General features: G+C 43.7%; 54 protein-coding genes and 1 tRNA gene (1 of these 55 only partly in view). 20 read left to right on the plus strand and 35 right to left on the minus strand.

What is annotated here, in order from left to right; all coding sequences use genetic code 11:
- The 6 genes from V7Q33_RS11560 to V7Q33_RS11585 form a co-directional block, all read right to left on the minus strand.
- A partial coding sequence (locus tag V7Q33_RS11560) for a class I tRNA ligase family protein (RefSeq protein ID WP_333819972.1) occupies positions 1-1,529 on the minus strand: 1,529 nt, incomplete at its 3' end.
- Between the two features lie 125 nt (positions 1,530-1,654).
- Positions 1,655-4,087 (minus strand): efflux RND transporter permease subunit, encoded by a 2,433-nt coding sequence (locus tag V7Q33_RS11565; protein ID WP_333819936.1) that lies wholly within the window; start codon positions 4,085-4,087, stop codon positions 1,655-1,657.
- Positions 4,088-4,502: 415 nt separating this feature from the next.
- Complete coding sequence (locus V7Q33_RS11570; RefSeq protein WP_333819937.1) at positions 4,503-5,822, minus strand: deoxyguanosinetriphosphate triphosphohydrolase; 1,320 nt, start codon at positions 5,820-5,822, stop codon at positions 4,503-4,505.
- Between the two features lie 106 nt (positions 5,823-5,928).
- On the minus strand, positions 5,929-6,519 hold the full coding sequence (locus V7Q33_RS11575; RefSeq protein ID WP_333819938.1) for a phospholipid scramblase-related protein: 591 nt from the start codon (positions 6,517-6,519) through the stop codon (positions 5,929-5,931).
- Positions 6,520-6,715: 196 nt separating this feature from the next.
- A complete protein-coding gene (locus V7Q33_RS11580) occupies positions 6,716-8,260 on the minus strand; it encodes a glycine--tRNA ligase (protein WP_331982568.1) in 1,545 nt (514 codons plus the stop codon).
- A 103-nt stretch (positions 8,261-8,363) separates the two neighbouring features.
- Complete coding sequence (locus V7Q33_RS11585) at positions 8,364-9,650, minus strand: sensor histidine kinase (RefSeq protein WP_331982570.1); 1,287 nt, start codon at positions 9,648-9,650, stop codon at positions 8,364-8,366.
- Positions 9,651-9,976: 326 nt separating this feature from the next.
- On the opposite strand from V7Q33_RS11585, the gene V7Q33_RS11590 reads away from it, so the two are divergent.
- Together V7Q33_RS11590 and V7Q33_RS11595 are read left to right on the plus strand one after the other, a co-directional pair.
- Positions 9,977-10,858 (plus strand): universal stress protein, encoded by an 882-nt coding sequence (locus tag V7Q33_RS11590; RefSeq protein WP_331982572.1) that lies wholly within the window; start codon positions 9,977-9,979, stop codon positions 10,856-10,858.
- Positions 10,851-12,080 carry a cation:proton antiporter gene (locus V7Q33_RS11595; protein ID WP_331982574.1) on the plus strand — a complete coding sequence of 410 codons (1,230 nt, stop codon included), beginning with the start codon at positions 10,851-10,853 and terminating at the stop codon, positions 12,078-12,080. The genes V7Q33_RS11590 and V7Q33_RS11595 overlap by 8 nt, the downstream gene beginning before the upstream one ends.
- A 194-nt stretch (positions 12,081-12,274) precedes the next feature.
- Here the strand turns inward: V7Q33_RS11595 and mazG are convergent, their stop codons facing one another.
- Complete coding sequence (mazG, locus tag V7Q33_RS11600) at positions 12,275-13,087, minus strand: nucleoside triphosphate pyrophosphohydrolase (RefSeq protein WP_331982576.1); 813 nt, start codon at positions 13,085-13,087, stop codon at positions 12,275-12,277.
- Positions 13,088-13,229: 142 nt separating this feature from the next.
- Between mazG and glmM the strand changes: the two genes are divergently transcribed.
- From glmM to V7Q33_RS11615, 3 genes are all read left to right on the plus strand, one after another.
- On the plus strand, positions 13,230-14,633 hold the full coding sequence (glmM, locus tag V7Q33_RS11605; RefSeq protein ID WP_331982578.1) for a phosphoglucosamine mutase: 1,404 nt from the start codon (positions 13,230-13,232) through the stop codon (positions 14,631-14,633).
- A gap of 68 nt (positions 14,634-14,701) precedes the next feature.
- On the plus strand, positions 14,702-15,841 hold the full coding sequence (locus V7Q33_RS11610) for a cysteine desulfurase family protein (protein ID WP_331982580.1): 1,140 nt from the start codon (positions 14,702-14,704) through the stop codon (positions 15,839-15,841).
- A gap of 29 nt (positions 15,842-15,870) precedes the next feature.
- Positions 15,871-16,821: a hypothetical protein gene (locus V7Q33_RS11615; RefSeq protein WP_333819940.1), complete on the plus strand. Its 951-nt coding sequence runs from the start codon at positions 15,871-15,873 to the stop codon at positions 16,819-16,821.
- Between the two features lie 17 nt (positions 16,822-16,838).
- Here the strand turns inward: V7Q33_RS11615 and V7Q33_RS11620 are convergent, their stop codons facing one another.
- From V7Q33_RS11620 to V7Q33_RS11630, 3 genes are all read right to left on the minus strand, one after another.
- Positions 16,839-18,623 carry a MutS-related protein gene (locus tag V7Q33_RS11620; RefSeq protein ID WP_333819941.1) on the minus strand — a complete coding sequence of 595 codons (1,785 nt, stop codon included), beginning with the start codon at positions 18,621-18,623 and terminating at the stop codon, positions 16,839-16,841.
- Complete coding sequence (locus V7Q33_RS11625) at positions 18,620-19,102, minus strand: GAF domain-containing protein (protein ID WP_333819942.1); 483 nt, start codon at positions 19,100-19,102, stop codon at positions 18,620-18,622. Before V7Q33_RS11625 ends, V7Q33_RS11620 begins: the two co-directional genes overlap by 4 nt.
- Positions 19,103-19,168: 66 nt before the next feature.
- Positions 19,169-19,702: an NADPH-dependent FMN reductase gene (locus V7Q33_RS11630; RefSeq protein ID WP_333819943.1), complete on the minus strand. Its 534-nt coding sequence runs from the start codon at positions 19,700-19,702 to the stop codon at positions 19,169-19,171.
- 113 nt (positions 19,703-19,815) lie between these two features.
- On the opposite strand from V7Q33_RS11630, the gene V7Q33_RS11635 reads away from it, so the two are divergent.
- Positions 19,816-20,637 (plus strand): toxin-antitoxin system YwqK family antitoxin, encoded by an 822-nt coding sequence (locus V7Q33_RS11635; protein ID WP_333819945.1) that lies wholly within the window; start codon positions 19,816-19,818, stop codon positions 20,635-20,637.
- 64 nt (positions 20,638-20,701) lie between these two features.
- On the opposite strand, the gene V7Q33_RS11640 is transcribed toward V7Q33_RS11635, so the two are convergent.
- The 6 genes from V7Q33_RS11640 to panC form a co-directional block, all read right to left on the minus strand.
- Positions 20,702-21,466 (minus strand): creatininase family protein, encoded by a 765-nt coding sequence (locus V7Q33_RS11640; protein WP_333819946.1) that lies wholly within the window; start codon positions 21,464-21,466, stop codon positions 20,702-20,704.
- Between the two features lie 36 nt (positions 21,467-21,502).
- Positions 21,503-22,471, minus strand: a complete 969-nt coding sequence (locus V7Q33_RS11645; protein WP_331982594.1) for a lytic transglycosylase domain-containing protein — start codon at positions 22,469-22,471, stop codon at positions 21,503-21,505.
- 90 nt (positions 22,472-22,561) lie between these two features.
- Entirely contained in the window at positions 22,562-23,320 is a 759-nt protein-coding gene (locus tag V7Q33_RS11650) for a TIGR00730 family Rossman fold protein (protein ID WP_331982596.1), read from the minus strand.
- A 484-nt stretch (positions 23,321-23,804) separates the two neighbouring features.
- On the minus strand, positions 23,805-24,803 hold the full coding sequence (locus tag V7Q33_RS11655; protein ID WP_333819947.1) for a lysylphosphatidylglycerol synthase transmembrane domain-containing protein: 999 nt from the start codon (positions 24,801-24,803) through the stop codon (positions 23,805-23,807).
- Positions 24,804-24,839: 36 nt separating this feature from the next.
- Complete coding sequence (panD, locus tag V7Q33_RS11660; RefSeq protein ID WP_331982601.1) at positions 24,840-25,187, minus strand: aspartate 1-decarboxylase; 348 nt, start codon at positions 25,185-25,187, stop codon at positions 24,840-24,842.
- An 11-nt stretch (positions 25,188-25,198) separates the two neighbouring features.
- Complete coding sequence (gene panC, locus V7Q33_RS11665) at positions 25,199-26,044, minus strand: pantoate--beta-alanine ligase (RefSeq protein WP_333819948.1); 846 nt, start codon at positions 26,042-26,044, stop codon at positions 25,199-25,201.
- Positions 26,045-26,165: 121 nt separating this feature from the next.
- Between panC and V7Q33_RS11670 the strand changes: the two genes are divergently transcribed.
- Genes V7Q33_RS11670 through glmS form a run of 3 tightly spaced genes read left to right on the plus strand, consistent with a single transcriptional unit; the run spans position 26,166 to position 30,368 of the window.
- A complete protein-coding gene (locus tag V7Q33_RS11670; RefSeq protein WP_331982605.1) occupies positions 26,166-26,966 on the plus strand; it encodes a glycogen/starch synthase in 801 nt (266 codons plus the stop codon).
- On the plus strand, positions 26,950-28,521 hold the full coding sequence (locus V7Q33_RS11675) for a DUF4270 family protein (RefSeq protein ID WP_331982607.1): 1,572 nt from the start codon (positions 26,950-26,952) through the stop codon (positions 28,519-28,521). The genes V7Q33_RS11670 and V7Q33_RS11675 overlap by 17 nt, the downstream gene beginning before the upstream one ends.
- 11 nt (positions 28,522-28,532) lie before the next feature.
- Complete coding sequence (glmS, locus tag V7Q33_RS11680; RefSeq protein WP_331982609.1) at positions 28,533-30,368, plus strand: glutamine--fructose-6-phosphate transaminase (isomerizing); 1,836 nt, start codon at positions 28,533-28,535, stop codon at positions 30,366-30,368.
- Between the two features lie 74 nt (positions 30,369-30,442).
- Here the strand turns inward: glmS and V7Q33_RS11685 are convergent, their stop codons facing one another.
- The gene (locus V7Q33_RS11685) at positions 30,443-30,850 is read right to left on the minus strand and encodes a DUF1573 domain-containing protein (protein WP_333819949.1); all 408 of its coding nucleotides are present in this window, start codon (positions 30,848-30,850) and stop codon (positions 30,443-30,445) included.
- Positions 30,851-31,006: 156 nt separating this feature from the next.
- Between V7Q33_RS11685 and V7Q33_RS11690 the strand changes: the two genes are divergently transcribed.
- A complete protein-coding gene (locus tag V7Q33_RS11690; RefSeq protein ID WP_333819950.1) occupies positions 31,007-32,266 on the plus strand; it encodes a sensor histidine kinase in 1,260 nt (419 codons plus the stop codon).
- A 3-nt stretch (positions 32,267-32,269) separates the two neighbouring features.
- The gene (locus V7Q33_RS11695; protein ID WP_333819951.1) at positions 32,270-32,965 is read left to right on the plus strand and encodes a response regulator transcription factor; all 696 of its coding nucleotides are present in this window, start codon (positions 32,270-32,272) and stop codon (positions 32,963-32,965) included.
- Between the two features lie 93 nt (positions 32,966-33,058).
- Here the strand turns inward: V7Q33_RS11695 and V7Q33_RS11700 are convergent, their stop codons facing one another.
- Both V7Q33_RS11700 and hemB read right to left on the minus strand, forming a co-directional pair.
- A complete protein-coding gene (locus V7Q33_RS11700) occupies positions 33,059-35,053 on the minus strand; it encodes a sensor histidine kinase (RefSeq protein WP_333819952.1) in 1,995 nt (664 codons plus the stop codon).
- A 15-nt stretch (positions 35,054-35,068) separates the two neighbouring features.
- Positions 35,069-36,055: a porphobilinogen synthase gene (gene hemB / locus V7Q33_RS11705; protein ID WP_333819953.1), complete on the minus strand. Its 987-nt coding sequence runs from the start codon at positions 36,053-36,055 to the stop codon at positions 35,069-35,071.
- Between the two features lie 389 nt (positions 36,056-36,444).
- Between hemB and V7Q33_RS11710 the strand changes: the two genes are divergently transcribed.
- The gene (locus V7Q33_RS11710; RefSeq protein WP_333819954.1) at positions 36,445-37,380 is read left to right on the plus strand and encodes an alpha/beta hydrolase family protein; all 936 of its coding nucleotides are present in this window, start codon (positions 36,445-36,447) and stop codon (positions 37,378-37,380) included.
- Here V7Q33_RS11710 and V7Q33_RS11715 read toward each other — a convergent pair.
- Positions 37,377-38,162, minus strand: a complete 786-nt coding sequence (locus V7Q33_RS11715; protein ID WP_333819955.1) for a Rossmann-like and DUF2520 domain-containing protein — start codon at positions 38,160-38,162, stop codon at positions 37,377-37,379. The genes V7Q33_RS11710 and V7Q33_RS11715 overlap by 4 nt on opposite strands.
- A 56-nt stretch (positions 38,163-38,218) precedes the next feature.
- Complete coding sequence (gene prmC, locus V7Q33_RS11720; protein WP_333819956.1) at positions 38,219-39,079, minus strand: peptide chain release factor N(5)-glutamine methyltransferase; 861 nt, start codon at positions 39,077-39,079, stop codon at positions 38,219-38,221.
- A 29-nt stretch (positions 39,080-39,108) separates the two neighbouring features.
- On the opposite strand from prmC, the gene ribD reads away from it, so the two are divergent.
- The 4 genes from ribD (at position 39,109) to V7Q33_RS11740 (ending at position 42,290) form a co-directional block, all read left to right on the plus strand.
- Positions 39,109-40,152, plus strand: coding sequence for a bifunctional diaminohydroxyphosphoribosylaminopyrimidine deaminase/5-amino-6-(5-phosphoribosylamino)uracil reductase RibD (ribD, locus tag V7Q33_RS11725; RefSeq protein WP_333819957.1), 1,044 nt, complete (start codon positions 39,109-39,111; stop codon positions 40,150-40,152).
- 195 nt (positions 40,153-40,347) lie between these two features.
- Positions 40,348-40,791 (plus strand): hypothetical protein, encoded by a 444-nt coding sequence (locus tag V7Q33_RS11730; protein WP_333819958.1) that lies wholly within the window; start codon positions 40,348-40,350, stop codon positions 40,789-40,791.
- 588 nt (positions 40,792-41,379) lie between these two features.
- Positions 41,380-41,796 (plus strand): hypothetical protein, encoded by a 417-nt coding sequence (locus tag V7Q33_RS11735; protein ID WP_333819959.1) that lies wholly within the window; start codon positions 41,380-41,382, stop codon positions 41,794-41,796.
- A 71-nt stretch (positions 41,797-41,867) separates the two neighbouring features.
- Positions 41,868-42,290, plus strand: coding sequence for a hypothetical protein (locus V7Q33_RS11740; protein WP_331982634.1), 423 nt, complete (start codon positions 41,868-41,870; stop codon positions 42,288-42,290).
- Between the two features lie 45 nt (positions 42,291-42,335).
- Here V7Q33_RS11740 and V7Q33_RS11745 read toward each other — a convergent pair whose 3' ends face one another.
- Positions 42,336-43,031, minus strand: coding sequence for a CTP synthase C-terminal region-related (seleno)protein (locus V7Q33_RS11745; RefSeq protein ID WP_333819960.1), 696 nt, complete (start codon positions 43,029-43,031; stop codon positions 42,336-42,338).
- A gap of 113 nt (positions 43,032-43,144) precedes the next feature.
- The gene (locus V7Q33_RS11750; protein ID WP_331982638.1) at positions 43,145-43,891 is read right to left on the minus strand and encodes a superoxide dismutase; all 747 of its coding nucleotides are present in this window, start codon (positions 43,889-43,891) and stop codon (positions 43,145-43,147) included.
- A gap of 106 nt (positions 43,892-43,997) precedes the next feature.
- On the opposite strand from V7Q33_RS11750, the gene V7Q33_RS11755 reads away from it, so the two are divergent.
- Positions 43,998-44,969: an isopenicillin N synthase family dioxygenase gene (locus V7Q33_RS11755; protein WP_333819961.1), complete on the plus strand. Its 972-nt coding sequence runs from the start codon at positions 43,998-44,000 to the stop codon at positions 44,967-44,969.
- A 31-nt stretch (positions 44,970-45,000) separates the two neighbouring features.
- Entirely contained in the window at positions 45,001-46,200 is a 1,200-nt protein-coding gene (gene chrA, locus V7Q33_RS11760; protein WP_331982642.1) for a chromate efflux transporter, read from the plus strand.
- A 17-nt stretch (positions 46,201-46,217) separates the two neighbouring features.
- On the opposite strand, the gene V7Q33_RS11765 is transcribed toward chrA, so the two are convergent.
- The 4 genes from V7Q33_RS11765 to V7Q33_RS11780 form a co-directional block, all read right to left on the minus strand.
- Positions 46,218-46,502: a hypothetical protein gene (locus V7Q33_RS11765; RefSeq protein ID WP_331982644.1), complete on the minus strand. Its 285-nt coding sequence runs from the start codon at positions 46,500-46,502 to the stop codon at positions 46,218-46,220.
- A gap of 11 nt (positions 46,503-46,513) precedes the next feature.
- Positions 46,514-47,371 carry a dienelactone hydrolase family protein gene (locus V7Q33_RS11770; protein ID WP_333819962.1) on the minus strand — a complete coding sequence of 286 codons (858 nt, stop codon included), beginning with the start codon at positions 47,369-47,371 and terminating at the stop codon, positions 46,514-46,516.
- A 150-nt stretch (positions 47,372-47,521) separates the two neighbouring features.
- Positions 47,522-47,595 (minus strand) — tRNA-His (locus V7Q33_RS11775).
- Between the two features lie 58 nt (positions 47,596-47,653).
- Positions 47,654-48,994 carry a dihydroorotase gene (locus tag V7Q33_RS11780; protein ID WP_333819963.1) on the minus strand — a complete coding sequence of 447 codons (1,341 nt, stop codon included), beginning with the start codon at positions 48,992-48,994 and terminating at the stop codon, positions 47,654-47,656.
- A gap of 24 nt (positions 48,995-49,018) precedes the next feature.
- Between V7Q33_RS11780 and V7Q33_RS11785 the strand changes: the two genes are divergently transcribed.
- Both V7Q33_RS11785 and V7Q33_RS11790 read left to right on the plus strand, forming a co-directional pair.
- Positions 49,019-50,425 carry a DEAD/DEAH box helicase gene (locus V7Q33_RS11785; protein WP_331982650.1) on the plus strand — a complete coding sequence of 469 codons (1,407 nt, stop codon included), beginning with the start codon at positions 49,019-49,021 and terminating at the stop codon, positions 50,423-50,425.
- A gap of 206 nt (positions 50,426-50,631) precedes the next feature.
- A complete protein-coding gene (locus V7Q33_RS11790; protein ID WP_333819964.1) occupies positions 50,632-52,557 on the plus strand; it encodes a beta-N-acetylhexosaminidase in 1,926 nt (641 codons plus the stop codon).
- Between the two features lie 56 nt (positions 52,558-52,613).
- On the opposite strand, the gene V7Q33_RS11795 is transcribed toward V7Q33_RS11790, so the two are convergent.
- The 8 genes from V7Q33_RS11795 to V7Q33_RS11830 form a co-directional block, all read right to left on the minus strand.
- Positions 52,614-53,015: an OsmC family protein gene (locus V7Q33_RS11795; protein ID WP_331982654.1), complete on the minus strand. Its 402-nt coding sequence runs from the start codon at positions 53,013-53,015 to the stop codon at positions 52,614-52,616.
- A 104-nt stretch (positions 53,016-53,119) separates the two neighbouring features.
- Positions 53,120-53,359, minus strand: coding sequence for a hypothetical protein (locus tag V7Q33_RS11800; protein WP_331982656.1), 240 nt, complete (start codon positions 53,357-53,359; stop codon positions 53,120-53,122).
- 81 nt (positions 53,360-53,440) lie between these two features.
- Positions 53,441-54,559 carry an acyltransferase family protein gene (locus tag V7Q33_RS11805; protein WP_333819965.1) on the minus strand — a complete coding sequence of 373 codons (1,119 nt, stop codon included), beginning with the start codon at positions 54,557-54,559 and terminating at the stop codon, positions 53,441-53,443.
- Positions 54,560-54,698: 139 nt separating this feature from the next.
- On the minus strand, positions 54,699-55,103 hold the full coding sequence (locus V7Q33_RS11810; protein WP_331982660.1) for a hypothetical protein: 405 nt from the start codon (positions 55,101-55,103) through the stop codon (positions 54,699-54,701).
- A 145-nt stretch (positions 55,104-55,248) separates the two neighbouring features.
- Positions 55,249-55,692, minus strand: coding sequence for an SRPBCC family protein (locus V7Q33_RS11815; protein ID WP_333819966.1), 444 nt, complete (start codon positions 55,690-55,692; stop codon positions 55,249-55,251).
- The gene (locus tag V7Q33_RS11820; protein WP_333819967.1) at positions 55,692-56,255 is read right to left on the minus strand and encodes a cupin domain-containing protein; all 564 of its coding nucleotides are present in this window, start codon (positions 56,253-56,255) and stop codon (positions 55,692-55,694) included. Before V7Q33_RS11820 ends, V7Q33_RS11815 begins: the two co-directional genes overlap by 1 nt.
- Before the next feature lie 179 nt (positions 56,256-56,434).
- Positions 56,435-57,622, minus strand: a complete 1,188-nt coding sequence (locus tag V7Q33_RS11825; protein WP_333819968.1) for an outer membrane beta-barrel protein — start codon at positions 57,620-57,622, stop codon at positions 56,435-56,437.
- Positions 57,623-57,659: 37 nt separating this feature from the next.
- Positions 57,660-57,671 carry part of the coding region annotated (locus tag V7Q33_RS11830) for a hypothetical protein (protein WP_333819969.1) on the minus strand (this coding region is incomplete at its 5' end). 181 nt of the annotated region lie beyond the right edge of the window, so 12 of the 193 annotated nt are shown.

Below are 57,671 nucleotides of genomic sequence, written 5' to 3' on the forward strand. Positions count from 1 at the left end.
GACTCCGGTTTCCAGTTGATGGTCTTGTTGAGCTCCACCATTTTATCTTTCAACGCCGTGGTTCTGATAAACCATGAATCCAGCGGATAGTATAGCACGGGCTTATCTGTACGCCAGCAGTGTGGATACGTGTGCTCGTACTTCTCTACTTTGAAAGCTCTATTTTCTTCTTTCAGAATAATCGAGATGATTACATCGGTGTTCTTGTAATCCGGGTTGCTCTCATCTTCATTCGTATAATTCTTTACATAGAAATCATCGCCACCTAAAGGCTTGTGCGTTTTGATGCTGAATTTCGCCACGCCTTCCTGCAGTTTTTGCCCGATCGCGGTAACGAATTTTCCTTTTCTATCTACTGTAGGTACTTCGTTGCCAGCTTCATCTTTCAGTGTAACAGGAGGAACTCCATTTTGCCTGGCAACACGGAAGTCGTCTGCGCCAAAGGTTGGTGAGCTGTGCACGATACCCGTACCATCTTCTGTGGTTACGAAATCACCGGCAATTACTTTGAATGCTTTCTCTGCGTCGTAGAGCGGCTGCAGGTAGGGCATCAGTTGTTCGTATGCTACACCCAGCAGTTGCCTGCCGCTAAATTCCTGCACAATGCTATACGGTATAGCTTTATCGCCAGGCTTGTAGTCTTCCAGTTTGAGGTCCTTGTTCTTTTCGCTGAAATATTTGCCGAGCAAATCCTTTGCGAGCACAACACTTACAGCCTTATGTGTGTACTGGTTAAATGTATTTACCTGCACATAGGTAATTTTCTCTCCCACTACCAGCGATGTGTTTGAAGGAAGCGTCCACGGTGTGGTAGTCCAGGCGAGTATAAATACATCGCCGGCAGGCTTATTGAATAGAAATTCTGACTTCGAGTCCTTCGTTACTTTAAACTGCGCTACAATGGAAGTATCCTTCACATCTTTATAACAACCCGGCAGGTTAAGTTCGTGCGAGCTGAGGCCGGTACCCGCAGCGGGTGAATAGGGTTGAATGGTGTAACCTTTATACAACAGCTTCTTGTTATAGAATTGCTTGAGCAACCACCAGAGCGATTCGATATATTCCTTCTCGTAAGTAATGTACGGATGCTCGAGATCAACCCAATAACCCATCCTGGTAGTCAGGTCGTCCCACTGATCTTTATACATCATTACCGTTTCGCGGCACTTCTTGTTATAATCTTCGATGGATATCTTTTTGCCGATATCATCTTTGGTAATACCGAGTTGTTTTTCAACCTGCAGCTCCACCGGAAGTCCGTGTGTATCCCAGCCTCCTTTGCGTTTTACCTGGAAACCCTGCAGCGTTTTGTAACGGCAGAAGATATCTTTTACAGTGCGGGCCATTACGTGGTGAATGCCCGGTGTGCCATTGGCCGATGGCGGCCCTTCGTAGAACGTGAAGGACGGAGAACCTTCGCGAAGGGTCACAGATTTTTTAAAAACCTGCTCTCGCTTCCAGAAATCAAGGATTTCATCTGCGATGCGGGCAAAACTTAACTCTTTAAACTCTTTGTAATTTCCTGCCATTGCCTAAAAAAATAGCGTCTGTATTTCGATAAGAGCGCAAAGATAATTACGAATTACGAAGTAAGAAGTATGATTTTAAGCCCGCCCCGTATTATTCAAGGCCTTGGGCTTAAGAGGCATCGATTTTATTCTGCTGCAGAGTGCCGGTTGTGAATTTTAATCTTGTCCAGGTCGATCTCTTCGTCTTCTGACTCACCATAAAATGTGTGATCGAACTCATCGATCAACTGGTGATCGTCCTTGCGCTTCTTTGGGCGATCGAAAGTCATGATCAGGGCAGGCAGTAGAATCAGGTTGGTGAACATGGAAATGATCAGCGTTACCGAAGTAAGCAATCCCAGCGCTATTGTTCCACCAAAAGAAGAGAAGGTAAAGATAATGAAGCCTGCAAAGAGCACGATGGAAGTATAAATAATGCTCTTGCCTGTTTCCATGATCGCATCGCTTACAGCCACCGGAATAAAGAAGTTGTTCGCCAATATTTCCTGGCGATACTTGGCCAGGAAGCGAATGGAATTATCTACCGAAATACCAAAGGTAATACTGAAAATCAGAGCCGTGCTTGCCTTGAGTGGTATATCGAAGTATCCCATCAACCCCGCGGTGATCATGAGCGCCAACAGGTTAGGAATAAGCGATATGATGATCATACGCACATTGGCAAAGAGTATAGCCATAGAAAGTGTAATGAGGAGGAATGCCAGCAGTAAACTTTCCTGCAGGTTGGCGATCAAAAATTTATTACCCTTAATGAAGATCTTGGTAGAACCGGTAACGGCTGTCTTCACCGAATCTTTTTCGGTAGAAACAAATATTGATTTCATTCTGGGTTCAATTACCGTGTGCACCAGTGAGTCCAGCTTTACGGAACCTATATCTGCAATCTGGCTGGATATGCGCATCTTGGTAAAAGTTGAATCAACAAAAGATTTGAATAAACCACTGTTATCGTTCTGGCCTTTCATATAGCGAAGTATAAAAGCGCCTTCACTTTTGGTAGGCAGCGAATATCGCGCAGGGTTGTTATTGTAAAACGCCTGTTTCGATGCCTTAATAAGGCTCAGTATGGAGATAGGCCTCGATACTTCAGGAAGGGAGTCGAGGAAGTTTTCGAGCTCTTCCACTCTCTCCATGTTCTTTACATCGAGCACCGGTCTTCTCTTTTTGGTTTTGAACTCGACAACAATTTCCAGCGGCATAATACCGCTAAAGTTCTGCTCGAAGAAATGAAGATCTTTTTTAATCTGGCTTTCTTCCGGTATATCATCCACCATATATGATACGGAATGCAACTGCATAATGCCGTACACGGAGAGTATAGCTATACCCATAGAAGCTATGTAGATAAGTGCACGGTATCGATGCACTGCCAGGTCGATCAGTTTGAGGAAGCCACCCATGATCCTGAAGTTGAGGTGACGCAAATGTTTTTCAGAGGGCGTTGGCAGCCACGAAAATATACTGGGTATCATCACGAGGCTCACCAGAAATAACACCATAATGTTTATACCGGCCACAACACCAAACTCGCGGAGGATAATGATATCCGTTGAAAGCAGTGTGAGGAAGCCAATCGCTACTGTGAGGTTGGTAAGGAAAGTAGCAAGCCCCATTTTCTGCACCACAATGGAGATGGCCTTCATTTTATCTTTTGTTTTGGCAAACTCCAGGTGATATTTGTTGAGCAGGTATATGGCGTTGGTAATACCAATGGTAACAATTACCGGTGGTATAAGACCGCTGAGCAGCGTAATTTTATAGCCGAAGATGGTTAATGTTCCGAGTGTCCACACCACTACAATAGCAATGATGATCATGGAAAAGATCACAGCACGGAACGATCGGAAGAACAGGAACATGATAATCCCAGTAACAAGTGCCGATGCATAGAGGAACAACTGCATCTCCTTGCGCACCTGGTTGGCCACCAGCGTACGGATAAAAGGAAGCCCCGCATAGTGAAGTTGTATCTTTGTTTTCTCTTCAAATTTTTTGCCTGCATCCAGCAGCGATTGTGCAAGGGCTTCGCGCTTGGAAGAATTCATATACTCTTTCTTTACCGATACCAGCATCATGGTAGCACCATTGTTCGGATTTACAATGTGGCCCATGTATACTTTCTGGTTGTAGGCGAGAGCAAGCAAACTATCCAGTGTTTTTTGGTGCTGCACGGTATCCGAAAATATTGACTGGAGATAGAACCTGGATTGAGCTGTATCTTTCAGGATCATCTTGATTACCGGAAGAGATACGACTTCATTTACACCCTCTATGCTTTTTAAGTCACGGGTTAGTTGCGTGAAAGCTTTGAAATTGTCGAGCTTGTATACCGCGCTGTCTTTTACGCCCACGGCGATAAGGTTGCCGTCTTCTCCGAACTGCGCCTTGAACTTGTTGAGGAGAATCATATCCGGATCGTGAGGAGGCACTGTGCGGGCAAATTCATAACTCATTTGAACCCTCGATGCAAAATATCCCATCACCACAGTAATGAGTCCGATAAGAATAATTAAGGGCAGCCTGAAGCGAATAATAAATTGAGCAACTCTATTCCACATAATCAATGGGATGTATCAAGTTCAGAAAGGCCAAAGCTAATCAATTTTGGCTTTTTCCGAGGTTAACAAAAAAATCAGCAGCTCAGGGGTAGGATTGGTGGCGATCCGGTTAACACAAACGGTACCTGTAATCGCTTCGTATGTATAGGCTTGTATTTTCGTTGCATTAAAAGTTCAGGGCTGATTGATGGATAAAGCCCGCAGCGTTTATTATTTTTGAATACACAAAAAATCTTTAGCTATGGCAAAATCACAAGATGCAAGGAAGGAAACTAAAAAGAAGCCTGCCAAGACGTTGAAAGAAAAACGTGCTGACAAGAAAATGAAGAAGGCCAGTAAAAGTTAATTTCCTTTCGAAATTGTTCCGGTACAATACGAGTGCCGGAACAATTTTTTATCTGCAGTCTTTACACATTTATAGCGCTATACCTTTAATTCTTCGGTATAGCGAAAGCGCATGGCGATCCGTTAACCCGGAAACAAAATCCAATACAATGCGCAACATCTCATAGGTGCTTACACCTTGTTCAATCTCGGTTCTCATCTCCACCGGAAGCAGCAGCGCCAGATTCTTATACTTGCGTGAAGGTGACTTGCGCATGATATGCTCACCGGCTGTGACAAACTCCTGCAGCAGGCCCGGCAAAACTTCATGGCCCGAGGCCTCGATCTCTACTACATGACGGGCCCTGTAAATTTTATCAACCGATATCTCGCTTATCTTTTCGAGCGCATCTTTCGATTTGCAGTGATCCGCCAATGCCTTATCGAATGAACCATCGAGGATGTGTTTCTCATACGCGAGGAATACTTCGGTGCATTCTTCTACCAGTTTATTGATGGTCATGGCACGGAGCACACCGATTCGTTCATTCTGCCCGCCAATACGGTCCAGTTTCTCTCGCTTAAAATTCTCCTGCAGAATATTGGCCAGTAACTCTACCGTGTCGTTATAGCTTACCAGCCCCATGCGGCAGCCGTCTTCCAGGTCTATGATGCTATAGCAGATATCATCGGCAGCTTCTACCAGGAACGTGAGCGGGTGGCGAAGCCATACATCTTCTCCCGCAGGTGTGAGCTCAAGTTGTGCTGCAGTGGTGGAGAATATTTCTTTTTCAGATTGAAAGAAACCAAATTTCTTCTGGCTCTTTTTCGATTTATCTCTTTCCGGAAAAAATGCTGCACATGGATACTTCGTAAAAGCACCCAGAGTAGACAGTGTCAACTTTAATCCATACTGATTGCTGTTGATGATGCGAAAGCCCTGTGCATTACCTTCAAATTTCAACAGGTCGTTCCATTCTGCTTCGGTTACTTTATTCTGAAAAGATTTACCATAAGCATGCTCGAGAAAGAAATCAGACAACGCATCTTCACCGGCATGACCGAATGGAGGATTGCCCAGATCGTGCGCCAGCGAAGCAGCGGCTACAATGGCACCGAAATCAAAAAGTGAAAATTTATCTTTTAAGGGAGGATGCCGCTGTACAATCACATCACCGGCTTTTCTGCCGAGCGATCGGCCCACACTCGATACTTCGAGCGAGTGTGTAAGGCGCGTGTGCACAAAGTCATGTTCCGGCAAAGGATGTACCTGTGTTTTATCCTGCAGCCTGCGAAACGGATGTGAGAAAATAATACGATCGTAATCCTGTTCGAAAGCGCTGCGCGAAGCCTCAGAAGAAGTAGGTTTCGATCCTGCCCGTTGGGAAGAGAGAAGAGATTGCCAGTTCATGGAAATAAAAAAAGCGATGACCTTCCGCTATATCAGAAGGTTCATCGCGCAAGATATAAAATTTAAAAGCACTTACCTGCCCGGCTGCAGGGCGGGTGACCTGGCTTTACTCTTTTAATACGAAGTCGATGCACATAACAGCCGCCAGTATTAACTGACGTAGCGGATGATCTTGCGGCACTTCGGGACTGATCTGCAAAATATAGTTGTCGGCAGACGTAAAGAGTTCTTTGCCGAGGCCCGACCATTTTTTAGTAACGGAAGCAAATTCTTTGTTGTCGGCAGATATGAATTTGAAATCCCAGCTTGTCCATTTTCCTTTTAGCATACAAAGCGGGCGCTCACTGGCATCCAGCACTTCGAACTTGCCACCAATGGAAAAGAATTTTTGTTTAAACATTCCGATCACCTGGTCTTTTTCATCCAACACTTCTACAGTAGAAAGGAAAAAGGATACGCCACGTCTTACTCTGACGATCTTTTCTCCGAGCGGAGTTTTTATTTCGATGTCGAACGGAGTCATCCGTTTATAATCCGAAAAACGGAAGAGCTTGGTGAAAAAGCCCAGGTTCTCTTCGCGACAGTTGAGTATAATTTGTTGTGTTTCCGGATCATAGATGTCGAAGCTGTTTGAGGCTTTGAACATGCCTACATGCTCTTTTACAAAAAAGAGATTTTTGTTCAGGATAGGATTCATGGTTAGATTAGGTATAGTATAGTTTTTGTGTGAATATTTGGCTACTGGCTCCCGGCTGTTAGCTGCTGGAAGAATGGGAGCGTGATCGGGTGTGCACGCATCTGTGCTTAACTGTGGGAAACAATTATTATATAATAACAGCCACCCTGGAGTAAGGTGGCTGTCTTGAAATATATCGTTAATGAGTTTGGATAAATTAAATTTTACGCAACAGGTTGTTGATAGAGCACGTGTCGATCAACTTGGTCTTTACATCAGTGATCTTTACACGCTCCTGCTTCATGGTGTCGCGATCGCGAATTGTAACGGTATCATCCTCCATCGTCTGGTGATCAACTGTGATGCAATACGGTGTACCAATTGCGTCCTGTCTTCTGTAGCGTCTGCCGATCGCATCTTTTTCTTCATAGAAGCAACGCAAATCGTACTTTAAATCATTCATAATTGCCTCTGCTTTTTCGGCCAGGCCATCTTTCTTCACCAATGGAAGTATAGCTACTTTATGCGGAGCCAATGGTGCCGGTATTTTCAACACAACCCGTTCACTGCCATCCTCAAGCTTTTCTTCAAAATAAGATTTAGACAACACCGAAAGGAAGAGACGATCCAGTCCCACCGATGTTTCCACAACATACGGTATATAGGATTGATTATCTTCTGAATCAAAATACTGAAGCTTCTTGCCAGAGTATTTCTCATGGGCTTTCAGGTCGAAGTCAGTGCGAGAGTGTATACCTTCCAGTTCTTTAAAACCCATCGGGAAGTTAAACTGAATGTCACATGCAGCGTTGGCGTAGTGTGCCAGGTTCAGGTGATCGTGGTAACGATAATTATCAGCACCAAGTCCGAGGGTTTGGTGCCACTTCATGCGTTTGGCTTTCCAGTATTCGTACCACTTCATTTCTTCACCAGGTTTTACGAAGAACTGCATTTCCATCTGCTCAAATTCGCGCATGCGGAAAATGAACTGGCGTGCTACGATCTCGTTACGGAAAGCTTTACCGATCTGTGCTATACCGAATGGAATCTTCATACGGCCGGTCTTCTGCACGTTCAGGAAGTTTACAAATATACCCTGAGCGGTTTCAGGGCGCAGGTATATCTTGTTGGCTTCGTCTGCCAGGGAACCAATTTCAGTAGAGAACATCAGGTTGAACTGGCGCACATCCGTCCAGTTCTTCGTGCCAGATACAGGGTCGGCTATATCCAGATCGATGATCAGTTGCTTCATGGCAGCCATGTCGCCACTGCCCATCGCATCTTTCATGCGTGCATTGGTTTCATCGATCTTCTTCTGATACTCCAGTACGCGAGCGTTGGTAGTAACAAAAGTTTCGCGGTTAAAAGCATCGCCAAAACGCTTGGCTGCTTTCTCCACTTCCTTGTCGATCTTGTCTTCCATCTTGGCGATGGCATCTTCGATTAGTACATCGGCACGGTAACGCTTTTTGGAATCTTTGTTATCGATCATCGGATCGTTAAAAGCATCTACGTGGCCGGAAGCTTTCCAGGTGGTAGGGTGCATAAAGATAGCGGCATCGATCCCTACAATATTATCATGCAGCAAGGTCATGAACTTCCACCAGTATTCTTTCAGGTTATTTTTTAGCTCGGCCCCGTTTTGCCCATAGTCATATACTGCACTGAGACCGTCATAAATTTCACTGGAAGGAAAAATAAACCCATACTCCTTGGCATGGGCAATCACATTTTTAAACAGGTTGTCTTCTTGTGTTGCCATAGTCGGCAAAGATAATATTAGTCCACAGTCTGCAGTTGACTGGGCCTTGTTTTTTGAAGTGAAGATGATATTATCCTTCCGGCCGTTAGGAAGCAGGCCGGACTTACACGAGGCGTTTGGGAAGCTTTACAGTAAAAGTAGAGCCAATACCGGGAGACGATTCCAGGTGGATAGACCCGGAAAGCTTCATGAGTGTTTCCTTTACAATATATAACCCGAGGCCAGAGCCCTTTGACTTTTCATTTCCGCGATAGAACATCTCATAGATCTTGCCCTGATACTCCGGAGCTATACCTTGTCCATTGTCTTCCACTTTCAGATAAAATACGCGTCCATTCATTTGATGGCGAAGGCGGATATACCTTTCTTCTTTGCGCAGATCATGATAACGTATAGCGTTTGATAAGAGGTTGCCGATGATAATGCGAAGCCTGTTCTTGTCAGATTCCACAATGGTACCTTCCGGTATCTCTACATGGAAATTGATTCGCTCTGCTTCCGGTGCATACTTTAAACCTTCCCATATTTCGGTAACAAGGTCGTGGAGGTTTACTTTCTCGCGGGTGATGTCGAGGCGGTTGTTACGGGAGTAATCTGTAATGTCTTTGATGAAGTTATCCAGCGAGTGAATCCGATCTTTCATCATGCTCATATAATGCTTTACCTCCTGTGGACTTTGTGTGCGCTCAGCAATATTTAAAAGTCCCATGATAGACGTAAGCGGAGCGCGCAGATCGTGCGAAGTACTATATACAAAGCGATCAAGTTCCTTGTTTGTCTTAGTGAGCATTTCATTGCTTTGCACCAACTGAATGGCGTTGTAATGATTAAGGCTGATGAGCAAGTAAACGCACATGGTAACAGCAGGAAGTGCCACGGTAAAATTCAGAATGAGATTGAAGAGCATTACCTCTTCTGTATAGATGCGTTTGGGCAACAAACTGAAATCTACAAAGTACGCCAGCGCAAAAAGCAAATATGTAAATACAGTGAACAGAATAGACATGAGCCGTTGCTTATAATTGAATACGGCAAATGCTGCCACTGAATTAACAACAAAAAATATGAATGTTCCATTGTGAGGCGACTCGCTCGAAGCAAATAAGTAGACTGCTATATTAATGGTAGGTAGCAGAAAATAATTGGCGAGGCAGTGATCGCCCTGGCGGTGAATAAAAATAGAAAGCGATAAAAAGAATATAGTGCAGAAGAGAATAGGTGTGGAAACATAGATACCTGAAAAGATATCGATCAGCAGGTACAGGGTGCAAAGCACTATGCCTAGTAATGCAAATTGTCCGGAGAGCATCACTTGTTTGTATTCGCCCCACGACTCAATGTGCTTTTCTTCGCCAATGATCAAATCCCGTATTTTTTTCTTCAGCGCCATTCGCCCTGCTAGTAATAATAGCGTATGCAAAAGTAAAGCGATTTATATCACCCAGACTGTTGGATAATGACTGGTCAATTATTCATGCAAGTTTTTTCATATTTTGAAACGATTTAAAAAAGCAGGGAATGTGAATACTCTTGCTTTTGGTAACTTTTATAAAATATGTTATTGTAAAAGAATAACTTGATCAATATCTGAAGCGATATTCCAAATATACTTAGTAATTGTTGTGGAGTAAGGTATAGCCTCTGTATGTCTCGCAATTATAAAGGAGCGGCCTTGTGTTGCAACGACTTTGTTAAAATCAGTTATCTTACCGCTTTATGATGCAGTTTCGCAAAATAGCACTCGCACTGGCGTTCTCGCCGCGTACCCCGGCCCTGCTGGCAGAAGCTGCGCGCCTGAAAAGAATGTGGGATGCAAATCTCCTGTTGATACACGTTGGCGATTATGGCGAAAAAGAAAACATGTTGTTGAATGAGCTTCTGAAGGGTGTTGATCTATACCTCGGAAGAGATGTGCAAGTGCTCTGGGAAAATGGCAAACCCAGTGAACGTGTACTGGCGGTATGTAAACGTGAGAATGTTGACTTGCTGGTAGCGGGAGCACTCAAGAAAGAAAACCTGGTACAATATTATCTCGGCACCGTAGCACGAAAAATTTTGCGCAAGGCAGACTGCTCAGTATTAATGCTGACCGATCCGTTAACCACACCACGTCCTTTTAAAGATATAGTCGTTAATGCCGAAGATAGCCCGTTTGTGGAAGATGCTGTGCGCACGGCATGTACCATCGGACTTAAAGACAAAGCCTCCTGGCTTCACATTGTGCGCGAAATAAAAATGTATGGACTTACCATGTCGGCTTCCGATCATCATTCAGAAGATGAATACGAGACTCTGCGACAGAACCTGGTAAAAGATGAAATCGATAATGTAGAAAAAATACTGGGCTGCATTCCACATGAAGGATTGAAAGTAAATATTAAAATGCTTGCTGGTAAATCCGGTTTCGAACTGGCAAAATTTGCCCAACGCAAGCATGCCGATCTTCTGGTGGTAGGTGCATTTCCGAGGAGGTTCTCTTTGTTCGATCGCGTATTTCCGCATGACCTTGAGTATATATTTGCCGATTTGCCCTGCAATTTATTAGTAGTACATCCGCATAAACATGAACCGATGAAGAAGGAGGTAAAACATGGTTAGGTTGGGTCATGCTGATGTCGTGCACCTGCTAATGCAGTTAGGCATGATGCTCGTGGCTGGGCGCCTGTTTGCCGAGCTTGCCCGAAAATTTAAACAACCTGCTGTGATAGGAGAAATTATAGCAGGTATATTGTTAGGTCCTACCGTGCTGGGAATGATACAACCGGAATGGTTTCATGCTTTATTCCCGGTGCCGAGCGGAGCCGGCACGGTGCTCTCCGGAATGGTGCAGGTAGCGGTAGTGATGTTGCTGTTCATTGCAGGATTGGAAGTAGATCTACATATAGTATGGCAGCAGGGCGCGCAGGCTATAGCAACCAGTTTGTTCGGGTTGGTTATTCCGTTCATGGTAGGGTTTGTGTTTCCATATCTGTTCCCTGAGTTTTTTGGTATAGCCGATACACATGCGCATTTAACCTTTGCACTTTTTATGGGCACCGCCATGGCTATATCTGCATTGCCTGTTATAGTTCGGATATTAATGGACCTGAATATGTTCCGGTCGCGCATGGGACTTCTCGTAGTGGCCTCTGCCATGGTAGACGATGTGATCGGCTGGATGGTGTTCTCAGTTATACTGGGTATGATCGGCAAAGGTAGTGAGATGCCTATTGGAAACACCATTGTGTTAACGTTGGTATTTGCCGCATCGATGTTAACGATTGGCCGCGGACTTCTCAACCGTGTGCTCCCCTGGGTAAACAGAAAGCTGGCATGGCCGGGCGGTGTACTGTCGTTATCATTGGCGCTTTGCTTTTTTGCAGCAGCGTTTACGGAATATATAGGTATACATGCTATTTTCGGAGCATTTATAATGGGCGTTGCTCTGGGTGATTCTGAGCATTTTTCAGAGCGAGCCAAAGAGATTGTGCATCAGTTTATCAACAACATATTTGCGCCACTGTTCTTTGTGTCTATCGGGTTGCGTGTAAACTTTTTTACCAACTTCGATCTGTTGTTAACTACAAGCATCATTTTCATAGCATTTGTCGGTAAGATTTTAGGTGCCGGTATCGGTACGCGGCTCGGTGGCTTTAGCTGGAAAGAATCGCTGGCGGCAGGCTTCGGCCTGAGTGCACGTGGTGCTATGGAAATTATTTTGGGCCTGGTAGCACTCGAGAATGGATTGATCAACGAAAAAGTCTTTGTGTCGTTGGTGATCATGGCGCTTGTTACCAGCATGACCAGCGGGCCTATGATGCGCTGGAGCCTGAACCGTTAAAACCGTTAGCAGTTAATTGTTATCCGTTTAGCAGGAAAAGCAAAATCTAATTATACAAAGATATTCTTCTATATTAATCTGCGTTTATCTGTGCGATCTGCGGGAAATTTTTTCTCTGTAAACCTGTGCTAAATTTAGTTGCCATATCCCACACCAACCAACTATTAACGTTTAACAAATTAACTGATAACGGTTCACAATTTCTTCGCTTTCTCCCAATATACATCCATCTCTGCGAGTGTCATTTCACCCATTACTTTACCATCTTTGGCAGATTCTGATTCGAGGTATTGAAAGCGCTTGATGAATTTTTTGTTGGTTCGTTCCAAAGCCTCCTCGGGATCGATGTTGATGAAGCGCGCATAGTTTACCAGTGAAAAAAGAAGATCGCCAAACTCTGCCATCGCTTTTTCTTTATTGATTGCTTCGTTCGACTCTGCATTGAATTCATTTTTAAATTCCTGCATCTCCTCTTCAACTTTCTGCCACACTTGTTCTTTCTTTTCCCAGTCGAAGCCAACGCCGCGTGCTTTATCTTGTATGCGTATGGCTTTTACCAATGCCGGCAGTGATTTCGGTACACCTTCCAGCACAGACTTATTGCCGGTCTTTAATTTTATTTTCTCCCAGTTGGCTTTTACAGTCTCTTCATCGTTGGCAACAACATCGCTGTAAATATGTGGATGACGCTCTATTAATTTATCACAAATGCTATTCAATACATCGGCCACATCGAACGCTCCTTGTTCCGATGCTATGCGCGAATAGAATACCATGTGCAGCAGGATATCGCCTAATTCTTTCTTCACCTCTTTCAGGTCACCTTCCAGAATGGAATCCGAGAGCTCATACGTCTCTTCAATAGTGAGGTGTCGAAGACTTTCCAAGGTCTGTTTTTTATCCCACGGACAATTTTCGCGCAACTCATTCATGATGGTGAGCAAGCGATCGAAAGCTTTTAATTTTTCTTCACGTGTCGGGTCCGGTGCAGACAAAACTTTTTTCATAATTCACACTCAATTGATTAACAAAAGTAACGTGCAGTAATCTACAATCTAAAATCAGGAATCAAAATCATACTTCATAAATACGGTCTCGTACCTCAACAGATTTCTTCTTATTTTTGCCCCTCGCTAAACGTACAATCAAGTGACTTTAATTAAATCGATTTCTGGTATACGAGGTACTATAGGAGGCAAAACGGGTGATAACCTCACGCCTGTTGACGTTGTAAAATTTGCCGCTGCTTTTGGCACGTTACTCAAAAAGAAAAAAGGTACTACAAAAGTTGTAATCGGTCGCGATGCCCGTCTCTCTGGCGAGATGGTGAGCACATTGGTAACTTCTACATTGCAAGGTTTGGGTATTGATGTAGTTGATCTTGGTCTTTCCACGACACCAACAGTAGAAATTGCTGTGCCTGCAGAAAAGGCAGCGGGAGGGATTATACTCACCGCAAGCCATAACCCCATTCAATGGAATGCACTTAAACTTTTGAATGAGAAAGGTGAGTTTATTTCAGGCAAAGACGGTGAAGAAGTTTTAAAGATTGCAGAGAACGAAGATTTTGAATTTGCGCCGGTAACAAAACTGGGCAAGTATGAAAAGAAAGATAATTATCTGCAGATACACATCGATCAGATTTTGAAACTTCCCCTGGTAGATGTTGCTGCCGTACAAAGCAAAGGCTTTAAAGTGGTGGTGGATGCTGTAAACTCAACCGGTGGTATAGCAGTGCCCATGCTTCTTAAAGCAATGGGTGTATCAGTAAAGGAATTGTATTGCGAGCCAACAGGACATTTTCCCCATAATCCGGAACCACTGCCGGAGCATCTCACCGATATAAGCCGAGAGATCAAGAAGGGGAAATATGATCTCGGTATTGTAGTAGATCCGGATGTTGACAGACTTGCTTTCGTGTGTGAAGATGGTACTCCTTTCGGTGAAGAATATACCTTGGTAGCGGTTGCTGATTATGTATTGAATGCAGGTAAAAAGAAAAAAGGCAATACTGTTTCAAATCTTTCATCTACGCGTGCACTAAGAGATGTAACCGAAAAAGCAGGCGGTGAATATGCAGCTGCTGCGGTTGGTGAGGTGAATGTGGTAACCATGATGAAGGACACGAACGCAGTAATTGGTGGCGAAGGCAACGGAGGGGTAATATTTCCGGAGCTGCACTACGGTCGTGATGCACTCGTGGGCATTGCTCTTTTCTTAACACACCTTGCGAAAACAGAGATGACCGTATCGCGATTGAGATCTACGTATCCGAACTATATTATTTCCAAGAATAAAATAGAATTAACACCGGATATCGATGTAGACAAAGTGCTGGAGGCAGTGAAAACAAAGTATAAAAAGCAACCTGTTAACACGATTGATGGCGTGAAAATAGAATTCGACAAAGAATGGGTACATCTGCGGAAATCGAATACAGAGCCCATTATCCGCATTTATGCCGAGTCGGACATGGAAGTTAAAGCAGAGAATCTCGCCAAAAAGATCATATCCGACATCAAGGAGATCATCAGCGAAAAAACTCTGGCCTAATGTACCGGCACCTGTAAGAGGTTAGGCCCGAACCTCTTAACTTTGTGCCCAAACTCATTAACTGATTTATGCGCATTTATTTGGACAATGCTGCCACTACTCCGCTTGATCCGGAGGTGTTTGAGGCGATGAAGCCCTTTATGCTGGAGGATTTCGGTAATCCGTCATCTACCCACGGGCACGGAAGAAAGGTACGGGCAGCTATTGAATCGGCCAGAAAAAAAATTGCCGAACTATTAAACTGTACGCCCGGTGAAATCATCTTTACTTCAGGCGGTACAGAAGCCGACAATGCCATTTTGACGAGCAGCATCCACACATACGGCATAAAGCATGTGATTTCTTCACCCATTGAGCATCATGCGGTAGAGCATACGTTGCACATGCTGGCCAGGCAGGGCGACTTCAAATTACACATGGTAAAGCTGGATGAAAAAGGCCATGTAGACATAGCGCATCTGGAACAACTGCTAACAGAAAATCCTTCGGCCATGGTGTCGCTCATGCATGCCAACAATGAAGTGGGAAATCTGCTGGACCTCGATCGTGTAGCAGAACTCTGCGATCACTATAAAGCATATTTTCATTCTGATACCGTACAAACCATGGGTCATTACAAACATGACCTTACTAAAACAAAAGTACATGGCATCACAGCTGCGGCACATAAATTTCATGGCCCCAAGGGCATAGGTTTTATGTTCATCCGCAAGGATAAGAAGATACAGCCGTTTGTACACGGAGGTGCACAGGAGCGCAATATGCGTGGCGGAACAGAAAATGTATACGGCATCATCGGGTTGGCAAAAGCATTGGAGATTGCCTATCGTGATATGGATGAACACATCCACTATATCAAAGGATTGAAATCGCGTATGATCGAGCAACTGAAAGCCCAAATACCTGGTGTAAGCTTCCATGGTGATTCGGGTAACATCGATCGTAGTTTATATACTGTACTCAATGTTTGCCTGCCCGAATCGGAAGAGAATGAAATGATGCTCTTCAACCTCGACCTTCAAGGTATATCCGCTTCGGGAGGTAGTGCCTGTTCCAGCGGAGCCACACAAGGTTCGCACGTATTGGGTGCGCTTTATCCGGAGTCAAAACGAGGCGCTGTGCGCTTCTCCTTTAGCAAGTACAATAAGCCCGAAGAAATTGACTTTGCTGTAAAGGCATTGTCGGAACTCTGTAAAATCCCTGTATAATAACAATACCATTTATAGCCTCTACATTCATGAAGTATATTCCCTCTCTGGTCGTTCTTATAGCATCGTTGGTTTTTCTGTCATCTTGTGGCGATGGTCTTCCGAAGCCTGTAGTATTTCCAAAAGCAACGCATCTTTACTTTGCTGATTATACTGGTAAAAAGATCGGTGTAATGGATGTAAATATACCCGGTTCGTTTACGACCGTAGCCGATGAATCAAAGGGTGTTGATACAATCGCCAGCATAGCGATCGATTTTATAGGTGGCAAGATCTACGCAGCCGAAGAAATGAGGAACCGCATTGTTCGCTTCAATGTAGACGGCACCGGCTCGGTGGAGGTACTTTATGATGAAGCCGACAGTGTAAAAACACCCACCAGCATTGCAATCAACGTGCCTACAAGCTCTTTATACTGGGGTAACTCTGGCACAGGCCAGATCAAGAAAGGCAGCATGGATGGTTCGGCACCTGCAGAATCCCTACGATTTAATGGTGTAGATTCTGTGATCTACTATTCGTATGGACTGGCTGTGGATAAGAAGAACGAATGGATATACTTCTCTGATCTTAGCGGATTTGCCGGTATATGGGCCGGTAAACTCGATGGTAAAAGTTCGCGCTTCTCGCTCTTCTCAAAATATAGCGAGAACGGTGCGGTGCTCAGAAATCCGTCATCTATATTTCTGGATGAAGAGCATGCTAAAATCTATTGGGCAGACGAAGGATTGAAAAGTATATCGGTAGGAAACATCGGTACCAGTTCGTCTACTTTTCTTTTCAACTATAGCAGTGGTGTAAACCGTGCCGATGGCATTGCAGTAGATCGCGGTTCAGGTAAAATATACTGGACAGAAACGGATGCTGCTAACGATTCATTTGTCATTGCACGCGGTAACCTGGATGGCACCGGCACACGCGAAGTTGTATTGCAAGGTGTAGCGTCTTATAGTATAGCATTGAAGTTTGAAGGCCAGTAAAAGAAATTATCTCTGGCTTACCTTGGTATAATTCCCATCTTCTTCATTAAAAACGTGGCATTCATTTTCTGAGCCAGCCCTGGTTTCAGTTTATAGTCAAAAGAAAGCTGGTCGTTTTCAATGGTAGCTTCGAAGCAATAGTTTTTTACGCGATCCGGATATTCCTGCTCCAGGTCGCCAAGCGCAAGGTCGTGTGTAGCGATCAATGCCAGACACGGATGTGGCAGCAGTTGTTTTACCAATGCAATAGAGCCAGCCTGTTTATCGGTTGAGTTTGTTCCTTTCAGAATTTCATCTAATAGTATCAGCAGCGGCTTATCACTTCGCAGCTCATCCATAATAGTTTTAAGGCGGTTAAGCTCTGCATAGAAATACGACTGATGATCTTTCAATGAGTCGGCTGTACGCATACCGGTGCGTAATTGTATTACCGGGCAACAAAACTGTTGTGCACATACCGGGGCACCGCTTAACGCAAGCACGAGATTTACTCCTATCGTTCTGAGAAATGTACTTTTGCCAGCCATGTTGGCACCCGTTACGATCAGTATAGATTGCTTGTTGCCGATTAGCAGATCGTTGGATACACGCTCATCTTCTGGCAACAAGGGATGACCGAGTTGCTGAATCTCAATGGACAACTCAGCCTGAATCCGGGCATATTGAAAATCAGCATGATTGAAAGCAAATGTGCCGAAGCTGCAGAGTACTTCTGTTTCGGTGATAACATCGAGCCATGCAGGAAGTTTATCAGCATGCTGCTCTTTCCATTTCTCTAACCGGTAAACACACTGCAGGTCGTAAAGTAGCAAGCTGTTTACTACCAATGTAGTCATGCTGTTAAGTCGCGCATCGAGTGAGCGCACCAACGATGCAAGCGATTTTACTTTTACATCAGCCTCGTGTGCATTCGCTGATATCTTTTTCAACAAGGATGATTGAAACGTATTGTGCTGAAGATGTCCGAGTAATTGTGCGTAGCGCTGCAGTATATTTTTCTTACGACTTATATAGTCGTGAAAAGCATTGATCTTCTTTACGTGTAATCCTAGTATAGCCCATTGCGCAAGTGCGCAGAGTATAGCCCATCCTTTCATGGTCGGGAAAATAAATGCGAGAATCACCAATGCCACGGTAACAATCGGAAATAAAATAAGCAGATACCTGTAAAAAGATTTTCCGTAAAGAAATGAAGGCTGCTTTAGCCATGCTTCAAGTTGTGCGCGATCGGCCGGTTGTTCTTCCAATTCCTTCCCGGCTGCCTGCACATGTTGCCTGAACTCCGTATGAGATGCAAGCTCGCGTATGGCTTCCTGTTGCTCTTGAATATGCGATGCCGATGGCAGTGAGGTTGAAAGACGATCTGCAAATTTACGTTTTCCACTCAGCGTGTTGCATCGGTTTATATACTGAAAGAGAGAGCCCTCCCCAAAAATATCAAGATCGTGTGTATAGGGATGATGCGGATCTATGAATTCGCGGCCTGCTGCAAATAACGATGAATCACCAAGAGCCGCTTTACTTTCGGCATCGTTGAGATTTACCAGATTCTCCAGATGTGTTTTCTCATCGAAGAGTTTGCTGTGCACACGGATCAGGTATATAAATACGGTCACTAAAAATACGGCAGCGTATAAGAGTATATGGTGGGTCAATCCAAAATATACTGCCAGGATAATTAGCAGCGCGATGGCCAGCCGTGTGTTGGAGATAACATTGATCTGCTTGCGTATTGACGCGAGACTTCCGGTAAAAGATGTTTTACGGGAAGTATAAAATGCGTGGAGATCTTGTTGTGTCACAATAATTTTTCAACGATGCGCATTACTTTTTCCAAGGCTTCGCGGTCGGTATCGTCAAAGTCATTCAGCACATTGCTATCAACATCGAGCACCAGTGCCACTTCTCCATTTTTGAATGCCGGCAACACGATTTCTGACTTGGATGCAGAGCTGCACGCTATATGACCTGGAAATTCATCAACGTTAGGAACCACGATCGTTTTCTTTTCTTTCCACGATGTACCACACACACCTTTGCCAAAGTTGATGCGCGTGCAGGCAATAGGTCCCTGGAAAGGACCAAGCACCAATTGATCATGCTTCACAATATAGAATCCCACCCAGAAGAAATTCATAGTCTGTTTCAAAGCCGCAGCAATGTTGGAAAAATTGGCAATGATATCCGGTTCTCCTGTAACGAGCAATTCGATCTGCGGAATAAGTATATCGTAACGTTCTTTCTTGTTGGTAGATGCTGCTATAATCAGTTCTTCGGCCATGGTATTCTAATTCAATTCTTCTCAGGAAAATTCTTCAGCGCGTAAGGTACCAAACGTACCGCTTTTTTAAAGGTTCTGCATGGAATTTATCAAGGCCTTGCAAACCGATTCTATGGCTTGCAATGTATCCGTATCTTTTACAAGGCCCTGCTTATCGAGCTTGGCGCGAACATAAGGAATGAGCAATCTGGCTTCATCGGCTATAGTTGCCGAGAGTGCTGATAGCGTAAGCAGAAGTGATGCATGTGCATGCTCACCACTGGTAGCAGCTGTAATAAGAGCCGTAGGTTTATTTACTAGTTCTCCTGAAGACACGGTCCAGTCTAAGGCATTCTTCAAAGATCCCGGAACGCCAAATGCATATTCAGGCGTGCAGATAAGAACCCCATCGGCTTCTGCTAACAGTTTTCGCAATGATAAAACAGAAGTATCTGGTGCTTCAGCATCATTAAAGTGTGGAAGCGAGGCCAGGCCATCGTATACTATAAATTCGTATGCATCGGGTACAAATTTCCGGAAAGCCTGAATGATATACTGTGTGGAAGATTGGGCACGAAGGCTGCCGCTGATGGCAAGAATTCTTTTTGGTTTAACACTCATGTTAATGGCAGGATGTTGATTGAACCTTTTTTTACAGCTGGAAGTTTCAACTCAGCAAGGTCTTCACACTAAATTTTACTTAAATTCGTTGTCCCATTAAATACCCAAAAAATATGGTACGTCATATTCTGTTAATCAGCTTACTGGCAATAACCTGTGCTACCGGTTTTGCGCAGGAAACGACTGAGCCGGAAGACGAGAAATTTTCCATAGATACTCCAGCTACACTTGATTTCAAAAAAGAAGAAGAACCTGCCGAGCAGAAAAAGAAAAAGGTTAAGAAGAAAGTATTCTATGGCATAAAGACCAAGAAGGGATTTACACGCAAAGGTTTTGGTGATCGTGTAACGTATGAAACATTCTACTATCTGAAGAAGGCAGAAAAGCCGCAGACATTTGTGCGCGATATATACTGGTATGACTTTACCCGCAAAGAAATTCGCAAGACTTCCACATTCGATCCAGCGAAAGGAGTTTTACTGCATGGGCCGTATGAGAAACGACAAGGCGAAGTAGTGCTTGCCAAAGGTATTTTTTACAAAGGAACAAAACATGGACGCTGGCTTACCTATAGCCGCGACAGTGTGCTGACGGATAAAGAAAAATATTATCGCGGATGGCCGCGCGAATCGCTGGTGACATACTATGATCCGATGGAACGAAAAAAAATGAAAGAAATGATACCAATTGAATTTGGTGAGAAGGAAGGTTACTATTACCTCTTTCACGACAATGGTGCGGTAGCGGTGCAAGGCGAATATCATTGGGATCAGCGCGTTGGCGACTGGACGGAGTTCTATCCCAATGGAAAGCGCAAGAAGATTGTAGCCTACTCCAAAGAAGCCTTCGATAAAGAAATAAAGCCCTATATCAAGGCCGAGTGGAATGAGAAGGGTAAAGAAATATACAGGAACACAAAGATGGCCGCTAATTAAGTTATCCGTTATCTGTACGGAAAGGCAAATAACGATTAACGCTTAACGCTTAACGAATAACATACTATAAACTATACATGTCGTTATTATCAGCGGTGGCTATTTCGTGAAAGAAGTTACCTATCTTCTCTGTTATTGCTTTAAAATAGCGGGCGCCTTTTTCAGCAGATGCTTTTCTTGGATCACCTACTCCGGTGTCTTTTGTTACTTGTGTCCATTTGCGTTCCGCCCATGCCCAACCTTCACGTATACCGGCAATGCGGAATTTTTTAGCTGCACCATCGCCAGCCTCAGTTAATGGTAACACCAGTTGCGGTGTGAGGTGCATGATAACGCTGGTTTCCATTTCGCCGGCATGATCATCTTTGTTCTCAAAGAATTCTTTTTGATCAACAGCTTGATACCAATTACATTGACATAAGAACATGGATGGAAACTGAAGACCAAGCTCCCGGATCATCGTTCTGAAGTCATTGCCTCCGTGGCTATTCAATATAGCCAGTTTATATATACCATGCCGATGCAACACATCCAGTACATCGCGCAGCACAGCCAGCTGGGTAGAGGGATTCATATTCATATCGAGCTTTACATCGAACTGCCCGGTGTTAACGCCGAAGGGAATTACCGGTAATACTACCAAACGCGTTCCTTTTTCCCACGCGATGCGTGCGGCTTCGGCGGCTACAGACTCAGCCTCAATAATATCAGTTCCATAAGGCAAGTGATAGTTGTGGGCTTCGCATGCTCCCCACGGAAGGACCGCGAGCTGATATTTGATTTCCTGAATAGCTTTCCAGTTGATCTCAGAGAGTATATAAGGACGCATGGTACGGATATAGTTATGTGGATAGGATATTGATAACTATGAAGGAATCGCGATACGATAACGCTTTCCTTTTTTAACGGTCAATTTATCTTCCCGAAGCCACGGATTGTGGCGTTTCAATAGTTTGTAGTTGATGCCTTGTTCAAGAGAAAATGTAACAAGATCCTGCACGGTTTCAGATACCTCCACATATCGGAGTGGTTCTTCCTGGTATAGATGACGGGCGTCTATCTTGAAACCATACTTCACCGGGTTCTCAATGATTTCTTTGATTGCCAGAATGCGGAATACATAGCGTGAAGTTTCATCGTTCAGGTATAAATCGTAGTACGACTGTACGCGCTGTTCTTCAAGCGCACGTTCCATGCCACCCATGCCACGATTATAGGATGCGGCCACCAGCGACCAGTTTCCAAATTTACTGTATGCCTTCTTTAGATATTTACAGGCAGCTTCCGTTGCTTTTAAGGGATCAAATCGTTCGTCAACTTCCTTTGTAATTTCAAGACCAAGCTCTTTGCCCGATGATTCCAGTATTTGCCAGTATCCTACAGCATCGCGGTAGGAAGTAACGTTCAGTAAATTACTTTCAATCAGGGGCAGATATTTAAAATCGTCAGGGATGCCATTGCGCCGCAGTATCTCTTCCATCTGCGGAAGCCAGCGATGAGCACGCTTGATCAGAAAGATTGTATTGCTATGGAGATAACAATTTATTTGCAGCTCCTTATCGAGTCGCTCGCGAACATCGGGTATTGCTAATGGAACATCTTCACCCGCGAATGTTATCTTTTTAGGCAGATCAAATGCTATAGCGGGTAAGGGAGAAGTGAGGTCTTCATACGGCGTTTCAATAACACCTTCGTCAGAGATTGTTTCCTCTGCCGAAGGTTGTCTTGATTGATTGTACATGATATACCCGAATAGAATTACAAGCGTGCAAACCGATATAAAGTCTGAGCCCGATATACCTCCTATTGAAAAGAACGAATCTTTCCGCGACATATGTGTGGATTTTTTTTCCATCCGAATAGCCTTTGGTTTAGCGGGGGTTATTCGTATTCAACGCTAATTATTTCTGTCGTGTTCCGCAGATCAGAAGTTGGGCGACAGTAAATATTTTGAGTAAAACTCATCAATTACTTTCACAGCTTCTTCCGGAGTATCTACCAGGTTAAAAAGATCCTGATCCTCTTCACTGATCATACCATCGTGTACAAGCACCTTCTTCCACCAGTCGAGTAAACCTCCCCAGAATTTTTTGCCAACCAGTACAATCGGAAAACGCCCAATCTTTTTTGTTTGAATCAGTGTAAGTGCTTCCGTCAGCTCATCCAGCGTTCCGAATCCCCCGGGCATAACGATAAATCCCTGCGAGTATTTTACAAACATTACCTTGCGCACAAAGAAGTAATCAAACGTGATGAGTTTGTCAGGATCTATGTAAGCGTTCCCTTTCTGTTCGTGTGGCAGGTAGATATTCAAGCCAACAGATTTACCTTTGGCGCGATTGGCTCCGCGGTTACCCGCTTCCATAATACCGGGCCCACCGCCAGTGATCACGCCATATCCCTGTTGTACCAACTGAAAAGCAATCTCTTCTGCTACTTTGTAATAATGATGATTGGGTTTTACACGTGCCGATCCAAAGATGGTAACACAAGGTCCGATCTTGGCGAGCTTCTCAAGTCCTTCCACAAACTCAGACATAACCTTAAAGATCATCCAGCTGTTAGAGCCTTTTATTTCTGCCCAGTCCTTATCCTTAAATGCTTTACGAATACGATGCTCTTCTTCAAGTGCTTCTTTGATAAGCTCTTCTTCAATGTGTTTCTTTTTCGTTTTCGTTTTCATAATAGTAACTTAAACGTTTATAAATGTAAGAGGTAAAAATTGCGTATGCCCTCTTGGCATAAGCTGAAATATAAAGTATATCTGCATGAAACGAAAAAAGATTTTTAAAGATGTTGGCGGGCTGCCTTCTGTAATCATCATCGTTGCTGCATGTAAACCAAAAACTGTTGTTGAGCATTCTCCACCGTGCAACGCGATTCATCATGGATGATGTTGCCTTTCCTAAAGATCGATAGTGTTAATCCTATATTACGGGCAGATACAAACTTTTTTAAGTGCCGGAATATCGCGGCTTGGCCTTGCGGTAAGTGAAGATGGCGCTCACGGTTTATAATGGAACGGTTTTTACAGGACAGAAATAAAAACACATGGAGTAAATCGGGAGCTATGGGCACAACAGATTGGAGAGCATGTAGTAGCAGAAAAAATCAATGGTAAATTGTAGTGGCAGTACAATGGCTGGCAACGGGTCATCAATATATAATCAGGAATTTTTTTTTCGCACGATATAAGAAGAAATCAGCAGTGAGATTGCTCCTCCTACAATCATAATAGCAGTTTGCCATCCATGAAAAATAAATGTAAAGGCAACAGCTTCTGATTGAGGAACACTATAGAGAAACACCAAACCTTGTGGAACCAATACGTGATATGATCCTGTTCCTCCCGGAAGCGGAGCCGCCATCGCAATGGAGCCAATTGCAAATAAACTCAACACTGCTCCAAAGCCCAGCGCATTCGTAGAAGGAAATGCCTGAAGAACAGTATAACTCATGAGGAAGTATAGCAACCAGATGGAAACAGAATATACAATGAAGAGGCCTTTGTTCTCAAGTCTAAATACAGACGAGAGCCCTTGCTTGAAGCCTTGCCACGTTTTGGTCATAAAAGCTTTCAGCTTTTCATTGCGGCGCAGAATTAAAAATGCAGTTACAGCAAACACTATACAGGCAGCTCCAATATATAGCAGGAGCATGATGGGAAGTCTATCACCAGGTTTGCCAATGGGCAGTGTTTCGATAAATTGAAAAAGTTTCTCCGATTCAACAGCGAAAGATATAGCAATAAGTATAAGCAGGCACAACATATCTACAATACGCTCTACTACTACGGTGCCGAACGACATATCTACCGGAGTTTTGTCAAGGCGGTATAAATTAAAGCAACGTGATACTTCTCCTCCCCGCGGAATAACGAGGTTAACAAGGTAGCCTACCATGAGCGAATAAAAGCTATGCGATAATCTGGGATGATGGCCCGATGGCACCATGAGCATGCGCCACCGTGCTGCGCGCAATACATGACTTAGCATCGCTATACCGGCCATGGCCAATAACCAGGCTTTATTTGCAGACTGCCATGTGTCTTTCAGATATTGCCATTTATTTTCTTCGGATAATCCTTGCAGTGAGAACCAGATCAACGCAATGGTAACGACAAAAATTATAGCATATTGAATAAAGGCCTTGAGACGTGAAGACACGAGCTTGTAGTTAATGTTAGCGTACGATTAAACAGCTCAAGGTAGCTTATTATCCGGAGTAGGGAAAATGATTGTCGGCTTGAATTTCTTTGCTTTCTCGAACTTCATCGAAGCATACGAGATAATGATAACAATATCTCCTACTTGCGCTTTGCGTGCGGCTGGTCCGTTGAGACAAACCATACCACTGCTGCGTTCACCTTTAATAACATAAGTCTCCAGGCGCTCTCCGTTGTTAACGTTCACTACAGTCACCTTCTCACCTTCAATGAAGTTAGCGGCATCCATCAAGTCTTCATCGATCGTAATGCTTCCTACGTAGTGAAGCTCTGCCTGTGTAATCTTGGCGCGATGAATCTTTGATTTTAAAACTTCTATTCTCAAGCGTTTGCAGATTAATTTAAAAACATGTTATCGATCAGCCGTATCTCACCCACAAAACCGGCAATACACATAATGGGCTGATCCGAGTCCTTAACGTTTTCCAAAAGATTTAAGTTTTTGCTTTCGGCAACTTCAAAGTACTCAAGTTTTATTTCAGTTTTTTGTTCCACAATTTCCTTTACAAGCACTCGTGCTTCGGTAATGCTTTTACCTGCATGCAATGCATTTTTAGCAGCCAGAAGTGCCTGGTAAAAAACGGTGGCATTTTTTCGTTGGTCTTCATTCAACCGCAGGTTGCGTGACGACATGGCCAGTCCGTCTGCCTCCCGTGAAGTTGGCTGACTGTGCAGGGTTAAATTGAATTTAAGTTCCTCTACTAATTGCCGGATCACAGCAAATTGCTGCCAATCCTTCTGCCCGAAATAGGCGTGGTCTGGCTCAACAATGTTGAACAGTTTTGATACCACCAAAGCAACACCGCTAAAATGTCCTGGACGAAATTTACCTTCCATCACTTTATCGAGATGACTGAAATCGAACTTGATGAGTGATGTTTCTGGATACATTTCCGAGCTGTCGGGATAAAAAACAGCATCACATTCAACTTTTTCCAGCAATAAAGTGTCTTTATCAAAGGTGCGTGGATATTTCAGCAGGTCAGCAGGATTGTTGAACTGTGTTGGGTTGACGAAAATTGAACAAACCGTTATTGAATTTTGCCTTTTTGAAGCTTCAATAAGGGAAAGATGCCCGGCATGAAGTGCCCCCATCGTAGGTACCAGTCCAATAGACTGGCCTCGTTGCTTCTGGGCGTTAATAAAGGCTTTTAATGGGGCTATTTGCTTGAAAATCTCCATTTTAGGCCGCTCTGGCGAAGGGGGGCAAAGATATAGGGAAAACTGAAAATAAGTTGATCATGGGGGTATTTATTTGTACTTTTGTGGCTCAATTTTCCGTTCTACTTTAAAAATCAATAATATGTCAAAACTCCGTATTCTTTATGTAGCCAGCGAGATAAATCCCTTTCTGCAAACTTCAGACGTAGCGGACTTTGTTCGCAAACTTCCGCAAGCAATGCAGGAGAAGGGAATGGAGATTAGGATTCTGGTGCCGCGATTCGGAATCATCAATGAGCGCAAGAACAGGTTACATGAGGTGGTGAGGCTTTCAGGTATCAACATTGCCGTAGGTGATGAGGAGAAGCCGCTGATCATTAAAGTAGCGTCTATTCCCAACGCCAAACTTCAGGTATATTTCATCGACAATGAAGATTACTTCCATCGCAAATCTGTTTTCCACGATAAGGAAAACAACTTCTACGAAGACAATGATGAGCGTGCAATTTTCTTCTGCAAAGGTGTAATTGAAACCGTACGCAAATTAGGATGGGGACCAGACATTGTGCATTGCAATGACTGGATTACAAGCTTCATTCCGCTGTATTTGAAGACTACTTACAAAAATGATCCGTTGTTCAAGAATACAAAAACTGTTTTTTCAATCTACAACAATCCGTTCTCTCACAAATTCAAGGGCGATATTCTCGATAAAGTGAAGATGATGGATATTGAAGACAACATGCTGGGCAATTTGAAGACTGCAGACTTTGAAGGTTTCATTAAACTGGGTGTTGAGTTTTCAGATGCTGTTATTGCAGCAGGTGAAACCAAGAAGCTGGAAGGCCTCTTCAAAAAAATCAAAGAAAAGAAAGTAGAAACTATTCAAGACGACAATTACACTGAATCGTATTACAATTTCTATAATGAACTTGCTGGCTAAGCGCGTAGGGCAATTGGCGATTGTTGCAATTGCCCTATTTTTTTTCTCGTGCGAAGATGGAACAAGCCTTCTCGGTTACGAAAATCCAACATCCAAATTTGATCTTTCTTACATTGATATACCGGTTGAAAGCAGTGTAATACTGCTGGACTCCATCCGTACATCCAATTACAATGCATCCAACGACCTGAACCGTTTATTGGTAGGGAAGGTAACAGATGAGCGTTTTGGTAATACACAAGCTGTAGCTATAGCACAGTTCATGCCTGCCAGCGCACTGGATACTTCTATAACAAACCACTCTCCGGTATTTGATTCTATTTCACTTACACTACGCCATGATTTCTACGCGTATGGTGCGAATGGAAATACCAAGCAGGAACTCTTTGTGCACGAACTGACCGATCAGCTAAAAAGTGCTTATGATGTAACCAGCACTACTAACACCGGAGGTCAGCAAAAGCCGTATACAACAACCTATAGCTTTCAGAAAAGTTATTTCGGCAACAGCACTACGGCATACGATGCCTCACCGCTTGGTTCTGGTTCTATCAATGTTGATCTGGATAAATATAATCTGAACATCGCCGATGCCACGCCCGACACCATTGTTACGCGCGTGCCGTTGAGCAATGATCTGGGAGAACGCTTATTAAACCTGGCGGTGACTTCTACCCCGACAGATTTTTTGACCTATAACTACTTCACCGAAAAATTTAAAGGACTTGCTTTTGTACCGGGTCAATCCGATAAAATCATCGGCATAAGACCAAATGATAATTTTACCCGGATGGTGCTGCACTATCACACCACAAAAGATACGCTCGCACTTGTATTCACTGTGGGAACGCTGATCAGCTACAGTCAGATCACTACCGACCGTGCAGCCTCAGAACTTTCGTCACTAACTACTAAATATCAGGAAACTGAACCTAACGGTGACCTTCGTTATGTGCAGGCCGGAAGTGGTGTTGTTACCAAACTTGATCTTTCAAAATTTAATGAGTTTGCGGCAACACTGGATAAAGCAGAGATCAATTCAGCAGAACTTATTATTAACGGTATAGAAGATCCGGGCAGTTATATTCCACCATCCAATCTTGTAGTAAAAGTTGTAAAAGATAATAACCGCTTTAAAAAACTTTCTTATCAGGCCAATGGTACCGAATACACCAGTGATGTTGCGACTATAAATGCCTACAAAGGATATATAAATTATGATCGTAGCGGTACTTCGAGCTACTATTCAGGTGCAGTACCTTTTGATAGCACGCTTAATGTTGTAAGTGATTTCGGAAGATTTTTTACGCTCAACTATGCATCTGATACAAAGAAATATAAAGGCGCAGCAACACTGTTCTTTCAGCAATTGTTAGCGCTTTCAAAAAACAATGCAGAGCCTAAATTCACCAAGGTTGTTTTGGTGCCTTATGAAGGTGCATCGTCTGCTTATACCTATGGAAGACATGTTATCGGCAAGACCGTGAACCGTGTTGCCTTTAACAAGAATAATATAGTACTTCGTGTTTACTATACTGTTCCTACTATTAATTAAACCTATTTTTTATGTGTGGTATTGTAGCTTACGTAGGGGCCAGGCAGGCTCACGAAATTATTATTAAAGGTTTAAAGCGTCTTGAATACCGTGGCTATGATAGTGCTGGTATTGCGCTGCTGAATGGCGGCCTTAATATTTACAAGAAAAAAGGAAAGGTTTCTGAGCTGGAAGAACACCTGAAAGGAAAGACCCTTAAAAGTCATATCGGTATAGGACATACGCGTTGGGCCACACACGGAGAACCGAATGATTGCAACGCTCACCCGCATTATTCAGCATCTGGTAAACTGGCTATCATTCACAACGGTATTATCGAGAACTACAGTTCGTTGAAGCAAGAACTCATCCGCAAAGGCCACACGTTTGAAAGTGAAACCGACACAGAAGTTTTTATTCACTTTATTGAAGATATCAAAGAGAATGAGAATTGCTCGTTGGAAGAAGCTGTACGCCTGGCGCTCACAAAAGTAGTAGGTGCGTACGCTATCGTGATCATGTCGCTGGAAGATCCTAACCTGCTGGTAGCAGCAAGAAAAGGAAGTCCACTAGTAGTAGGTGTAGGTAAAAACGAATACTTTCTGGCATCTGATGCTACACCAATTATTGAATATACCAATGAAGTAGTATACCTCAACGATCAGGAGATCGCTGTGATCCGCGATGGAGAGCTTAGCATCACTAACACAGCAAATCTTCCGTTAACGCCCTATATCCAAACCGTGGATCTCGAACTCGAAGCCATCGAGAAAGGTGGTTATGAGCATTTCATGATCAAGGAAATTTTTGAACAACCACGCTCTATAAAGGATTGTCTCCGTGGTCGTCTGGATTCTCAGTCCGGCAGACTTGTTCTTGGAGGCTTGCGTGAGTATGTAAACAAACTCGTGGCTGCCGATCGCATTCTTATAGTAGCATGCGGTACTTCGTGGCACGCTGGCCTTGTAGCAGAATATTTCTTTGAAGAGTTCTGTCGTATACCTGTTGAAGTAGAATATGCTTCTGAATTCAGATATAGAAATCCGGTGATCCGTGAAGGCGATGTTGTGATTGCTATATCGCAGTCTGGTGAAACCGCTGATACGCTTGCAGCAATAGAATTAGCAAAATCAAAAGGTGCCATTATCTTCGGTGTATGTAATGTAGTGGGTTCATCAATTGCGCGCGCTACACATGCCGGTGCGTATACACACGCAGGCCCTGAGATTGGCGTGGCGAGTACAAAAGCATTTACAGCACAATTAACCGTGCTGAATATGATTGCGCTTACCGTAGCACAAAAGAAGGGTACTATCACCGACCAGAAATTTCATGAACTGCTGGTAGAGATGGAAACTATACCTGCAAAGGTAGAGAAGGCGCTGAAACTCAACGATCAGATTCAGGAGATTGCAGCAACATTCAAAGATGCCCGTAACTTTATATACCTCGGCCGCGGCTATAATTTCCCGGTGGCGCTGGAAGGCGCATTGAAACTGAAAGAGATCAGCTACATACATGCTGAAGGATATCCTGCTGCTGAAATGAAGCATGGGCCAATTGCCTTGATCGATGAAGAGATGCCGGTTGTATTTATAGCAACCCGTGATAGCTCTTACGAAAAAGTGGTGTCGAACATTCAGGAAGTAAAGGCGCGTAAAGGTCGAGTGATATCCGTGGTAACAGAAGGCGATCAATTGATTCCAGCTATGTCTGAATTTGTAATTGAAGTGCCCGCAGTACACGAAGCATTTATGCCGATGGTGTCGGTTATACCCTTACAATTGCTTTCATATCACATTGCAGTAATGCGTGATTGTAATGTAGACCAACCGAGAAACCTGGCGAAGTCAGTTACAGTAGAATAAGTTTTTATAAAGTATATAGTATGGAAAAGAGCCCGAGGAAATCCCCGGGCTCTTTTTTATCAGGTGGTTATTTTTTAATTCACCACTTCACCTTTAATGGTAAGCAGTACAACACCATCTTCTGTATTGGAGTTAATGGTTACAGTCTTTGCAAAGACACCCACTTTGGCGGCGTTATAGGTTGCCTTTACGAATCCTTGTGCGCCCGATGGAATTGGATCTTTCGAGTATTCTGCTACTGTGCAACCGCACGATGCTTGCACCGATGTAATTACCAATGGAGCATCGCCGGAGTTTGTAAATTTGAATTCATGGGTAACAGGTGCGTTTACTTTAATCTTTCCGAAGTCGAAGGTTGTTTGTGTCCATGCAAAAGCGGCGGCGCGCAGCGGATTAACGGGACTTTCGTTAGATGCCAGGGTCTGGGCAATTACGGCGGTAACGCAAACAAGGCCCAGAATGATTAAGCTTACTTTTTTCATGTTAATAACTGGTTTAGATTAATAAATACGTTGTCGTGTTCGAACAGCACAAAACTCATCGTAAACGCAGGATTTCTTTGTTAACGAATGCCTAATAATTGTTAACGACCTGTTAAAGTCGTGCGCGCCACGCTGTAATCTTCGTACCTTTAATCTGTGAAAAACTCAACCATCAGGCTTATTGTTATACTGGCAACGCTTTGCATTACCGGTATAACCATTACCCAGTTGTATTGGGTAAGACGTGCTTTCGATCTAAAGGAAGCAGAGTTCGAACGCACGGTTACGGCTGCATTGTATAATGTAGCGCAGGAGATATACGAAGTGAACAATACACCATCGCCTTCCAACAATCCGGTGAAGCAGGTTTCTACCAACTACTTTGTGGTAATGGTAAACAGCGAAGTAAATGCGCGCTTGCTGGAGTTTTTACTGCGAACAGAATTTGAGAAGCGAAATATAGTAGCTGATTTTGAGTATGGTATATATGATTGCACGAACGAAAAGATGGCTTATGGTAACTATGTTCCTCTCAAATCGAAGCAGAAAAATATAGCCAGCAGCTTTCCGAAATGGTCCACGCATGGTTATTACTTTGGTGTTCAATTCCCCAACCGCGAAGCACACATCATTAACCAGATGGGTATATGGTCGTTTTCTTCTGTAGTATTGTTGCTGGTAATTGTATTCTTTGCCTATACCTTGTTTGTGATACTGAAGCAGAAGCGTTTGTCGGAAGTTCAGAAGGATTTCATTAACAACATGACGCATGAGTTCAAGACACCGATATCGACCATTGCCGTATCCACAGAAGTGTTGAAAAATCCGACTATCATTCAACACCCCGAGCGATTGTTGAACTACGCTACCATCATCGAGAAAGAGAACCTCAGGTTGAAACAGCAGGTTGAACGTGTGCTGCAAATGGCGCGACTCGATAAAGAGGATGTTGGTCTTAAGAAGGAGAATGTAGAGATACAACAATTGGTGCAAGATGCAATACGCAACACTACAGTAGCCTTGAATGAAAAGAAAGGCAAAGTAAATGAAGTATTTGAAGCAGGTGAGTTAGGTATACAGGCTGACAAACTTCATATCACGAATGTGCTGGCAAACCTGCTCGACAATGCTGTGAAGTATTGTAAGGATGAGCCGGAGATCACGATCCGCACATCGCGTCATGAGAAAGGCGTTATGGTAGAGGTGCAGGATAACGGCATTGGTATAAGTTCTGAACATCATAAGCGTGTGTTTCAAAAGTTTTATCGGGTGCCCACCGGCAACATACACGATGTAAAAGGTTTTGGACTGGGGCTTAGTTATGTTAAGACCATCATTGAAGCACATGGTGGAAGTATAACACTGCAGAGTGAACCTGGAAAAGGTAGCTTGTTCAGATTTTATTTACCGGTATAAGTGATGAATACAGTTGATGTGAAAAAGATACTGTTGGTAGAAGATGATCCTAGCCTCGGATTTGTAATAAAGGATAATCTGAGTCTGAAAGGATATGATGTTACGCTGTGTGCCGATGGTGAAGCAGGGGATGCCGCATATCATGCCGGTATATTTCATTTGTGTATTTTTGATGTGATGCTGCCAAAGCTCGATGGCTTTTCGCTGGCGCGCAGAGTGCGCGCAGAAAATAAAGATATACCGATATTGTTTCTAACAGCAAAGGCTATGACGGAAGATAAACTGGCGGGCTTTCAAACCGGTGCTGATGACTATATAACAAAGCCGTTTAGCCTGGAAGAGTTGTTTTGCCGCATTGAAGTATTTCTACGCAGAAGTGCAGGACAATCTTCGTCTTTGAAGAAATTTCAGTTGGGTAATTATGAATTTGACTACACAACGCTTACACTGAAAAATCAACAGACAGAGAAGACGCTCACACAAAAGGAAGCCGAAGTATTACAGTTGCTATATTATAATCGCCACCGCGTATTGAAACGCGAAGAGATACTAAAAGAAGTGTGGGGCGATGACGATTACTTTATGGGCCGCAGCATGGATGTGTTTATTTCCAAGCTGCGCAAGTATCTGAAGGAGGATCCTGCTGTGCAGATTGTAAACTATCACGGTGTTGGATTTCGCCTCGAAGTGATATTGTAGTGCAGGTGTTCCTCCCTAGCCGATCGTTAAAATAGAGAGATTCTGGTTAGTACAATCCTCAATTTGAAAAGCATTGGCAAATCGTATAGTATATTAAGCACTTGCAATCTCCTGCACACCTTCCTGGCTTTCGGGTAGCGAAAAGAAGAATGTAGTGCCTCTTCCTTCCACGCTTTCGAACCAGATGCGACCTCCGTTCTTCTCTACAAATTCTTTGCAGAGTAAGAGTCCCAGACCGGTTCCTTTTTCCTGTTTAGTTCCCGGTGTTGTTATACTGCCCAGTGTAAACATGCGGTGCTGATTTGCCGGTAGTATACCTACACCTGTGTCAGTCACTGATAAAACTACCTGGCGATCGGTTCGCATAGCATTCAAGGTGATGGTGCCACCATTGCCGGTAAATTTGATGGCATTGGTAAGCAGATTTCGCAGAATAGATCGAATCATGTTCAGATCTGCGTAGGCTTGTAGAGATGGATGAAGGTTGTTTTTTACTTTAATATCTTTTCGTTGGAGATCGGAATCCATCAGCGTGATAGTCTCCTCGGCAATTCTGGAAAGGTCGATATAGTCTGGTTCGTACGTCTCGCCTTTCAATTGAAGCGTAGCCCACTGTAGTAAGTTTTCAATGAACTCGGTTGTCTGGCTAAAGCGTGTTTCGAGGGCCTTGGTGAGATGCTGAAATTCTTCACGGCTTACATCTCCGGATTTTAAGAGCGACAAGGCCAATTGTAAGGAGCTGAGTGGTCCTTTTATGTCGTGCGATACCACCGAGAAGAGTTTATCTTTTACGCGGTTAACTTCTGCGAGTTTTTCGCTCTTCTGTTGGATCTCGTCAATGCGCAGCTGCACTTCTCTTTCCAGGCGCTCATTTTCTTCCTGATTTCTTTTCAGCTCTAATTCCTTCGCCAATTGATTTTCTCTGCGAAGTATATTCCAACGGTCGCCCAGGGCGAAAGCAATGAAGAGCATCTGCAGTATACATCCAATCATCAGGCCGCTGTAGTTCGTGCTCATATAGCCCGGCACAAAGCCGAGATTGCTGATGGTAAAAAATACGGTGGCGATAAGCAGCGTAATCCACGCAATCAGGTAATAACGGGCCGAGCGATAATTTTTATGGAAGCAATAGCCGGCACTGGTAAGCGCGAGCAGACAGTGTATCAAAATAAAATAATGATGATATTCATACGAGATGTGCGGAAAGAATATAAACATGGCGAGCCCTGCTACTACATTCAGCGCCATGTTTGCGATCATCAACTTATCCAGCAAGGGGCTGAATTTTTTAAGATTCAGAAATGAGCGGGTAAGCAACGTAGATGAAAGCACAAACACAGGCCCGGAGAACATGGCGAATATATCGTTCATGGCCGGATGTGCAGGGTATACATAGAGAAATGTATAACCCTGAAAGAAGGCAACGATATTTACCATGGAAAGTAAGGTGAGCACATAGTAAAACGTTACCCGATCGCGCATGGAAATGAAAAGGAACAACTGGTATAGCAGCATAAGTATCATGCCACCAAAGAACAGCCCGTTGATAAGCTGTATATTATAGGTAGCCGTTTGAAAGGCTGAAGGATTCCAGAGTATAACTGGCAATTGAACCGATGAGATTGTATTTACACGCAGGTAAATAGACTTCGTTTGCCCTTGCGGAATTTCAAAGCCAAACACCGGATGCCGGTGCCAGAGATCGCGCACCTTTATTGGGTATCGGTCGCCAGCAAGTTTATGCGTCCATGCCAGAGACGAATCTGATAGTATATAAAAGTCAACATGATCGAGTGGTGCATAGGCAACCTCCAGCTGCCACTCAGTAAAGGGTGATCCGTTTTTTACATCAATCCTGAACCAATGTGCCGCACGATCGAATCCGAAATTAGGAGCTTTATCGCTTGCAACAGAATCAAGCTTCAGCAGCCGTATTTCATCAAGTGTTAATTTACGGGCCTCATCACGCCAGTGTGTAAGATTTCCTTTTACTTCGATCCAGCCAGTCTTGTTCAGCACAATAGTCTGTGAGAAGATCTGAAATGAAACGAGCACAAGACTGATGGCTAAAAAAATCCTGCGGCCCATAAATATGATAAAGTTTTAATGGTTGGCTAAAGCAGCGAATTCTTTCGCGAAATACGTTAGTATTATATCCGCTCCTGCACGCTTCATGCTCAACAACGTTTCCTTCATCACGCGTTCTCCATCCAGCCATCCCTTCAGTGCAGCGGCCTTCACCATCGAATACTCACCGCTTACATTGTAGGCAGCGATAGGCAGCGATGAGTTATCTTTCAGCAACCGGATAATATCCAGATAAGCAAGCGCAGGCTTCACCATCAGGAAATCTGCACCTTCTTCCGTATCGAGCTGTGCTTCGATCAGTGCTTCCTGGCGGTTAGCCGGATTCATTTGGTACGTTTTCTTGTCGCCAAATTTAGGTGCAGAGTCCAGTGCATCCCGAAAGGGATTGTAGAATCCACTCGCATATTTGGCAGTATAGCTCATAATGGATACTTCTGTAAAACCGTTCGCGTCCAGCACATTGCGCAGGTATCCTACACGGCCATCCATCATATCAGAAGGACCGAGTATATCTATACCTGTTTCTGCCTGAGCCAACGCCATTTTACCGAGTATCTCAAGTGTTTCGTCATTGAGAATTTTACCATCCTTCACCAAACCATCATGGCCATCGGAGCTATAGGGGTCCATGGCTACATCGGTCATAATACACGCTTCCGGGAATTGCTTCTTGATTTCACGCAACGCACGAAGGTAAAAGAAATTAGAGTCGTAGCTCCTGGTGGCAATCTTGTCTTTATACTGATCTTCTACGGCCGGGAAAATATCGAATGCACGTATACCCAGCTTTATGCATTCTTCAATTTCCTTTAGCATCAGATCGGCAGAAAGCCGGAAAATCCCCGGCATCGAGTTGACCTCAGTCTTTTGATTTTTGCCATCGATCAGAAACAAAGGAAAAATAAGGTCATCGGTAGTGACGCGAGTTTCCTCTACCATAGCACGGATTGCTGCACTCTTTCGGTTTCGTCTAGGTCTGCGGGAATTAATAGATTGTGACATGTAGTATATTCAATAGCTTAACGTCAAAGGTAGTGCTTCCTGATAACCAAAAAAACGATGACCTTGCGGAAACCGTTATTTAACGGAACATCAAAACGCAAATAATTTACGTAACATCTTTTTGTTTGATTCTGTTTTGTTACGTTCAAAAAAATTCTTGACGCATACTTCCTGGGTTGCCTGCTAACCCTAACGCTGCCTTTTATGGGATGGTCGTGGTTATCTCCGAACAAAATGGTAAGCGCATCGTTAGTCATCTCTGAAGCCGGGGAGGACTTCTTACTGACTACATTGCAATTCCTGATAAGAAATTTTCCTTGTGATTCTTTGCAATACACCTGCAAAATGAAAACAAACTATATACTAACCTGAAAGCATCAACATTGGGTATGAGTAAGAAGAGAATCGGCTGGCTGTTGCTCATTGTATTTATACTGATAAATGCAATAGCTTTTCAACATGCTTATAAATTTACACACTTCAGCAGGGAAACCGTTGCGCGTACAAAAGACCCTGCAGAACTGTCGGTATTAGATAAGATGCAGTTGTTGTTTACAGGCATTGATAATCCCAGGCCAATGCAAAAAGAAGTTCCGGGTGCAGCCTTTAAAACGGTAAAGGTTATTAGTACAGAAGAACTGGAATGCTGGAAGATCGGTACACGAAATTCCCAAGGCACGGTCATTATGTTTCACGGGTATGCCGGTGAAAAATCATCGCTGATTATGCGCGCCGATGAATTTCGGAAGTTAGGCTACACAACTTTCCTCGTTGACTTCATGGGCTCAGGCGGATCGGGAGGTAATACAACTTCTATTGGCTATAAAGAGGCTGAACAGGTAAAGGACTGCTTTGAGTATATTCACAAAGAAGAAAAGAATGTTATTCTCTTTGGTACATCGATGGGTGCGGCCGCTGTGTTAAAGGCTATGGATGATTACGAACTTCCGGTAACGTCCGTTATTCTTGAATGCCCCTTTGGCTCGTTGTATAAAACAGTGCAGGCCCGGTTCAGGCTTATGCATATACCTACGTTCCCTATGGCTGGTTTGTTATGCTTTTGGGGCGGTTTGCAGAATGGATATTGGGCTTTCTCACACAATCCTTCGCGCTATGCACAAGCTGTGAAATGCCCGGCACTGATATTATTCGGCGAAGAAGATAATCGCGTGAGCCGCGAAGAAACGGATGAGATATATACCAGCCTGAACAATAACAATAAAGTATTGAAAGTATATCCCCACGTTGGGCATAACATCTTTACAATAGCCAATAAATCGCAATGGGTACGTGATGTATCAGCGTTTCTAAAAACTGCTAACTAACTATGATATGTATCCACAATGTGCTGGCTGATGGATCTATAGATGGCTGCAATGGTTTCATCGTGTTGAAGAAATTCCATGTGCCGGTCGAGTATCTCGAAGTCGCCACGTCTGGCCGGTCCGGTCTGTGCTTTTTGAGGGCCAATGGATAAGCTCTTGTTGATCATCTCGGCGATCAGCGGTTTGAGCCACACAAAGTCCAGTTTATTTTCCCGCATAATATCTTCCGCAATCAGAAGCATGTGATTGGTAAAGTTGGCAGCGAATACGGCTGCTACGTGCATGGCCTTGCGCTGCCGGGATGCAATGGTATGTACGTTTTTGCTGATGGCCTTTGCCATGTGCAGCAATACTCTCTCCGCTTCTCGTGAATCACTTTCAATAAATATAGGGATATCACGAAAGTCTACTTTCTTCGCTTTGCTGAAGGTTTGTAACGGGTAAAATACACCTGTGTTTGGAGTAGCATAACCTAATATACTCAGCGGCTGACTTCCCGAAGTATGCACAAGAATGGCATCGTTCGGCAGTATAATTTCCTGCAACAGCGATTCTATTGCGTCATCAGACACCGCGATAATAAAGATGCGCGATGAGCTTGAAGAAAAATCAAGGGAGTGCCTCACCTCTGCTTCATACAACTTATCAACCAGGGCTGCAGCATGCGCAGGGTTTCGGCTATATACTTCACGCACGGCAAAATCGGTGTTGTCCAAAGCCGGAGCCAAATGCCAGGCTACATTGCCTGAACCTATAAACGAAACGTAGTTAGTGCGGCTCATGTGCTATAAGTTGTGAATCGATGTTACAGATACCGGCAATCTACCACCATCCGAAGTTAATCTGCAAGTAAATTTCCTTTTACAACGCGGTCCTTGCCATCGAGGTCTTTCAGAATCGCAATGTTATGGAAGCGGTTTGCTTCCAATATAGTTGCCACCTCGTTGCCAAATCGTTCGTTGATCTCAACAATAAGAAGTCCGCCGGGGTTGAGCACACCTCGTGCTGCTATGGCAATGGCACGATAAAATTTCAATGGATCGTTATTGGGCACAAACAAAGCTAGGTGTGGTTCATATTGCGTTACATTGGCACTCATCTGCGTAGCTTCCTCCAATGCTATATAGGGAGGATTACTCACTATAATATCGATAGCGGTTACGGGTAATTTTTGCGTGAGTATATCGTGTTGCAGAAAGTTAACCGTAGCATTTAGCTGTGCTGCATTCCCTCTTGCAACGGCTAAAGCATCGGTACTGATGTCAGTAGCATATACCAGGGCCTGAGGAATTTCCAATGACAATGTCACGGGTATACATCCACTTCCTGTGCCGATGTCGATGATTGTAAGCGGGTCGATTTGGTTTTTGCAATACGCTATGATCTCCCGGATTAGATACTCTGTTTCGGGCCGTGGTATCAATACAGACTTGTTTACATGAAATGTTCGGCCAAAAAAATCTTGTTCTCCCAAAACATATTGCACGGGCTCGTGGAGATTGATGCGATCAATGCTTTCTGCTAACTGAATTTCTTGTGCTGAAGTGAAATTAACAGGCCTATCCAGCAGAATGTCGTTTCTGCTAATGCCGGCGATGTGTTCCAACACCCGGTGGGCTATGCTGGCAATCTCGTCTTTGCTCTCGGGCAAAGTGACCTGCCGGATGAAATCCTGAAATACAGCTTTGGAATTTTTCATAGCTTGGCAATCTTTGCAAGTATAATTCAATGACCAGGCACGATCACCATCAGGATGAAATTTTTATGCAGCGCACACTGGAGCTTGCGTTGCTCGGCAGAAGTTACGTAAGTCCTAATCCCATGGTGGGCAGTGTTATTGTACACGATGGTAAAATTATAGGCGAGGGCTGGCATCGTAAATATGGTCAGGCTCATGCAGAAGTAAATGCTGTGCAGCAACTTACCGATAAAAGCATTTTGCGTGAGAGTACTATATATGTGAACCTGGAACCCTGCTCGCACACCGGTAAAACCCCGCCTTGCGCCGATATGCTGGTACAACACCAGGTAAAGAAGGTGGTAATCGCCAACCTCGACTCCAATCCATTGGTAGCAGGTAATGGCGTAAAGAAATTGCGCGCGGCCGGTATTGAAGTAGTTACCGGTATATTGGAGAAACAAGGGCGCGAACTCAACAAACGGTTCTTTACATTCATGGAAAAGAATCGCCCGTATATCATTCTTAAATGGGCGGAGACTGCAGATGGATTTATAGCCCGTGAGAACTTCGACTCCAGGTGGATCAGCAATGAACATGCGCGACAACTTGTGCATAAGTGGCGCAGCGAAGAAGATGGTATACTGGTAGGTGCACGCACCGCCATGCACGATAACCCTCAATTGAATGTGCGCGACTGGACGGGTAGAGATCCTGTGCGCATTGTGATTGATCGCTACCTCAAGCTTTCGGCGAAGCTTCATCTCTTTGATCGAAAGCAAAAGACTATCTGCTATAATGTTCTTAAGCATGAAGAACACAACAACCTTTTGTTAATACGCCTCGATGAACAGGACTTTCTGCAACAGCTCGTGAAAGACCTTGTGAAACAAAAGATACAGTCGGTCATTATCGAAGGGGGTGCTGCAACGCTGGCCATGTTTATTGGAAATGAATTGTGGGATGAAGCGCGCATCTTCATCGCCCCGCAGAAATTCGGAAAAGGTATAGCAGCCCCGCGCCATCCTGGTATATTAATCGAACAGCACATGCTGGCAGGCGACAGCCTGAATTTTTATCGGTCTCCGCATTGATATTTCCTAACATGCGGCACATATCTCACCTGCAAAAAACTTGAATGAACCTCAATTTTGGGAGTTGTCCACCTTTTTGACAACCTGGTATTGAAAACTATTTTTCATAATAGTTTAATCTTTGCAGCCTTTGTAATTGTGCTAAACGCTTCACAAGATGCTGATAGCATTGCTTTCATTTAACAATTAACCCGTATGGAAATTTACCTCGATACAGACGTTAAGCGGATTGAGTATAACGCGGCCCATCACATTTTGATAGCAACCTGGAAAGTAGCGCCAACATCTGCTGAGTTCAGAAATGGAATGATGGCGATGATTAAGGCTATGGAGCATTTTAAAACTGGCAGATTAGTGTATGATGTAACACATAAGGGTGCACTCCTGGAAGAGGACCAGGTATGGGCTGCCACAGAATGGCGTACGCAGGCGGTGGCTGTTGGACATTCAAAGGTAGCGTTTGTAGTACCGGAAGATGTTTTTACCAATATGTCTATGGAAGACATGATGGAGAAGGCTGATAAGGAAGTGTCTTTTGCCTACTTTGGCAGAAAGGAAGATGCTATACGCTGGGTGACTATTCCACAGCAAAAGAGCAGTATGGGAAGCGATGTATTAGAGAGCCGCGCAGACCAATAGCCGGTTCATAACCCAATTTCTACATATCCTGAATCCCTTTATGTCCCTATAGCGGTGCAAATTGAACCGTTGCCTTTTATTTCATGTAATAATTTCCTGACTTAATCCCCATTGATATATAAATAGTAGTGCCTTCCAACAAGAATATAAATCTATCAGTACTGCTGGTATATATGTAAGAAAAGTTCAGAGTTATAAAATTCTGTATTTAGTATACCACTTTGTACGTTACAATAGCACAGGTATACATCATTCAATTCGTGATACGGTTATCAAAATGCCTGATGTGTTCCATGCATCGTTATAAGCGGTGAAGTTAGTTGTCACGATGTCTCGTTAAATCAACCTACGGGGGTAAGTTATTTCAAAATTACCGTGTCTTTAGGCTGCGTGATTGTTGTAGCTATGCACCACGGTTTAAAACTTATAGCTATAAGTGAGTCAGCCACAGAATTTTTTAAATGATTGGTGCCGAAAAAATATTATTCCGATTTGGATAGATTGTTTGGGAATGCACGGATCATACAAAAAATAGAAACTTGACTACAAGTATTTAACGAAGCGCATATAATCCTTTACCACATTCACATGCATCAGTTTTTCGAAAACCAAAGTGCAAAAATATATTATGATTCAAACCTTGGGGCTATGGTATTGGAATATACCAACCGCGTAGTGAACCATGAGCAATTTGTTGTTATTAATACAGCGCTTTTGGAAGCGTATAAAAAACAGCGGGCTACCAAATTTGTGGCAGACATACGGAAGATGGGAGTTATCAGTATTGAGTCGCAAAAATGGGTTGTCGATATTCTACTGCCGGGATTGGTGAAACATTTGAATGGAAAGAGCCCGGTAGTAGTTCAGTTGTTAGATGAATCGGAAGTGTTTGCCAGGATTGCAGGTAATAATATTAAGCAAAAGTCTGTTGATATAGCAAAGGACTTTCAGGTAATCCAGTTTATCGACCGTACCAAAATGGAAGCTTACCTGCGAAGCGTTTAGCATCCAGCGATCCAATGGTGCCGTCAGGTGTCTCTCTTGATTATTACTATATCTCTAACTTTCAAAAATAAATGCCGAACCAAAAGTTTTTTGAAAATCAAAGTGCACAAGTATACTATGATGAAGCACTCGATGCATTGTTTCTGGAGTATACCAATAAGGTTCTTAGCCACGAGCAATTTGTAGCTATCAATATGGCTGTATTGAATACATTCACAAAGCTGAAAACGGTAAAATTTGTAGCTGACATCCGAAAGATGGGAGTGATCAGCGTTGAATCAAAGGCCTGGGTTGTTAATAATTTACTGCCGGGTATGGTAAAACACCTAAAAGGTGGCGAGTTAATTCACGTCCAGTTTATGGATACATCTGAAGTGTTTTCAAAAATTGCTGCGAATCATGTAAAAGATAAATCGTCAGAGAAAATAGAGAAGCTTCGCATTGCCCAATTTACCGACCGCACCGAGATGGAGGCTTACTTAAGAACAGTTTAATATGTAGTTCGCTAACGTTTAATATAGTTTGTAATTCTGTTCATATTAACGGCTAATGGTATAAAAGAAATCCATGATTAATGCATTCGGTCGTTCCGGAGTAGAATCAAGCGGAGGCTGAAACAATGTTCCTTTAAAGAAGCGATGGTTTTTCAGTTCAAGTGCGCGCACTTCACCTTGCAATGAAAAAGCAGTAAATGCGAGTGCTCCTTGTTGCAGTTGTTCTGCAAACGCAGGGTTCACACCATAGTTGCAATTGAAATGACCGGTAATAATATCCTTCTGCAATACCCTGTATAACCACGATTGCTTGTCACGAATAATCACTTCTTCCGGCTTACCTTTTAGTGAGCAGCTTAGTTTAGAGATTACCAGCTGTTGAGCACCCGGCTCACTCTCTTCGTGACCGGCATCGCGAATACTCAGTATATTCTTTGCGTATTCTACAATCATATACTGAAAGCCGCCACAGGTACCGAAGACTGGAATGTTATTCTCGCGAGCCCACCGTATAGTACTATATACAGCACCGTCATTTTTGTAGGGCGAACCAGGTGCAATCCACAAGCCATCGTATTGCTTCAGGCTCTCTACAGTGGCAATACTTGTGGTATCAATCCACGGTGCCTCTATAGCAAAATTCAAATGAGGGCGAGCATGATCAATAGCAGCATTAAGTGCTATATGGGTGTGCTTGCCTTCCGTATAGTCGCCAATAATGGCAATGCGCAATGCTCTCATATCCTATAAATAATAAACCCGCCACAGCGTCTCTATATATTGCTATGGCGGGTGGTTATTCCTGTTTTAATAACAGAGTTGTTTCAGTAATTTTCTGTGATTTCTATGATCTTTCATGCAAGGCGCTTTGCCACTTCATCCCAGTTAATAACATTATACCAGTTGGCAACATACTCGTTGCGCTTATTTTGATACTTGAGGTAGTATGCATGCTCCCATACATCCAGCCCGAGCAATGGCGTTCCTTTCAATTCGCTCACGTCCATCAATGGATTGTCCTGATTAGGTGTTGAACCAATCTTTAGTTTGCCACCTTCATTTACCAGCCATGCCCATCCTGAACCAAAGCGAGTCATCGCCGCTTGTGTAAATTGCTCTTTGAATTTATCGAATGAACCAAATGAACTGTTGATCGCTTCAGCAAGTTTACCACCGGGCTGTCCTGCACCGGGTTTCATGGTTTGCCAGAAAAAATTGTGATTCCAGGCACCGCCTCCATTGTTTCGTGCCTTCGCAGAAAGCTTGGAAGCATTGGCAAAGAATTCCTTCTCTGTACCGAACGATATCTTGTCGGCAGCGATCGCTTCGTTTACATTCTTGATATAGGCCGTGTGGTGCTTGGTATAGTGAATCTCCATCGTCATGGCATCGATAGAAGGCTCAAGAGCCGCATAGGCATACGGCAGAGGCACCTGTGCAAATTGTAATGCTACACCATCCGTCAGTATATCGAATGGCGATGATGTTGTTTCTGTTGTTCGTGAGTCCGCCAGGGCATTGAAAGCCAGTGGTGTTCCGAGGGCTGTTAAGGTGGTAGCTTTTAGCGCTTGCTGCACAAATTCTCTTCGGGTTGTTTTCATAAAGCAGATGTTATAATGTTAATATTTCTGCAACCGATGTGGCCGCTTTACCTGCACGAAATTTAGCCAAAAATATTTAGCTTGCACGGAAACAAACCCAAGTGTTATGAACGAAATACTATATGACGAAATCCCCTCACTCGACCTGGCGGATTATTATAACGGTGATGAGAAGAAGAAACAGAAATTTGTAGCAGACCTGGGTGCCGCTTATCATAACATTGGCTTTGTAGCGATCCGGAATCATTTTCTCACGGATGCTATGCAACAGGATCTCTATAAGGCTATAAAACAATTTTTTGCATTGCCCGATGATGTAAAGAAAAAATACGAACGCCCCGAGCTTGCCGGCCAGCGCGGCTATATTGGTAAAGGAAAAGAACATGCCAAAGGCAGAAACACGGGTGATCTGAAAGAGTTCTACCATGTAGGGCAGGAACTGCCTGAGTCAGAATTGAATAAAGAACATTATCCGGCGAATATATGGCCACAGGAAGTGCCCGAGTTTGGCAAAGTAAGCACTGATGTTTACCGCGCACTTGAAAAGACCGGTACCTATATGCTTCGCGCCATAGCCCTATACCTTAACCTTCCTGAAAATTACTTTGACGATAAAGTTAAACATGGTAACAGTATATTACGGCCGATCCATTACTACCCCATCGAAAATCCGGATGCTGTTCCTGAAGACGCAGTGCGCGCAGCCGAACATGGTGATATAAACCTGATCACATTGCTCATGGGCGCCAGTGCCGATGGTCTGCAGGTATTGCGCAGAGATGGCAAGTGGATTCCCATCACGGCATTGCCAGATCAATTGGTAGTAAATGTGGGCGATATGCTCGAACGCCTCACGAACAAGAAACTGAAATCAACAATACACCGTGTGGTAAATCCGCCACGTCACCTCATGAATACACCGCGTTATTCTATACCTTTCTTTATGCACCCGCGCTCGGAGATGAGCCTCGCAGCATTGAAAGATTGTGTTACAGCGGAAACGCCCAAGCAATGGGAAGATATTACAGCCGGAGAATTTCTGGACCAGCGCCTGCGCGAGATAGGATTGAAAAAATAAGGATGACGAGAGCTATAGCCCCCGAGTTGTAATGATCCAGCGCGTTCGATACTATATCTTTCTGCGCGATGTGCTCATGCTGGCGGTTTCTACTTTTGGCGGACCGCAGGCGCACCTGGCACATTTTCAAAAAGTACTCGTAGATAAACGGAAATACCTGACAGACGATGAATTGATGGAGATCAATTCACTCTGTCAGATTTTGCCGGGCCCAACCTCTACGCAAACACTAACCGCTATAGGGTTTAAACTGGGAGGCCCCAACCTGGCATACCTCACCTTGCTGATCTGGATACTTCCCGCAGTTTCGCTGATGACGCTCGCTGCGTTGATCATGTCAGGTATAGAAGAGAAAAACTGGTCGCTTGAGTTTACACGCTTCATCCAGCCAATGGCCGTAGGCTTTGTAAGTTATGGTGCGTATGCTATCATTCAGAAAACCGTGCGCACTAAAACCGGTATCGTATTGATGATTGTAGCGGCTATACTTTCATACCTCATTCAAACACCGTATGTATTTCCTGCTATACTTCTGGGTTCGGGTATGCTCACGGCATTGAAGTATAAAGATCAGCCGAAGGAGGAGAAAACTAAAATTGTAGTGCCCTGGGCAAACTTCCTGCTGTGGGCAGGTGTACTTATTTTTGCTGCTGCGTTGGGAGGTATAACAAAAGCCTTGCCTGTGCGATTATTCGAAAATTTCTATCGTAACGGCAGCCTCATCTTCGGTGGCGGGCAGGTACTCACGCCGTTGTTATATACCGAGTTCGTGCAATATGCTCCCAAACATTATCTTTCATCAGAAGAATTTTTGTCGGGCTATGCAGTAGCACAGTCGCTACCCGGCCCCGTGTTTTCATTCAGTGCATATATAGGGGCGCTCTCCATGCGAGACTCCGGCACAGGTGGAGAAATTATAGGAGCATTGATGGCATCGTTCGGAATTTTTCTGCCGGGTACATTTCTCATATTCTTTGTAATTCGTTTCTGGGAAAGTCTGAAACGTTATCGTGCCGTTCGGGCATCGCTGGAAGGCATTACCGCTGCGAGTGCAGGACTCGTGGCAGCTTCGGCTGTTATTTTATTTCAGCCTCTTGAACACACTCTGATGAATTTTGGTGTAGCCATCGCTACATTTCTGTTGCTAACTTTTAGCAAGGTGCCCTCGCCTTTTATTATTCTCGGCGGACTGCTGCTCGGCTTTGTAGTGCGTTGGGCAACATCCTTGTAAGAAATAAAAATGAGCTGTTAGAAAATGATGGGCAGCTTGATCTGATCCGAATAGAACTGCATGCGTGAATGATTCGTATCCAACGGCACAATCTTCTCGATTATTGTGTTCTTATGATTAATAAAAACTTCAACGTAAAAATTTCCGAGCAGGTAAAGATTGATCTTATACCCGTAGTATCGTATCGCCATGATGAATGTACCTTTTTCGTACAACACATCAATTTTCTCCTCGAGCGCCAGCTTTTTATATTCCTTCCACACGATCATGAAGTCAACATACAGTAAAAAATCGTACAGCACAAGATTGCATGTTACCGAAGTTTTTCGTTAAAGAACGCCATCGTTCTGCTCCATGCTAACTTCGCGGCAGCTTCGTTATAACGTGTAGGAGCAGTGTTGTTATGAAAAGCATGTTGTGCTCCTTCATACATAAATAACTGATAATTCACACCTGCTTTTTTCAACGCCTCTTCATACGCGGGTATACCTGCATTGACACGCTCATCCATACCGGCATAATGCAATTGTAATGCAGCCTTTATCTTGGGTACATCTGCAGCTTCGGGTTGTCGTCCATAAAATGCAACAGCTGCTTTCAGGTCGGGTACATTTACGGCAAGATTATTTGCCATTGCCCCACCCCAGCAAAAACCAACGCAGCCAAATTTACCATTGCAATCTTTTTGAGTCTTCAGATAATCGAATGCCGTTGCAAAATTGGCAATCGTTTTAGGCATATCCAGTTGCTGAAACATATCGCGTGCTTTGTCTTCATCGGGTGGTGTTCCTCCCAGTGGTGATAAGGCATCGGGAGCGATCGCTACAAATCCTTCCAGTGCCGCGCGTCTGGTTACGTCTTCTATGTGCGGATTGAGTCCGCGGTTTTCATGGATCACCACAACACCTCCATATTTACCTGCTTTTTTGGGTCGCGCTATATATGCTTTCATCTCACCACCTTCTATCGGATAGGTAACCTGTGCTGTGGTGATGCGATCATCCTGCGAATCGATCGTTTCTGCTTTTGCATAGTTTACTTCGAGTAGTGGCAGCGTTGCCAGCGCTGCAGCTGTGCTTCCGGTAAGCTTGGTGAGCCTGTGAATAAATTCTTCACGTGTAAGTGGCTTATGCGTGTATTCGTCGAAGAGATTGATGATACGCTGATCCATAGATGAAATGGTTATAAGGGATAATTTTTTACAGATAACAGAGATACGCTTTTCACGAACAGAATACTATAGAATTTCAGTGAGCGGAGAAGCAAAGAGACGAATAACCGCATAAAAGCAAAAAGCCCCCGTTACAGGAGCTTTTGCTTGGGTGAATGATGGGACTCGAACCCACGACCCTCAGAATCACAATCTGATGTTCTAACCAACTGAACTACATCCACCATTTTGAGGACTGCAAATTTAGTGAGTGACACCGAATTTGCAAAAAACTATTGCAGATCATTTTCGAAGAAATGTAAGGCGCTCGCCCATGCGCGTTTCATCAAACTTTCCTTCGGCGTATGCCAGATGGCCCGAAATGAATGTGTGCGTAACGGTTGATTGAAACGTTGTTCCTTCCAGGGCCGACCAGCCACACTTGGAAAGAATGTTCTCCTTGTTCACGGTCCACGGAGCGTTGAGATCTGCCAGCACCAGGTCGGCAAAGTACCCCTCACGGATAAAACCACGCTTCTCCACCTGAAACAGAATAGCCGGGTTGTGACACATTTTCTGAACGATCTTTTCCAGGCCTATCTTTCCCTGTTTATAAAATTCCAGCATAGCCACGAGGCTGTGTTGTACCAGCGGCCCACCGGAAGGTGCTTTGAAATAGGTGTTGTTCTTCTCTTCAAGTAAATGCGGCGCGTGGTCCGTAGCGATAACGTCAATATGGTCATCAAGCACAGCCTGAAAAATAGCCTGCTGATCGCGCGCTGTTTTTACAGCCGGGTTCCATTTCAGCAACGTGCCCAGGCGTTTATAGTCTGCATCGTTAAACCAGAGGTGATGAATGCAGGCTTCTGCAGTAATCTTCTTTTTATCCAACGGAATCGTGTTATCGAACAACGCGATTTCCTTCGCTGTAGAAATATGCAATACGTGAAATCGCGTGCCGTGCTTCTTAGCGAGATCAATCGCAAAAGATGATGATTTATAGCAGGCTTCTTCACTTCGTATCAGCGGGTGGCATTCAATGGGAACGTCTTCACCGTAGCGCTCTTTATAGTCAGCGGTATTTTTACGAATGGTTGGCTCATCTTCACAATGCGCAGCAATGAGCGCAGGAAAACGTGAGAAAAAGCCCTCGAGCGTGCCCGGATTATCTACTAATAGATTGCCGGTAGATGAACCCATGAAGATCTTTAGTCCGCATACTTTTGTGATGTCAGTCTTCATTACTTCCTCCAGGTTATCGTTGGAAGCACCGATAAAAAAAGAATAATTGGCCAGCGAAGTGCGCGAAGCAATCTGGTATTTGTCTTCAAGAAGTGCTTGCGTAAACGTGGGCGGGTTAGTGTTGGGCATTTCCATAAAGCTGGTAATACCGCCTGCCACCGCAGCTTTTGCTTCGGTATAGATTGTGGCTTTATGTGTTAAACCCGGTTCGCGAAAATGTACCTGGTCGTCAATAGCGCCCGGTAACAGGTATTTTCCGTTGGCATCAATCACCTGGTCGGCAGTAGCTGCAGACAGCTCTTTTCCGATCTTCTCAATGTATTGACCCTTAATAAGCACATCGCCGGTAAAGACCTTGCCTTCGTTAACTATATTTGCGTTGGTTATCAGAATAGTTTTCATCACAGTAAAATTAAGAAGCAAAAAGTGTCTGCTATTACAACTTTCGAAGATTTTAATCTCAACAGGCAATTGCTCAATGCAGTATCAGACCTCGGATTCCAGCATCCTACAGAAATTCAGCAGAAATCGATCCCTATCATTTTGGGCGGACAGGAGCTGATTGGTATTGCGCAGACCGGCACCGGCAAAACCGCTGCTTATCTTTTGCCTATGCTGATGAAAATAAAATATGCACAGGGCACCGAGCCACGTGCTATTATTCTGGCGCCTACCAAAGAACTTGTCATTCAGTTGGCAGAGCATGCCCGGCAACTGGCCAAATATACCGACCTGCGCATACAGGCTATATATGGGGGTATTGGCCCTAAGACGCAAATCGAAAACATTCAGCAAGGTGTAGATATACTTATTGCCACTCCGGGGCGCTTTACGGAAATCTATCTGAAAGGTGAATTGCCCGTGAAGCAAATCAAAATACTGGTGTTGGATGAAGCCGACCGCATGATGGACATGGGCTTTATGCCACAGCTGCGAAAGATATTTGAAGTGATTCCGCGCAAGCGACAGAACCTGCTATTCTCCGCTACATTCCCTGAAAAAGTAGAACGACTGTCCGCTGAATTTTTGGAATTCCCGGTAAAGGTAGAGGTTACACCACAGGCTACAGCTGCCCGGCAGGTAGGGCAGACGTTGTATCATGTGCCGAACCTGAAAACGAAAATCAACTTCATTGAATACCTGCTTCAGGATAAAGAGACGTTTAATCGCGTAATGATCTTTACCCGCACAAAAGAAAATGCCGACAATGTTTTTAAATTCATTGAGCGGAGAAATTTAGGACCGGTGCGCGTAATCCATTCCAACAAAGGTCAGAATAGTCGTATCAATGCTGTCAATGAATTTAAGGAAGGCTCAATCCGCGTGTTGGTGTCAACGGATGTTACTGCGAGAGGTATAGATGTAATAAAGGTATCGCACGTGATCAACTTCGATGTGCCGCTGCTATATGAAGATTATGTTCATCGCATCGGTCGCACCGGCCGCGCGTTTCAGGATGGTAAGGCTATCACCTTCGTGAACAAGGCAGAAGAATATCACATTGAAAAGATTGAAGCTTTGATACGCGAGAAGATTCCGGTAATGCCGATACCCGAAGCCGTAACAATCGAGAAAACTCCGTTCGAAGAAAAGCAGGCCATGAATAAGGCTATCGATGATCAGAAACGCAAAGACGACCCCACGTTTAAAGGTGCGTTTCATGAAAAGAAGGAGAGTAAGAAGAAAGTCGAGAAGAAGACCGTTAAGAAGAAGGAATACAATAAAGCAGATGCCAAGCGGAACGCGTTCAATTCGAAGAATAAAGCAAGTGCCGATAAACGAAGTGGGCGTAAAGGCACAGACGAGAAGAAATACAAAGGAAAAAACCGGTAGTACTTTTTGTATTTGATTCAAAACACGATGCTGTTCAGAAAGTATACATGGGCAAATTATCCGGATAAGGAAAATTAATAGTTTCCCCGATTGTAAGTTTGATTCGATCTGCCGTTGAAAGACGTGTGCGCAAGGCACATGGAAAAAATCATGCGCGCGGGCGGAAACTCGTTAACTTGTTATTAAATCAATCAATAAACGCCCCTATGATGCTTAATCGAAAAATTGTCATCGCTATACTCTGTGCGATGAGCTTCGCATTGTCGTGCACACAGCATAATAATGTACGAGCACAAAACATTTCACTCATTCCTGCTCCGGTAAGTCTCAAACAAGAGCCCGGTCATTTTCTTCTTACCAATACAACCACCATCAGTGTTCCTGCGAAGCAGCCCGAAGTTGCCCGCATAGCCCAATATCTTATCGACAAAATAAAGCCTGCTACAGGCTATACATTAACATCTTCAGAAGGCGGTAAAGCGCACATCACCTTTACCTTGAATGCAAAGCCCGATGCCCGCTTGGGAAAGGAAGGATATACTTTGCATACAGAAGCAGGTAAAGTGGATATTGCCGCCAATACACCTGCAGGTTTGTTCTATGGTGTGCAAACTTTTCTGCAATTGTTGCCAGAAGAAATTGAATCGACAACACCGGTTAGGGATGTAGAGTGGAAAGCGGCAGCTGTTACTATACTCGACTATCCACGCTTTGGCTGGCGTGGACAAATGTTTGATGTGAGTCGTCACTTCTTTACTAAAGAGTATGTAAAGAAATATATAGATCGCATGGCCAGGTATAAAATGAATCGTTTTCATTGGCACCTTACAGATGATAACGGTTGGCGCGTAGAGATCAAAAGTTTACCGCGTCTTACTTCCGTAGGCGCATGGCGTGTGCCCCGCGTAGGAACCTTTGGAAGCAATGAACCACCCAAAGCTGGTGAAGCGGCTACCGATGGAGGTTTCTATACACAGGCCGATATAAAGGAAATTGTGCAATATGCCAAAGACCGCTATATAGAAGTACTTCCGGAAATTGATGTGCCGGGCCATAGCATGGCAGCACTCGCGTCCTATCCGGAGCTGTCGGTTACCAATGATACTACATTGAAGGTAAACCCAGGTTCCAGCTTCTCCACCTGGTTTGGCAATGGTAAATTTGAAATGCACCTCGACAATACTTTCGACCCTACCGATGAGAAAGTATACCAGTTTCTCGATAAAGTATTTACAGAGATTGCTGCTATGTTTCCGTTTGAATATATACACATGGGTGGCGATGAGTGCTATAAAGGTTTCTGGGAACGCGATAAAGGCGTGCAGGCTTTTATGAAAAAGAAAAACATCAAGAACGGCGAGGAGCTGCAGGCATACTTCGTGAAGCGCGTTGACAGGATCATCCAAAGCAAAAAGAAAAAGATGATGGGTTGGGATGAAATTCTGGAAGGTGGTATAGCGCCGGGTGCAGCCGTAATGAGCTGGCGCGGAACGAAGGGTGGCATTGAAGCATCGCACCTCAAACACCCGGTGGTGATGAGCCCTGCTCCTGTATATTATTTAGATATGTATCAGGGCGAACGCTCTATAGAGCCTCCGGTATATAGCAGCGCCCGCCTTAGAGAAGTGTATACATTTAACTTATTGCCGGCCGGGATAGACACAACGTATGTGCTGGGAGCGCAAGGCAACCTGTGGACAGAACAAATTCCAACGGAGCCGCAGGTAGAATATATGACATATCCCCGGGCACTGGCCATGGCCGAGTCTTTCTGGACGCCCGAGAAACATAAAAGCTGGGAAGATTTTCTGCCACGCGTAGAAGATCATTTCAAACGCCTTGATGCAGCGCACATCAACTATGCCCGCAGTATATATGATCCGATTATAGCAGTAAAGAAAAACGCTGCAGGTAAATTGTTGATTGAGCTATCAACCGAAGTGCCCGGTCTTGATATATACTATACGGTTGATAACACAATTCCTAATCAATATTACCCACGCTACACTGCGCCTGTTGAATACCCGGATGGTGCCGATAATTTCCGGTTGATCACTTATCGCAAAGGCGAACCTATTGGACATTTGATTTCTCTGAAAACGGAAGACTTGGAGAAGCGTGTTAAGAAATAAAAAAAATTCGATAGAGATTATAAAAATGCCCGGAGTTTTTCGGGCTTTTTTATAACTCATCCTTTCATCAAGGATACTGAAACACCTTTACGAAGTGTATTGTGAATCTCTGCAACCCGATCGGTATAGTTAATAAGGTCTTCGATAGCCGCAGCAGGCGCATCAGAAATTACGTGGGCGTTGTATTGAAAATTACTGCCAGGTTCGCCTTCGGCACCAAACTCACCGGTAACCGTTACTTCTACACCCGATACTGCTATATTTCGCTTGCCCGCTTCACGGTATATATCGTTACAAAAGCAAGTAGCCAGCGCCAGCAGCAGCAGTTCACCGCCATTTACAGACGAGCCAAAGCCTGAGGGCTTAGAGGCAATGGATAGTGTTTGTTTATGCTGATTTGTTTCTACAACAACACGGTGGTTGCCAGATATGTTTTTTACAGCTGCAGAGATTTTCATGAGAGGATTTTATCTGCTGAAGATAATAAAAATCACTTTATTTCTGCAGAGGATAAAGTATCCCAAAATCAACCAAGGTCTGTTATACGCTTTGGTTTAACGCTTTATCTCTGCCCGAGCCGGTCTTCGCGTTTCTTTAAGACTGCGCCGATTATGAATCCACCTGCTGCTGCCAATACTATATATATAGGCAAGGCCCATTTAAAAGAGAGAAGCACCTTGTAAAATAAATCGCCAATACCATTGGATGGATATTTTGAGAGCTGTTGCACAACTTTAAAAACGTGAAAAACGACAAGAATAGCGAGTAGGATTGCAGCGTATTTGAGCGTATACTTCATCATTTGTTAAATGATTTTGTTAAATTTTTGATAAGTAGCGTGTTGCCAGCGCTGTGCTTTGTACAGATTAAATTTTTCGTCAATCTATTTTGGAGTTACCTGGTTTATAAACGTTGCAGCAACTGAATTTTTAGATTGCGGCTTTAACAATTTCTTCCGAAGCCATGATCTCACAGGTGCATCATATAATTTTTGTGAAGCATAGGCAGTCAGAGTCATAAATGTAAATAGGCAAATGGCAATTGGGATATATAATGAAGGAGATGGTTTTTCGTTCCAAACCCAGCTTTTGTACGCATAAACTGCTGTGTAATGAGTAATATAAATCGGGTATGACATATCGCCGATAAACTTACATATTTTTGCCGCCGCTCCTTTTATCTCCCCTCCCGCTCCTGCCGCTACAAGAACCGGAAATGCAATAATAATACATAAGGCTTCGTATAAGCCATTATACCTGAAATATGGCATTATAATAATAGCTATTAGTGCGAGAGAGCATATAGCGAAAGCCCCGGGTATGCGTATTAATTTATTGCTTCTGAAAAGCAACAGGCCTGCAAAGAAAGAGAACATGACACGCACACTTGCAATCCACATGTTATGGTATCCCCACCCTGCGCCAATATCTCCGCGTTTTATAGTAACACCTGCCAAAGCAATTCCGCATATAATTACAAGCACCCAAAGCACCATTTTGGTAAGCTTCTTGTTGAAAATGGCATATAGTATATTCGCAATATATTCTTGAAAAAGAGACCAGGCCGGACCATTCAAACAATGTGATTCACCCCAACCTCTAATATCGGGCGAAGGAAAAACCGTGAAAGAGATTAGCATTACTTCTATCAATCTTATTGCATTAGCTCCAGGTTGATTGCTCTTGTAAGGATCAATCCAAAAGCAAATGGCTCCTAAAACCGCTGCTAAAATAACCATTGGGTGAAGCCTGATAAGTCTGATTTTAAAAAAATCCCAAATACTCATATGATCCCAGCGATCATCATAAGCATAGCCAATGACAAATCCGGACAACAGAAAGAAGAAATCAACAGCCATGTAACCATGGTGAATAGGATGGGTTGCATGCGAAGAGAAATGGACTTCCATAATGTGGAATAAGACCACTAAGATTGCGGCAACTCCACGGAGGCCGTCAAGAATCAAATAATGAGTCTTTGTGTCTGGAGCAGAGGTTTGCATTAACGGAATGCGATTAAAGTAAATATAGGTTATGTAAGCCTCATAGAGACAATTTTTTTCCTTTATAAAATTGTCGCCATGGATGCAAATCAAATGGTTTTACTGACTAAATGATTCGATAAAGTCTTTATCAATTGTATTAGTTAGCCGGAGACCACTTATCGCTGAAGAAATCATATTTCTCAACAATCAGGTCTTTTCCTACCCGAAACGATTCTATACGGGTATAATGGCCTGCTAGCAATTCATAAAAGCCAATTACAAAATAAGGACTCGCGGTTGTAGGCTTTTCATCTGTCATGGTAAAGGCTTGCACCTTCTTCTCCTTCAAGGAGGCGGCATCAACCCTCACTTCCTTTACTTTCCAGATTAGTTTGTGATTTTCGATCTCGTCTGCAGTGGCATGTGCATCTTTAAATTCGAGATACCGGCCTAATGAATCCGTTTTATCGACCGGGCGCAGGGAAAAGTCAACGTACTGCTGTCCGACAACATGGCCGGATGAAAGCCAGATCAAAGCAATAAAACAAATGAAGTATTTCATCACACAGGGAATGCTTGCATCCAATAGAAGACCCGAATTTACTGCGCCCGGTTCTATTCGGCAACTGATAAATAGCAACTCTCTTACATGAGCTTACGCTCACCCTCAAATATCAATCTGAAGGCATTTTTTGCAGCAGTATGTGCTATCGAAAAGCAAATTCTTTTTCTATCGTGTCCTTCAAGGCGATAATAGTGCCTTCCCAGTAAAGTACTACGTGCTTGTATATTGTTTCTGTTGGAAAATTATTGATCATTACCGTTATAATGGTTTTGCCTTGTTCGGCAACTAATCTGAAATCGATGACGGAGTAATGCTCAGGAGTGTCCGGTAATTGAGATAGTGAGCTCAGATAATTATATTGAAGTACTTTCTCTGGTACAACTTGTAAAACAGTGCCCTTGTTTTCGAACGCCACATGGTGGAAACCCCGCGTTATTATAGGGCCACCAATTTCCCAATTGGTAATTATTTCCAGGTTTATCTCCGGCTCGCCCATCCATTGCTTCATCAATTCAGGATCGGTTAATGCTTTCCAAACGATGGCGATGGGTGCATTGATCGCGATTGATTGGAAGAACTGTTTCATTACTCTGCTTTCAAGGGTGGTCCTGCAACGATCATATCATGTTCGGCAAACACTCTGGTAATTTCTTCTTTGGAGGGTGGAGTTGTCCACTTATCGGTTACTTCAAAGAATGATTCCATTTTGCCAGCGGGAAGATACGACACAATCATTCTCCCTTTTTCAGTCAGTTGAACAAAGGCGTGTTTAACATTGCGTGGAAGAAAAATGGTATCGCCAGCTTTCATTTGATATGTATCATCACCCACCTGAAATATATACTCTCCTTCAATAACGTAAAACCACTCATCTTGATGGGGATGAATATGAAGCGGAGGACCACCTTTGGGTGTTAACCCCGTTTGTTCAAATACAGCCAGGTCATTGTCAGTATCCTTACCGGAGATTTTAATGTCTAAAGTGTTTAGCGTTACACCCTTCATTTTATAGTGTGTGCCGAAGCGCGCCTCACCTGCATTTACTTTAAAGCCTTTGTTTGCCCTGATAAAGGCATCATGCTTTACTTTTGCAAACAGCGAAACAGGCAGCATGGCCAGCGCTGATGAAATTAGTGTTCTTCGTCTCATGGGAGTTTAAGGTTAATTGTAACTGAACAAGGAGATAGAAAGAACCGATAACGGAGTAGATACTGAGTGCTACATTCTAACGTTTATTAAAGATAGAAATTTTGACGTATTTGATTAGATCAAACGGTGGTCAAGATGCTTGGGCAACGTCTGGTATCCGGAGTGTTACGATTGTTAACCTAGAATATAGAAAAACCAATAATAAGAGATGTAGTATTATACGCCGATCCCCAAAACACATAGCCTCTTGCAATGTTCCTGTTTGTTTGCTGACGGAGCTCTATGCTATACCTGTTGCCAAATTTATAACCGACACCAAATGCCAGGTTGTTATCAGACGATATATCGATGTCTTCACTGGTTTTAAAATCCAATTTTGAATTGCCATCATAACTATAGATGAAGGAAGCATTAATAAAGAGCTTATTGCGCTCATTCAGAAAGAAATAATGCCGTGCGCCAATCGGCAACTCCAGCACGCGATAGTCTGCTTTTACTGTCTGTGAATTTATAGTTGTTTCATTTTTATAATGCTGATAAGAAGGCTCAATAATAATAGACCACTTATTCTTGTTAAAGGGCAATATAAATTCAAGTTCAATGCCTGATCGGAAGCTCTGCTTGCGACTGAAATTTGTATTCTCAATGCTATTGTAAGCACTGCTTAACGTAAGTGAAGAACTATTGATACCCGCTCTCACTGTCAGGTTAAAGAAATCTTTGTTTGACGTACTCCCCAGGTTTACAATTTCAGAACCCTGGCATTTATTATACTTTTCAAAAAGCGTAACCAGCTCTTTTCGCTTGTAAGCCAGTTTCTCAACATCCTTCTTCGAAAGACTTTCGCATTTTAACGTATTCAATAACTGCTGTCTGAAAGCATTGTTTCTTCCTATCTTTTTATCAGGTGTTAAGAAAGGTTTAAAAACCAATTGTTCCATGCCGATGCTATCGGTTTGGTAAAAGAATCTGGTCAGGTTGCCATCGGTGTATTGATACAGGCTTGCCTTTCCTTCGATCAGCGCTTTTAAAAAGAGTTGTTCCTGCACAAATTCCGGATTTCGGTTGTTGCTCATCTCATTTATACTTTCGCTTGACCGGTCTATTTTTACCGTATACCGTTTGTATCTCGCTACGGTATAAATGCCAAATTCTTTTACCGATGCGATAGTCTCCGTTTTGCTTTTGTCGCTCTCCGATAATTTATAGTCGAACGCAGTAGGGTTGCTTCTCCAATCCATGTTCTTGATCAGACATTCCATTTTTTGACCGGCATTATCAATGAAATATCCTTTTTCAAAAATTATCTGTGAATAGCAGGAGATGCTTAAAAACAGGATCGCACAGACGAGTAGAAAACTTTTCATTGGGTTAGGTTGAGGTTAACAGAAGTATAATGCAGGCTTAATCAGTCAT

Source organism: Ohtaekwangia sp. (assembly GCF_036786105.1).
Classification (GTDB): domain Bacteria; phylum Bacteroidota; class Bacteroidia; order Cytophagales; family Cyclobacteriaceae; genus Ohtaekwangia.

Bases quoted from the DNA above. Each gene is read 5' to 3' on its own strand.
- V7Q33_RS11565 (WP_333819936.1), bottom strand. From the start codon at position 4,087: ATGTGGAATAGAGTTGCTCAATTTATTATTCGCTTCAGGCTGCCCTTA.
- V7Q33_RS11570 (WP_333819937.1), bottom strand. From the start codon at position 5,822: ATGAACTGGCAATCTCTTCTCTCTTCCCAACGGGCAGGATCGAAACCT.
- V7Q33_RS11575 (WP_333819938.1), bottom strand. From the start codon at position 6,519: ATGAATCCTATCCTGAACAAAAATCTCTTTTTTGTAAAAGAGCATGTA.
- V7Q33_RS11580 (WP_331982568.1), bottom strand. From the start codon at position 8,260: ATGGCAACACAAGAAGACAACCTGTTTAAAAATGTGATTGCCCATGCC.
- V7Q33_RS11585 (WP_331982570.1), bottom strand. From the start codon at position 9,650: ATGGCGCTGAAGAAAAAAATACGGGATTTGATCATTGGCGAAGAAAAG.
- V7Q33_RS11590 (WP_331982572.1), top strand. From the start codon at position 9,977: ATGATGCAGTTTCGCAAAATAGCACTCGCACTGGCGTTCTCGCCGCGT.
- V7Q33_RS11595 (WP_331982574.1), top strand. From the start codon at position 10,851: ATGGTTAGGTTGGGTCATGCTGATGTCGTGCACCTGCTAATGCAGTTA.
- mazG (WP_331982576.1), bottom strand. From the start codon at position 13,087: ATGAAAAAAGTTTTGTCTGCACCGGACCCGACACGTGAAGAAAAATTA.
- V7Q33_RS11610 (WP_331982580.1), top strand. From the start codon at position 14,702: ATGCGCATTTATTTGGACAATGCTGCCACTACTCCGCTTGATCCGGAG.
- V7Q33_RS11615 (WP_333819940.1), top strand. From the start codon at position 15,871: ATGAAGTATATTCCCTCTCTGGTCGTTCTTATAGCATCGTTGGTTTTT.
- V7Q33_RS11625 (WP_333819942.1), bottom strand. From the start codon at position 19,102: ATGGCCGAAGAACTGATTATAGCAGCATCTACCAACAAGAAAGAACGT.
- V7Q33_RS11630 (WP_333819943.1), bottom strand. From the start codon at position 19,702: ATGAGTGTTAAACCAAAAAGAATTCTTGCCATCAGCGGCAGCCTTCGT.
- V7Q33_RS11635 (WP_333819945.1), top strand. From the start codon at position 19,816: ATGGTACGTCATATTCTGTTAATCAGCTTACTGGCAATAACCTGTGCT.
- V7Q33_RS11640 (WP_333819946.1), bottom strand. From the start codon at position 21,466: ATGCGTCCTTATATACTCTCTGAGATCAACTGGAAAGCTATTCAGGAA.
- V7Q33_RS11645 (WP_331982594.1), bottom strand. From the start codon at position 22,471: ATGTCGCGGAAAGATTCGTTCTTTTCAATAGGAGGTATATCGGGCTCA.
- V7Q33_RS11650 (WP_331982596.1), bottom strand. From the start codon at position 23,320: ATGAAAACGAAAACGAAAAAGAAACACATTGAAGAAGAGCTTATCAAA.
- panC (WP_333819948.1), bottom strand. From the start codon at position 26,044: ATGGAGATTTTCAAGCAAATAGCCCCATTAAAAGCCTTTATTAACGCC.
- V7Q33_RS11670 (WP_331982605.1), top strand. From the start codon at position 26,166: ATGTCAAAACTCCGTATTCTTTATGTAGCCAGCGAGATAAATCCCTTT.
- V7Q33_RS11675 (WP_331982607.1), top strand. From the start codon at position 26,950: ATGAACTTGCTGGCTAAGCGCGTAGGGCAATTGGCGATTGTTGCAATT.
- glmS (WP_331982609.1), top strand. From the start codon at position 28,533: ATGTGTGGTATTGTAGCTTACGTAGGGGCCAGGCAGGCTCACGAAATT.
- V7Q33_RS11685 (WP_333819949.1), bottom strand. From the start codon at position 30,850: ATGAAAAAAGTAAGCTTAATCATTCTGGGCCTTGTTTGCGTTACCGCC.
- V7Q33_RS11695 (WP_333819951.1), top strand. From the start codon at position 32,270: ATGAATACAGTTGATGTGAAAAAGATACTGTTGGTAGAAGATGATCCT.
- V7Q33_RS11700 (WP_333819952.1), bottom strand. From the start codon at position 35,053: ATGGGCCGCAGGATTTTTTTAGCCATCAGTCTTGTGCTCGTTTCATTT.
- hemB (WP_333819953.1), bottom strand. From the start codon at position 36,055: ATGTCACAATCTATTAATTCCCGCAGACCTAGACGAAACCGAAAGAGT.
- V7Q33_RS11710 (WP_333819954.1), top strand. From the start codon at position 36,445: ATGAGTAAGAAGAGAATCGGCTGGCTGTTGCTCATTGTATTTATACTG.
- V7Q33_RS11715 (WP_333819955.1), bottom strand. From the start codon at position 38,162: ATGAGCCGCACTAACTACGTTTCGTTTATAGGTTCAGGCAATGTAGCC.
- prmC (WP_333819956.1), bottom strand. From the start codon at position 39,079: ATGAAAAATTCCAAAGCTGTATTTCAGGATTTCATCCGGCAGGTCACT.
- ribD (WP_333819957.1), top strand. From the start codon at position 39,109: ATGACCAGGCACGATCACCATCAGGATGAAATTTTTATGCAGCGCACA.
- V7Q33_RS11730 (WP_333819958.1), top strand. From the start codon at position 40,348: ATGGAAATTTACCTCGATACAGACGTTAAGCGGATTGAGTATAACGCG.
- V7Q33_RS11735 (WP_333819959.1), top strand. From the start codon at position 41,380: ATGCATCAGTTTTTCGAAAACCAAAGTGCAAAAATATATTATGATTCA.
- V7Q33_RS11740 (WP_331982634.1), top strand. From the start codon at position 41,868: ATGCCGAACCAAAAGTTTTTTGAAAATCAAAGTGCACAAGTATACTAT.
- V7Q33_RS11745 (WP_333819960.1), bottom strand. From the start codon at position 43,031: ATGAGAGCATTGCGCATTGCCATTATTGGCGACTATACGGAAGGCAAG.
- V7Q33_RS11750 (WP_331982638.1), bottom strand. From the start codon at position 43,891: ATGAAAACAACCCGAAGAGAATTTGTGCAGCAAGCGCTAAAAGCTACC.
- V7Q33_RS11755 (WP_333819961.1), top strand. From the start codon at position 43,998: ATGAACGAAATACTATATGACGAAATCCCCTCACTCGACCTGGCGGAT.
- chrA (WP_331982642.1), top strand. From the start codon at position 45,001: ATGATCCAGCGCGTTCGATACTATATCTTTCTGCGCGATGTGCTCATG.
- V7Q33_RS11770 (WP_333819962.1), bottom strand. From the start codon at position 47,371: ATGGATCAGCGTATCATCAATCTCTTCGACGAATACACGCATAAGCCA.
- V7Q33_RS11780 (WP_333819963.1), bottom strand. From the start codon at position 48,994: ATGAAAACTATTCTGATAACCAACGCAAATATAGTTAACGAAGGCAAG.
- V7Q33_RS11790 (WP_333819964.1), top strand. From the start codon at position 50,632: ATGATGCTTAATCGAAAAATTGTCATCGCTATACTCTGTGCGATGAGC.
- V7Q33_RS11795 (WP_331982654.1), bottom strand. From the start codon at position 53,015: ATGAAAATCTCTGCAGCTGTAAAAAACATATCTGGCAACCACCGTGTT.
- V7Q33_RS11800 (WP_331982656.1), bottom strand. From the start codon at position 53,359: ATGATGAAGTATACGCTCAAATACGCTGCAATCCTACTCGCTATTCTT.
- V7Q33_RS11805 (WP_333819965.1), bottom strand. From the start codon at position 54,559: ATGCAAACCTCTGCTCCAGACACAAAGACTCATTATTTGATTCTTGAC.
- V7Q33_RS11810 (WP_331982660.1), bottom strand. From the start codon at position 55,103: ATGAAATACTTCATTTGTTTTATTGCTTTGATCTGGCTTTCATCCGGC.
- V7Q33_RS11815 (WP_333819966.1), bottom strand. From the start codon at position 55,692: ATGAAACAGTTCTTCCAATCAATCGCGATCAATGCACCCATCGCCATC.
- V7Q33_RS11820 (WP_333819967.1), bottom strand. From the start codon at position 56,255: ATGAGACGAAGAACACTAATTTCATCAGCGCTGGCCATGCTGCCTGTT.
- V7Q33_RS11825 (WP_333819968.1), bottom strand. From the start codon at position 57,622: ATGAAAAGTTTTCTACTCGTCTGTGCGATCCTGTTTTTAAGCATCTCC.